This is a genomic window from Pantoea stewartii subsp. stewartii, assembly GCF_008801695.1.
Lineage (GTDB): Bacteria > Pseudomonadota > Gammaproteobacteria > Enterobacterales > Enterobacteriaceae > Pantoea > Pantoea stewartii.
The window spans coordinates 1-51,079 of the sequence record NZ_VZPF01000033.1 but is presented as its reverse complement, the minus strand read 5'-3'; the positions used below and the strand labels follow the sequence as shown (position 1 = coordinate 51,079).

49 protein-coding genes, 4 tRNA genes, 2 pseudogenes and 1 other annotated feature are annotated in these 51,079 nt (G+C 53.2%); of the genes and pseudogenes, 41 read left to right on the top strand and 14 right to left on the bottom strand.

The window, feature by feature from the left end; all coding sequences use genetic code 11:
• Nucleotides 1-167 precede the first annotated feature (167 nt).
• Entirely contained in the window at nt 168-980 is an 813-nt protein-coding gene (locus F7Q90_RS11645; RefSeq protein WP_044242520.1) for an ABC transporter substrate-binding protein, read from the bottom strand.
• Between the two features lie 334 nt (nt 981-1,314).
• Nucleotides 1,315-1,707 (bottom strand): RidA family protein, encoded by a 393-nt coding sequence (locus F7Q90_RS11630; RefSeq protein ID WP_006120744.1) that lies wholly within the window; start codon nt 1,705-1,707, stop codon nt 1,315-1,317.
• Nucleotides 1,708-2,068: 361 nt separating this feature from the next.
• Here F7Q90_RS11630 and F7Q90_RS11625 point away from each other — a divergent pair, with 361 nt between their 5' ends.
• Nucleotides 2,069-2,821, top strand: a complete 753-nt coding sequence (locus tag F7Q90_RS11625; protein WP_006120743.1) for an IclR family transcriptional regulator — start codon at nt 2,069-2,071, stop codon at nt 2,819-2,821.
• A 43-nt stretch (nt 2,822-2,864) separates the two neighbouring features.
• Here F7Q90_RS11625 and F7Q90_RS11620 read toward each other — a convergent pair whose 3' ends face one another.
• Nucleotides 2,865-3,149, bottom strand: coding sequence for a YciI family protein (locus F7Q90_RS11620; protein ID WP_006120742.1), 285 nt, complete (start codon nt 3,147-3,149; stop codon nt 2,865-2,867).
• Nucleotides 3,150-3,158: 9 nt separating this feature from the next.
• On the bottom strand, nt 3,159-4,169 hold the full coding sequence (locus F7Q90_RS11615; RefSeq protein WP_006120741.1) for an aminopeptidase: 1,011 nt from the start codon (nt 4,167-4,169) through the stop codon (nt 3,159-3,161).
• Between the two features lie 251 nt (nt 4,170-4,420).
• Here F7Q90_RS11615 and cysG point away from each other — a divergent pair, with 251 nt between their 5' ends.
• The 13 genes from cysG (at nt 4,421) to rpoS (ending at nt 15,883) form a co-directional block, all read left to right on the top strand.
• A complete protein-coding gene (gene cysG / locus F7Q90_RS11610; RefSeq protein ID WP_006120740.1) occupies nt 4,421-5,836 on the top strand; it encodes a siroheme synthase CysG in 1,416 nt (471 codons plus the stop codon).
• Nucleotides 5,837-5,847: 11 nt separating this feature from the next.
• Nucleotides 5,848-6,756, top strand: coding sequence for a sulfate adenylyltransferase subunit CysD (gene cysD / locus F7Q90_RS11605; protein ID WP_006120739.1), 909 nt, complete (start codon nt 5,848-5,850; stop codon nt 6,754-6,756).
• Nucleotides 6,757-6,767: 11 nt separating this feature from the next.
• Nucleotides 6,768-8,195: a sulfate adenylyltransferase subunit CysN gene (cysN, locus tag F7Q90_RS11600; RefSeq protein ID WP_006120738.1), complete on the top strand. Its 1,428-nt coding sequence runs from the start codon at nt 6,768-6,770 to the stop codon at nt 8,193-8,195.
• The gene (cysC, locus tag F7Q90_RS11595) at nt 8,195-8,800 is read left to right on the top strand and encodes an adenylyl-sulfate kinase (RefSeq protein WP_006120737.1); all 606 of its coding nucleotides are present in this window, start codon (nt 8,195-8,197) and stop codon (nt 8,798-8,800) included. Before cysN ends, cysC begins: the two co-directional genes overlap by 1 nt.
• A gap of 55 nt (nt 8,801-8,855) precedes the next feature.
• Nucleotides 8,856-9,176 (top strand): DUF3561 family protein, encoded by a 321-nt coding sequence (locus F7Q90_RS11590; RefSeq protein ID WP_006120736.1) that lies wholly within the window; start codon nt 8,856-8,858, stop codon nt 9,174-9,176.
• Nucleotides 9,177-9,344: 168 nt separating this feature from the next.
• Complete coding sequence (gene ftsB, locus F7Q90_RS11585; RefSeq protein ID WP_006120735.1) at nt 9,345-9,662, top strand: cell division protein FtsB; 318 nt, start codon at nt 9,345-9,347, stop codon at nt 9,660-9,662.
• Between the two features lie 3 nt (nt 9,663-9,665).
• Nucleotides 9,666-10,382, top strand: a complete 717-nt coding sequence (gene ispD / locus F7Q90_RS11580) for a 2-C-methyl-D-erythritol 4-phosphate cytidylyltransferase (protein WP_006120734.1) — start codon at nt 9,666-9,668, stop codon at nt 10,380-10,382.
• Complete coding sequence (gene ispF, locus F7Q90_RS11575) at nt 10,382-10,864, top strand: 2-C-methyl-D-erythritol 2,4-cyclodiphosphate synthase (protein WP_006120733.1); 483 nt, start codon at nt 10,382-10,384, stop codon at nt 10,862-10,864. The genes ispD and ispF overlap by 1 nt, the downstream gene beginning before the upstream one ends.
• Complete coding sequence (truD, locus tag F7Q90_RS11570) at nt 10,861-11,901, top strand: tRNA pseudouridine(13) synthase TruD (protein WP_006120732.1); 1,041 nt, start codon at nt 10,861-10,863, stop codon at nt 11,899-11,901. The genes ispF and truD overlap by 4 nt, the downstream gene beginning before the upstream one ends.
• A 267-nt stretch (nt 11,902-12,168) precedes the next feature.
• Nucleotides 12,169-12,930 (top strand): 5'/3'-nucleotidase SurE, encoded by a 762-nt coding sequence (gene surE, locus F7Q90_RS11565; protein WP_006120731.1) that lies wholly within the window; start codon nt 12,169-12,171, stop codon nt 12,928-12,930.
• Entirely contained in the window at nt 12,924-13,550 is a 627-nt protein-coding gene (locus tag F7Q90_RS11560; protein WP_006120730.1) for a protein-L-isoaspartate(D-aspartate) O-methyltransferase, read from the top strand. The genes surE and F7Q90_RS11560 overlap by 7 nt, the downstream gene beginning before the upstream one ends.
• A 164-nt stretch (nt 13,551-13,714) precedes the next feature.
• Nucleotides 13,715-14,839 carry a murein hydrolase activator NlpD gene (gene nlpD / locus F7Q90_RS11555; RefSeq protein ID WP_006120729.1) on the top strand — a complete coding sequence of 375 codons (1,125 nt, stop codon included), beginning with the start codon at nt 13,715-13,717 and terminating at the stop codon, nt 14,837-14,839.
• 51 nt (nt 14,840-14,890) lie between these two features.
• Nucleotides 14,891-15,883 (top strand): RNA polymerase sigma factor RpoS, encoded by a 993-nt coding sequence (rpoS, locus tag F7Q90_RS11550; RefSeq protein WP_006120728.1) that lies wholly within the window; start codon nt 14,891-14,893, stop codon nt 15,881-15,883.
• Nucleotides 15,884-15,952: 69 nt separating this feature from the next.
• On the opposite strand, the gene F7Q90_RS11545 is transcribed toward rpoS, so the two are convergent.
• The 3 genes and pseudogenes from F7Q90_RS11545 to mutS form a co-directional block, all read right to left on the bottom strand.
• A complete protein-coding gene (locus F7Q90_RS11545; protein WP_006120727.1) occupies nt 15,953-16,684 on the bottom strand; it encodes a 2-phosphosulfolactate phosphatase in 732 nt (243 codons plus the stop codon).
• Between the two features lie 52 nt (nt 16,685-16,736).
• A pseudogene (locus F7Q90_RS11540) lies at nt 16,737-17,207 on the bottom strand (helix-turn-helix domain-containing protein); the annotation flags it as partial.
• 227 nt (nt 17,208-17,434) lie between these two features.
• Complete coding sequence (gene mutS / locus F7Q90_RS11535; RefSeq protein WP_006120725.1) at nt 17,435-19,996, bottom strand: DNA mismatch repair protein MutS; 2,562 nt, start codon at nt 19,994-19,996, stop codon at nt 17,435-17,437.
• A 336-nt stretch (nt 19,997-20,332) separates the two neighbouring features.
• Between mutS and mltB the strand changes: the two genes are divergently transcribed.
• From mltB to luxS, 16 genes and pseudogenes are all read left to right on the top strand, one after another.
• Nucleotides 20,333-21,421, top strand: coding sequence for a lytic murein transglycosylase B (gene mltB / locus F7Q90_RS11530; RefSeq protein ID WP_006120724.1), 1,089 nt, complete (start codon nt 20,333-20,335; stop codon nt 21,419-21,421).
• Between the two features lie 75 nt (nt 21,422-21,496).
• Nucleotides 21,497-21,832, top strand: a complete 336-nt coding sequence (locus tag F7Q90_RS11525) for a zinc ribbon domain-containing protein YjdM (protein WP_006120723.1) — start codon at nt 21,497-21,499, stop codon at nt 21,830-21,832.
• Nucleotides 21,833-22,026: 194 nt separating this feature from the next.
• Nucleotides 22,027-22,792 (top strand): annotated as a pseudogene (gene tam / locus F7Q90_RS11520) (trans-aconitate 2-methyltransferase).
• Between the two features lie 105 nt (nt 22,793-22,897).
• Nucleotides 22,898-23,392, top strand: a complete 495-nt coding sequence (gene pncC, locus F7Q90_RS11515) for a nicotinamide-nucleotide amidase (RefSeq protein WP_006120722.1) — start codon at nt 22,898-22,900, stop codon at nt 23,390-23,392.
• Nucleotides 23,393-23,487: 95 nt separating this feature from the next.
• Complete coding sequence (recA, locus tag F7Q90_RS11510) at nt 23,488-24,558, top strand: recombinase RecA (protein WP_006120721.1); 1,071 nt, start codon at nt 23,488-23,490, stop codon at nt 24,556-24,558.
• A gap of 114 nt (nt 24,559-24,672) precedes the next feature.
• Nucleotides 24,673-25,185 (top strand): regulatory protein RecX, encoded by a 513-nt coding sequence (locus F7Q90_RS11505; RefSeq protein ID WP_006120720.1) that lies wholly within the window; start codon nt 24,673-24,675, stop codon nt 25,183-25,185.
• A 131-nt stretch (nt 25,186-25,316) separates the two neighbouring features.
• Entirely contained in the window at nt 25,317-27,944 is a 2,628-nt protein-coding gene (gene alaS, locus F7Q90_RS11500; protein WP_006120719.1) for an alanine--tRNA ligase, read from the top strand.
• 249 nt (nt 27,945-28,193) lie between these two features.
• Nucleotides 28,194-28,379 carry a carbon storage regulator CsrA gene (gene csrA / locus F7Q90_RS11495; RefSeq protein WP_006120718.1) on the top strand — a complete coding sequence of 62 codons (186 nt, stop codon included), beginning with the start codon at nt 28,194-28,196 and terminating at the stop codon, nt 28,377-28,379.
• Between the two features lie 284 nt (nt 28,380-28,663).
• Nucleotides 28,664-28,756 (top strand) — tRNA-Ser (locus F7Q90_RS11490).
• 8 nt (nt 28,757-28,764) lie between these two features.
• A tRNA-Arg gene (locus F7Q90_RS11485) sits at nt 28,765-28,841 on the top strand.
• A gap of 135 nt (nt 28,842-28,976) precedes the next feature.
• Nucleotides 28,977-29,053: transfer RNA gene (locus F7Q90_RS11480), tRNA-Arg, on the top strand.
• A gap of 187 nt (nt 29,054-29,240) precedes the next feature.
• Nucleotides 29,241-29,317 (top strand) — tRNA-Arg (locus tag F7Q90_RS11475).
• A 747-nt stretch (nt 29,318-30,064) separates the two neighbouring features.
• Complete coding sequence (gene yqaB, locus F7Q90_RS11470; RefSeq protein WP_044242548.1) at nt 30,065-30,631, top strand: fructose-1-phosphate/6-phosphogluconate phosphatase; 567 nt, start codon at nt 30,065-30,067, stop codon at nt 30,629-30,631.
• The gene (locus F7Q90_RS11465; protein ID WP_006120716.1) at nt 30,628-31,056 is read left to right on the top strand and encodes a YqaA family protein; all 429 of its coding nucleotides are present in this window, start codon (nt 30,628-30,630) and stop codon (nt 31,054-31,056) included. Before yqaB ends, F7Q90_RS11465 begins: the two co-directional genes overlap by 4 nt.
• Nucleotides 31,057-31,087: 31 nt before the next feature.
• On the top strand, nt 31,088-32,692 hold the full coding sequence (gene gshA, locus F7Q90_RS11460; protein WP_044242516.1) for a glutamate--cysteine ligase: 1,605 nt from the start codon (nt 31,088-31,090) through the stop codon (nt 32,690-32,692).
• 151 nt (nt 32,693-32,843) lie between these two features.
• Nucleotides 32,844-33,359, top strand: a complete 516-nt coding sequence (gene luxS, locus F7Q90_RS11455; protein ID WP_006120714.1) for an S-ribosylhomocysteine lyase — start codon at nt 32,844-32,846, stop codon at nt 33,357-33,359.
• A 117-nt stretch (nt 33,360-33,476) separates the two neighbouring features.
• Here luxS and F7Q90_RS11450 read toward each other — a convergent pair whose 3' ends face one another.
• Together F7Q90_RS11450 and F7Q90_RS11445 are read right to left on the bottom strand one after the other, a co-directional pair.
• Complete coding sequence (locus F7Q90_RS11450; protein WP_006120713.1) at nt 33,477-34,772, bottom strand: HlyC/CorC family transporter; 1,296 nt, start codon at nt 34,770-34,772, stop codon at nt 33,477-33,479.
• A gap of 18 nt (nt 34,773-34,790) precedes the next feature.
• The gene (locus F7Q90_RS11445) at nt 34,791-35,588 is read right to left on the bottom strand and encodes a cytochrome C assembly family protein (RefSeq protein ID WP_006120712.1); all 798 of its coding nucleotides are present in this window, start codon (nt 35,586-35,588) and stop codon (nt 34,791-34,793) included.
• A 167-nt stretch (nt 35,589-35,755) separates the two neighbouring features.
• On the opposite strand from F7Q90_RS11445, the gene ffh reads away from it, so the two are divergent.
• The 6 genes from ffh (at nt 35,756) to F7Q90_RS11415 (ending at nt 40,214) form a co-directional block, all read left to right on the top strand.
• Nucleotides 35,756-37,117, top strand: coding sequence for a signal recognition particle protein (ffh, locus tag F7Q90_RS11440; protein WP_006120711.1), 1,362 nt, complete (start codon nt 35,756-35,758; stop codon nt 37,115-37,117).
• Nucleotides 37,118-37,259: 142 nt separating this feature from the next.
• The gene (gene rpsP, locus F7Q90_RS11435; RefSeq protein WP_006120710.1) at nt 37,260-37,508 is read left to right on the top strand and encodes a 30S ribosomal protein S16; all 249 of its coding nucleotides are present in this window, start codon (nt 37,260-37,262) and stop codon (nt 37,506-37,508) included.
• Nucleotides 37,509-37,526: 18 nt separating this feature from the next.
• Nucleotides 37,527-38,075 (top strand): ribosome maturation factor RimM, encoded by a 549-nt coding sequence (gene rimM / locus F7Q90_RS11430; RefSeq protein WP_006120709.1) that lies wholly within the window; start codon nt 37,527-37,529, stop codon nt 38,073-38,075.
• Between the two features lie 35 nt (nt 38,076-38,110).
• Nucleotides 38,111-38,872 (top strand): tRNA (guanosine(37)-N1)-methyltransferase TrmD, encoded by a 762-nt coding sequence (gene trmD / locus F7Q90_RS11425; protein WP_006120708.1) that lies wholly within the window; start codon nt 38,111-38,113, stop codon nt 38,870-38,872.
• A gap of 42 nt (nt 38,873-38,914) precedes the next feature.
• A complete protein-coding gene (gene rplS, locus F7Q90_RS11420; protein WP_006120707.1) occupies nt 38,915-39,262 on the top strand; it encodes a 50S ribosomal protein L19 in 348 nt (115 codons plus the stop codon).
• A 397-nt stretch (nt 39,263-39,659) separates the two neighbouring features.
• Nucleotides 39,660-40,214, top strand: a complete 555-nt coding sequence (locus F7Q90_RS11415; protein WP_006120706.1) for a hypothetical protein — start codon at nt 39,660-39,662, stop codon at nt 40,212-40,214.
• Nucleotides 40,215-40,235: 21 nt separating this feature from the next.
• Here the strand turns inward: F7Q90_RS11415 and F7Q90_RS11410 are convergent, their stop codons facing one another.
• Nucleotides 40,236-40,763 carry a GNAT family N-acetyltransferase gene (locus F7Q90_RS11410; RefSeq protein WP_006120705.1) on the bottom strand — a complete coding sequence of 176 codons (528 nt, stop codon included), beginning with the start codon at nt 40,761-40,763 and terminating at the stop codon, nt 40,236-40,238.
• 284 nt (nt 40,764-41,047) lie between these two features.
• Here F7Q90_RS11410 and F7Q90_RS11405 point away from each other — a divergent pair, with 284 nt between their 5' ends.
• Together F7Q90_RS11405 and tyrA are read left to right on the top strand one after the other, a co-directional pair.
• Complete coding sequence (locus F7Q90_RS11405; RefSeq protein WP_006120704.1) at nt 41,048-42,127, top strand: 3-deoxy-7-phosphoheptulonate synthase; 1,080 nt, start codon at nt 41,048-41,050, stop codon at nt 42,125-42,127.
• Nucleotides 42,128-42,133: 6 nt separating this feature from the next.
• Nucleotides 42,134-43,255, top strand: a complete 1,122-nt coding sequence (gene tyrA / locus F7Q90_RS11400) for a bifunctional chorismate mutase/prephenate dehydrogenase (RefSeq protein WP_006120703.1) — start codon at nt 42,134-42,136, stop codon at nt 43,253-43,255.
• A gap of 36 nt (nt 43,256-43,291) precedes the next feature.
• Here tyrA and pheA read toward each other — a convergent pair whose 3' ends face one another.
• The 4 genes from pheA to bamD all read right to left on the bottom strand — a co-directional run bounded on the left by pheA (nt 43,292) and on the right by bamD (nt 46,041).
• Nucleotides 43,292-44,455 carry a bifunctional chorismate mutase/prephenate dehydratase gene (pheA, locus tag F7Q90_RS11395; protein ID WP_006120702.1) on the bottom strand — a complete coding sequence of 388 codons (1,164 nt, stop codon included), beginning with the start codon at nt 44,453-44,455 and terminating at the stop codon, nt 43,292-43,294.
• A 22-nt stretch (nt 44,456-44,477) separates the two neighbouring features.
• Nucleotides 44,478-44,601 (bottom strand) — a sequence feature (Phe leader region).
• Nucleotides 44,553-44,600 (bottom strand): hypothetical protein, encoded by a 48-nt coding sequence (locus tag F7Q90_RS26865; RefSeq protein WP_193750318.1) that lies wholly within the window; start codon nt 44,598-44,600, stop codon nt 44,553-44,555. Its footprint overlaps the feature before it by 48 nt.
• A gap of 99 nt (nt 44,602-44,700) precedes the next feature.
• A complete protein-coding gene (gene raiA, locus F7Q90_RS11390; protein WP_006120701.1) occupies nt 44,701-45,033 on the bottom strand; it encodes a ribosome-associated translation inhibitor RaiA in 333 nt (110 codons plus the stop codon).
• Between the two features lie 276 nt (nt 45,034-45,309).
• Nucleotides 45,310-46,041, bottom strand: coding sequence for an outer membrane protein assembly factor BamD (gene bamD / locus F7Q90_RS11385; protein WP_006120700.1), 732 nt, complete (start codon nt 46,039-46,041; stop codon nt 45,310-45,312).
• A gap of 129 nt (nt 46,042-46,170) precedes the next feature.
• On the opposite strand from bamD, the gene rluD reads away from it, so the two are divergent.
• The 3 genes from rluD (at nt 46,171) to clpB (ending at nt 50,578) form a co-directional block, all read left to right on the top strand.
• Complete coding sequence (gene rluD, locus F7Q90_RS11380) at nt 46,171-47,151, top strand: 23S rRNA pseudouridine(1911/1915/1917) synthase RluD (protein WP_006120699.1); 981 nt, start codon at nt 46,171-46,173, stop codon at nt 47,149-47,151.
• Complete coding sequence (yfiH, locus tag F7Q90_RS11375) at nt 47,148-47,879, top strand: purine nucleoside phosphorylase YfiH (RefSeq protein ID WP_006120698.1); 732 nt, start codon at nt 47,148-47,150, stop codon at nt 47,877-47,879. Before rluD ends, yfiH begins: the two co-directional genes overlap by 4 nt.
• A gap of 125 nt (nt 47,880-48,004) precedes the next feature.
• Nucleotides 48,005-50,578 carry an ATP-dependent chaperone ClpB gene (clpB, locus tag F7Q90_RS11370; protein WP_006120697.1) on the top strand — a complete coding sequence of 858 codons (2,574 nt, stop codon included), beginning with the start codon at nt 48,005-48,007 and terminating at the stop codon, nt 50,576-50,578.
• The last annotated feature ends 501 nt before the right edge of the window (nt 50,579-51,079 follow it).

Genomic DNA, 51,079 nt, shown 5'->3' with positions numbered 1-51,079 from the left:
AATGGAGGCGAAGCGCCTCAAGGAGCCATGTCCGGTGTTTCACGCGATAGTGTCCATTAAAAAATGATGGACACTATTTTCCCGGAACCGGAGCCCGCTGCACAGACGGTTTAAATGTGACGCTTACTCCTTAACAGGACGCAGGACATCACCTGCGTCCTCTCTGGTCAGAACTGCGGATTCAGCGGATAGCGAGGTTTACTGCCAAACCATTTCTGGTAGAGCTGGGCATTCTCACCGGATGCATTAATTTCAAACAGGAACTCGTTGAGGTAGCTCGTCCAGATCTGATCGCCCTGTTTAACACCAAACGCGTTATATTCCAGCGGGACCAGCGCTTCGTTTGTCACTTCCAGCGTCGGATCGAGCTTGGCCTGGTAGGCGAGGAAGTTGTTATCCTCAATCATCGCATCGGCTTGTCCCTGTTTCACCGCCAGGATAGCGGCCTGAGAAGAGTCATATTCCTGAATCTTCACGTCGATCCCCATGCTGCGTACTTCGTCGCCGTTGGTCGAGCCTTTCACGGTCGCAATGGTTTTGCCCGCCATGTCGTGGGCCGATTTGATCCCGCTCGCTTTACGCACCAGCATGGCTTCACTGGCCACCACGTAGGGCTGAGTAAAGCCAATCTCTTTCGCGCGCGTCAGGTTACGGGTGAAATTACAGAACACGACATCCACTTTGTTGGTTTGCAGATTAGGAATACGGTTAGCGCTGGTGGTATTCACCATTTCCAGTTTGACGCCCATCTCTTTTGCCAGCGCTTTCGCCAGGTCGACATCGTAACCATCCGGATTACCCGCTTTATCGTAAAAACCGAACGGTGCAAAACTCAGGCAATCGCCCACCCGCAATGTGCCGCGCTGAAGAACGGTTTGTAGCGTGGATGGCGGTGCTGCACCTGCGGTTTCGTTTTTATTTTCGGTCGGTGTACAACCGGTCAGCGCCGCGACGGGCTTTGTTGAATAAATGGATTTTATGCTGTGGTACTATGAAAACGGTTGTTTCAGATAACATAAAATCAATGCGTTACATGCTTGCGTATGACGGTGTTCTGTCTGGCATCAGCGTTTTCTACCAAAACAGTGCAGACAAAACAGAATGATTACCTATTATTCAACAAAGCCGCCGCGACGGTGAGCAGAGCGGGAAGGAGCCGGACGAATACATTTTGCTGGAAAGTGGTATTCATATTTCTTCTCTCAAATAAAAGAGGGATATCACCAACATTATTAAATAATGTGGCGGGATATTTTTAATTATGGCTTTTCTGTTGGATGCGTTTATTTTTACCAGGCGAATAAACCGCAGCTATTATTTTCGTCCGGCATTAAAACACGTCATATCGACTTCGACTTTGCAATCCACAACCAGGTCCTGCACGCTGCAGATTCGGGCGGGCGGATGGTCGTGAAAAAGTTCACTAAACACTTTATTAAATGAACTAAAGTACCGGGCATCCGTCAGGACCGCCGTCACATGCACCACGTCCTTAATCTGATAACCTGCTTCCCGCATGATGGTCAGGCAGTTTTCAAAGGCCAGCCGAGTTTGCTCAATGATGCCGCCCTCTACGACTTCACCGCCTGTCATCAGTGTTTGTCCGGAGATATAAAGCCAGCCATCGGCTTCGACCGCACGTGCAAAAGGCAGTTTTTGTCCTCCGGTTCCGACGCCGCCTTCCGTACCGTAACGCTTGATAGTCATACTTATGCCCTTAAAATCGTCACCTCGCTTTGTCTGTTATACCGGAGTTAAATCTGCAATACCGGATAGGTCGAGATTTGCACAATGTTAATTATTTTGCAATAGCGAGTAACGGGATTATTTTTTAGCATTAACGTATGGCTCACGAATATTTTTTATCAATGATTATTTTTTTAAATTAAAAGTGATCGATGTCTCTTTTTTTATTCAGTGTGCGCGTTTTTGGTGCCCCAATAATTAGCATCAGGAGGAAAAAGAAAAGGATGGTTATTGTGCGCGTACTCAGGTAAAACCGTGTTGGCTGTGTATGATGGTGGCCTGAACCGATTTAACGTGGCGATGCCGGTAGGAGAAAAGTGGTATGCAGGAAGATAAACCCGCCAGAGCGCGCGGCGTGGACCGCGTAATTGATATTTTCCGTCAGCTGCATATTGCCCGCCAGCCGATGGCGATGCGCGAACTGATTGAAGCGACCGGTGCGCCGCGTTCCAGCGTTTATGAACTGGTTAATCTGCTGAGTGATGCAGGGCTGGTTGAACTGGATGCAGAAGGCAGCGTGTATTTTGGCCGCGAAATGCACTATTACGGTGCGGACTACATGGCGCACAATCCTCTGATTCGCCGCGCGCATCAATTAATGATCGAGATGGTTGCTGAGCATGGCGAAACCGTGCAGCTGTGCATGCTGGAAGGCAATAAATATACGGTGGTGCTGTCAGAGAGCAATGCGCATCCTTTCAAAATCACCTCAGACATCGGCGTTAAAATTCCGATTCCCTGGACCGCAACGGGCCGTCTGCTGTTGAGTAACTGGAGTGATGAGGCGATTCTGGCCCTGATCCCCGAGGAGGATTACCGGCTGGCCAATGGTAACGTCTTAGATAAGCAGGCTTTTCTGACCGATATTCATCGGGCGGGCCATCAGGGCTATTCGATGACGGAAGGGCTGTCTGAAAGTTTTACCTGTTGTATGGCCGCCCCGATTCGCGCCCGAAACGATCTGGCCGTGGCCGCGATTTGTTTTATGGTCAGTCGGGATACGCCCGAGGAGCGACGTCAGATGCTGTTAAAAACGCTTATTAACGCGGGGCAAAAGCTGTCTGACTTTACCTGAACCGACAGAAGAGCCTGCTTCTTCTGTCGGTCACACTGACGCGCTAATAACCTTTGAGGACCGCGACTTCATCGGCTGCGCGCGTGATGTTGACGTTAGTGACCTCGTAATGGGCCACCGCAACGAAAGGATCGTCCGCCAGAATGTGATCTAACCGGGCGCGCGGCATTGCTTTGACCATAATCATGCCACCGGTACGCGGATCCTTTCGGCCCACAGCGATAAAGTCGCCGCTGTTAAAATGCTGATCCAGCCACGTAATGTGCGGAGCCAGCAGGGCCTCGACGTCCTCAATCGGGCGGAAATAGTTCAGGTAAACGATGTACATCGTAGCTCCTCACACTTTGGGGTTGGTTAGTTCACTCAGTAACGGCAGCAGGACTTTCACACTGTCATGGGTGCGCAGACTGATACGACCGGGCAGCCAGTGATCCAGGAAATCCAGATTGTCGCGGTCGGTCTGATGCCAGGTGGTACCGTCAGGGAAATGCCGGGAACGGCGGCGCTGTTGGTCGCCGTCTTTGCTGCCTGCGTTCCAGTTTCTGGCGGTGACATCCAGTAAGGGAAAACCTGCCGCATCGAAAGGATTAACACCGTGAAAGTCATTTTTCGTGAGCTGACGACTGGCGGCGGAAATGCCAAAACGACGCGCCAGCAGCAGGGCGCGTTCGCTGGTCTGTTTGCGTACGGCACGCGGCGTGTTCATACCGCTGTTGAAATAGAGGTGGTCGCCCGTAATCAAACTGTTGAGATCGATTACCAGTAGCGTATTCTTCTTCTCTTTCTCGCTCATGCGCGCCACATAATCGTCCATGCCATGCAGATGGGATTCGCTGGCGCTGAGCGCCACAAAGCGCACCCCGTAATGAAGCGGCTTATGGCTTAACTGCTTAGCCAGTTCCAGCATCACGCCTAATCCGGAAGCATTATCATCCACGCCTTGCAAACGCAGGCCACCCAGGCCGCGCGCCTGCTCATTGTCGCTGAGTGGAATCCAGGTATCCAGGCTGGCAATCACCAGAATTTCCTGGGGAGCGCTGCCTTCCCGTGCGGCGATTACCGAGGTCGCGGTAAGCTTGCGCCAGCGCGATGTGCCATCACGTTCCTGCCATGTGTAACCCGTATTGAACTGTCGGGTATTGGTTTCAAACCCCAGGGCCGTAAACTGATGTTGCAGGTATTCCGCCGCCATCAACTCGGCCGGGCTGCCGCTCATGCGACCGGGAAAGTACGTTGAGATATGACGGACCTGCTGTTCGGCGAAGTGTCCTGTGAGGTCGGTCAGGGCCTGAGCGCTGAAGATCACGCTGCCACCAAGCAGTGCGGCCAGGCGGAGAAAGGCAAGCATGTCGGGTTCCTTGTGGCTTATTCCTAAAAAGGAGGGGCATTTTTTGTGGCCTAGTATGAAACTGTGATGCTCATTACACAATTTGAATCGTCCTGAAAGGCCTGTAGGATCATCCGCTAAGCACATTTTGTTCTGAGCTTTTCTTTAGCGTTATTCCATTCGGTAACATCTCATTCCAATTCGTAATTTCATCTCAATTCACCAGGGAACGTATAGTCGCGATAACGCATCGTAACAACACCAGGGTTAACGTGGATTATTTGCCTCTTTTTGCCGATCTCGCGGGTCGACCTGTACTGGTCGTGGGCGGGGGAGATATCGCGGCGCGCAAGATTGAATTGCTGCGTCGGGCGGGGGCGCGCATTCAGATTGCCTCACGCGAGCTGTGCCCGGAGTTACAAACCTTACTGGATGAACAGCAGCTTGAATGGCTGGCGACGGCTTTTGAGCCTGCACAGCTAGACAAGGTGTTTCTGGTCATTGCCGCGACCGACGATAACGCGCTGAATGCGCAGGTTTATGACGAGGCCAATGCCCGCCATAAACTGGTCAATGTCGTCGACGATCAGCCGAAATGCAGTTTTATTTTCCCCTCCATCGTAGACCGCTCACCGCTGGTGGTGGCGATCTCCTCCAGCGGGACGGCACCGGTCCTTGCCCGCATGTTACGTGAAAAGCTGGAAACGTTGCTGCCGTCTCATCTGGGCCAGATGGCCCAGCTGGCGGGGCAGTGGCGTGACAAAGTCAAAGCCCGCTTCAGTCGCATGTCCGATCGCCGCCGCTACTGGGAACGGATCTTTAACGGCCGCTTTGCCAGTCAGATGGCAACAGGCGACGTTGAGGCCGCCAAAGCGACGCTGGACAGCGAACTGGGCGATCAGCCGCCCCGGCAGGGCGAGATTATCCTTGTCGGTGCCGGGCCGGGCGACAGCGGTCTGCTGACGCTGCGCGGGCTGCAGGTGATGCAACTGGCCGATGTGGTGCTCTATGACCATCTGGTCAGTGAAGAGGTGCTGGATCTGGTTCGACGCGATGCCGACCGTATCTGCGTGGGCAAGCGTGCCAGCGCGCATCTGTTACCGCAGGACGAAATCAACCAACTGATGGTGCAGCTGGCGCAGAAAGGCAAGCGCGTGGTGCGGTTGAAAGGCGGCGATCCGTTTATCTTCGGCCGCGGCGGCGAAGAGTTACAGGCCGCCCAGCAGGCGGGCATTCCGTTCCAGGTCGTGCCTGGCGTTACCGCTGCCGCTGGCGCAACCGCCTACGCCGGTATCCCGCTGACGCACCGTGATTACGCGCAGAGCGTTCTGTTTATTACCGGTCACTGTCGGCCGGACAGTGATGACATTGACTGGCCGTCCCTGGCGCGCGCGCGACAAACGCTGGCGATTTATATGGGTGCGATGAAGGCCGCCGAAATCAGTCGACAGCTTATTCTCCATGGACGCGCGGCGTCGACGCCGGTGGCGGTAATTGGCCGCGGCACCCGGTCCGACCAACAGGTTCTGACCGGCACGCTTGAACATCTTGAAACGCTGGCAGCGTCAGCGCCTTCCCCGGCCCTGCTGGTGATTGGGGAAGTGGTTAATTTACACGGGCAACTTGCCTGGTTTCAGCATTCGGCACAGCAGGGGGCTCGTGAGTCCGCCGTTGTCAATCTGGCTTGAGAGGAAAAACGATGGATCAAAAACGACTCACTCATCTGCGCCAACTGGAGGCAGAGAGTATCCATATCATCCGTGAAGTGGCAGCCGAATTTGGCAATCCGGTCATGATGTATTCTATCGGCAAGGATTCTTCTGTGATGCTGCATCTGGCACGCAAAGCCTTCTATCCGGGTACGCTGCCCTTCCCGTTGCTGCATGTCGATACCGGCTGGAAGTTTCGTGAGATGTACGAATTCCGCGATCGCACCGTAAAAGCGATGGGGGCCGAACTGCTGGTGCATCGCAACCCGGAAGGCGTGGCGATGGGCATTAATCCCTTTGTGCACGGCAGTGCCAAACACACCGACATCATGAAAACCGAAGGCCTGAAGCAGGCCCTGAACAAGTACGGTTTCGATGCGGCCTTTGGTGGCGCGCGCCGTGATGAAGAGAAGTCACGCGCTAAAGAGCGTATCTACTCATTCCGTGACCGTTTTCATCGCTGGGACCCGAAAAACCAGCGCCCGGAACTGTGGCACAACTATAACGGCCAGATTAACAAAGGCGAGAGCATCCGTGTTTTCCCGCTGTCAAACTGGACCGAGCTGGATATCTGGCAGTACATTTTCCTGGAAAACATTGAGATTGTTCCGCTCTATCTTGCCGCGCCGCGTCCGGTACTGGAACGTGACGGCATGCTGATGATGATCGATGACGACCGTATCAACCTTCAGCCAGGTGAAGTGATTAAACAGCGCATGGTGCGTTTCCGCACCCTGGGATGCTGGCCGCTCACCGGTGCGGTGGAATCTGAAGCGCAAACCTTGCCTGAGATTATTGAAGAGATGCTGGTTTCGACCACCAGCGAGCGTCAGGGCCGGGTAATTGACCGCGATCAGTCCGGTTCGATGGAACTGAAAAAACGTCAGGGTTATTTCTAAGGAGACGCCAGATGAATACCGTAATTGCACAACAAATTGCCGAACAGGGCGGCGTTGAAGCCTGGCTGACCGCACAACAATACAAAAGCCTGCTGCGTTTTCTGACCTGCGGCAGCGTGGACGATGGGAAAAGTACGCTGATCGGTCGCCTGCTGCACGACACCCGACAAATCTACGAAGATCAGCTGTCGTCATTACAAAGTGACAGTAAACGTCATGGTACGCAGGGCGAAAAACTGGATCTGGCCCTGCTGGTGGACGGCCTGCAAGCCGAGCGTGAGCAGGGCATCACCATTGACGTCGCTTACCGCTATTTCTCTACCGAGAAGCGCAAGTTCATCATTGCCGACACGCCGGGGCATGAGCAGTACACCCGCAATATGGCGACGGGGGCATCGACCTGCGATCTGGCTATTCTGCTGATCGACGCCCGTAAATGCGTGCTGGACCAGACCCGCCGCCACAGCTTCATTTCCACTCTGCTGGGAATCAAGCATCTGGTCGTGGCGATCAACAAAATGGATCTGGTGGACTATCAGCAGTCTGTGTTCGAGCAGATCAAACAGGATTATCTCGATTTTGCCGGACAACTGCCCGACGACCTGGATATTCGTTTCGTGCCGATGTCGGCGCTGGAAGGCGAAAACGTCGCCTCACAGAGTCAAAGCATGCCCTGGTACACCGGTCCGACCTTACTGGACGTGCTGGAAACGGTGGAGCTGAACGCAGTCGTCGATCATCAGCCGATGCGGTTTCCGGTGCAGTACGTTAACCGTCCCAATCTTGATTTCCGGGGTTATGCCGGTACGCTCGCGTCCGGGACCGTAAAGGTGGGCCAGCGGGTTAAAGTGCTGCCCTCCGGCGTTGAATCGACTGTTGCCCGCATCGTGACCTTTGATGGCGATTTGCAGGAGGCGGGCGCGGGTGAAGCCATTACGCTGGTTCTCAATGATGAGATTGATATCAGTCGTGGCGATCTGCTCGTGGAGGCAAGCGCGGAACTGCGTGCGGTTCAGTCAGCCACCGTCGATGTGGTGTGGATGGCAGAGCAGCCGTTACAGGCCGGGCAAAGTTACGATGTAAAAATTGCGGGCAAAAAAGCGCGCGGTCGTGTTGAAAAGGTCATTCATCAGGTTGAGATTAACTCGCTGGAAAAACGCGAGGCGGACAGCCTGCCGCTGAATGGCATTGGTCTGGTGACGTTTACCTTTGACGAACCGCTGGTGCTCGACAGCTATCAGGATAACCCGGTCACCGGCGGAATGATTATCATCGATCGTCTGAGTAACGTGACCGTCGGGGCTGGGCTTATTCATGAGCCGCTGGCCGATAACCCCCAGCAGCACGGTGAATTTAGTGCGTTTGAACTGGAACTGAATGCGCTGGTTCGTCGTCATTTCCCGCACTGGAATGCACGCGATCTGCTGGGCGGTCAGTAATGGCCCGGCATGATGAAAATGTCGTATGGCATGACCATCCCGTCACGCGCGATGCGCGTGAACAGCAGCACGGCCATCAGGGCGTGGTGCTGTGGTTCACCGGCCTTTCGGGGTCGGGAAAATCCACCGTGGCTGGCGCGCTGGAACAGGCGTTGCACCGCATAGGCGTCAGCACCTATCTGCTGGACGGCGACAACGTGCGTCATGGCCTGTGCCGCGATCTGGGCTTTAGCGATGCCGATCGTAAAGAGAATATCCGCCGGGTAGGCGAAGTCGCAAAACTGATGGTGGATACGGGGTTAGTGGTGCTGACCGCGTTTATCTCACCGCATCGGGCCGAGCGTCAAATGGTGCGTGATCTGCTGGATGAAGGCCGGTTTATTGAGGTTTATGTCGATACACCGTTGGCAGTCTGTGAAGCGCGCGACCCGAAAGGGTTATACAAAAAAGCCCGCGCGGGCGAATTGCGAAATTTCACCGGTATAGACAGCGTTTATGAAGCGCCGGAACAGCCAGAAATCCGGCTTAATGGGGAACAATTGGTTACAAAACTGACGCCCCAATTATTAGATCTGCTGCGCCAGCGCGATATTATCAGTTCCTGAACAGACAGCGGCAGAGCGCATTCCGTTTTGCCGCCTTCGCGTTGACAGGATATTTATGCAGAATATAACCCCCATGCTGGCACGCAAAGACTCACGTACGCCTGATGAACCGCGTTCGGTGTTACCGGGTGGTATCATTGGTTTCGTATGTTACTGGTGTGCGCTGGCCATTCCTTTCCTGTTGTACGGCTCCAGTACGCTGTTTTTCTTTCTCTACACGTGGCCCTTTTTCCTGGCGCTGTTTCCGGTTTCCGTCCTGACGGGCATGGTACTGAGTACCTGGCTGCGTGGGCAATGGATATGGACCTCCCTGATATGCGTTATCGCTGTCGCCCTCCAGTTCTGGATACTGTTCCTGTTTCTGTCACGCTGGTAACGGCGTTGATGTCTAAACGCACCAGCAGGTTACAAAAGTTTTCCGGTCTTGTACCTTCTCGTTCTTCTCTTTTTTTGCTCACGCGAACAGCATTAGCAGGCATTTTCGCTGCCAGTGTGGAGTCCTGAGTAAAGTTATGGGATGATTGAGCCGTTTTTAGGGGGCGGGATGGGAAAACTGACGTTACTGCTACTGGTGCTGCTTGGCTGGCTGCAATATTCCTTGTGGTTAGGCAAGAATGGTATCCATGATTTTACGCGCGTCAGCGATGACGTGGCGGTACAAAAGGCGACAAACGCCAAACTTAAAATGCGTAACGATCAACTGTTTGCCGAAATTGACGATCTCAATGGCGGCTCTGAAGCGATCGAGGAACGCGCACGCAGTGAATTAGGCATGATTAAGCCGGGTGAAACCTTCTATCGTCTGGTGCCTGACCAGAACAAACGCAACGCGCAACAAGCTGCGCAAAACCAACAACGATAAAACATGAACAATCAGTCCCACTCTGCGGATGTGATTGCCGTGGTGCCCGCTGCCGGTATCGGCAGCCGCATGCAGGCAACCTGTCCCAAACAGTATCTGACGATTGGTCAGCACACACTTCTGGAACACAGTATTGCGCGTCTGTTCTCCCATCCAGCGGTTTCTCAGGTCATCGTCGCGTTAAGCCCTGACGATAATCACTTTGCCCGTTTGCCGCTGGCCAGCGATCCGCGTGTTGTGCGCGTGACCGGCGGCGAAACGCGTGCCGAGTCGGTGCTGGCGGGATTACAGGCGGCACAGGGCGCGCACTGGGTGTTAGTGCACGATGCCGCGCGCCCGTGTCTGCATCCGGATGATCTGGACCGCCTGCTGCAGTTACCAGGAAAGAGCAAAACGGGTGGCATTCTGGCGGCACCGGTCTGTGACACCATGAAGCGGGGGGAACCCGGCCAGTCAGCGATTGCGCATACGGTCGAACGTGACCATCTGTGGCATGCCCTGACGCCGCAACTTTTTCCCCACGCGCTCCTTACCGCCTGCCTGACCCGCGCCTTGAACGAGGGCGCGATCATTACCGATGAAGCCTCGGCACTGGAATATTGTGGCTACCATCCTGAGCTGGTCACAGGTCGCAGCGATAACATTAAAGTTACCCGCCCGGAAGACTTAGCCCTGGCGGCTTTTTATCTTAGTCAGATTCAGTCAAAGGAGAGCGCATGATGCGTATCGGTCACGGTTTTGACGTTCACGCTTTCGGTGGAGAAGGTCCGCTGGTGATTGGCGGTGTGCGAATTCCATTTGAGTATGGTTTTATCGCCCATTCGGATGGCGACGTGGCACTGCATGCTCTGACCGATGCCTTACTGGGCGCGGTGGCAATGGGCGATATAGGCAAGCTGTTCCCGGATACCGATCCGGCGTTCAAAGGCGCAGACAGCCGCGGTTTGCTGCGGGAAGCCTGGCGCCGTATTGCGGCGAAAGGCTATCGCATCGGTAACGTGGACGTCACGATTATCGCTCAGGCACCTAAAATGCTGCCGCATGTACCCCAGATGCGCATCAATATTGCTGAAGATCTGGGTTGCCATATGGATCAGGTGAACGTTAAAGCCACCACGACGGAAAAGCTCGGGTTCACCGGACGCGGCGAAGGCATTGCCTGTGAAGCGGTCGCGTTGCTGCTGAAAACGGAGTCGGCATGACGTTGCAGTACCTCCACGGTGTGCCTGGCGCGACGGGCGTAATTAAAGCCCGCCCGGAAGACTTCGAGGTGAAGGAAGACCTGGGGTACCGCCCTGACGGTGAAGGTGAGCATGTGCTGGTGCGCATTCGTAAAACGGGTGCCAATACGCGTTTTGTTGCCGAAGCCCTGGCAAAATTTATGAAAATTCCTGCCCGCGACCTCAGTTATGCCGGCATGAAAGACCGCCACGCCGTGACCGAGCAAACACTCTGCTTCCGTGTGCCGGGCAATGCGATGCCCAACCTGACAGGCTTTGCATCAGAAGGCGTCGAAATCCTTGAGGTTGTGCGTCATAAGCGCAAATTGCGCGTCGGCGCGCTGGCCGGAAACGCCTTTCGGTTGACCATACGACAGGTCAGCCAGCGCGATGACATCGAGGCCCGCCTTAAGCAGATTCGTGAACGCGGTGTGCCTAATTACTTTGGCGAGCAACGCTTTGGGCGCAACGGCAACAATCTGCAGACGGCGTTGAAACTGGCGCGTCAGGAAATCCAGATACGTGACCGCAATAAACGTGGCCTGATGCTCTCTGCTGCACGTAGTGCGTTATTCAATCAGGTCACCAGTCTGCGTTTGCAGCAGCAGGGTAGCCTGACTCAGGTCATGAACGGGGATGCATTGCAGCTTACCGGGCGTGGCAGTTGGTTTGTCGCCCAGCCCGAGGAAAGGGAGGCGTTGCAGGCGCGCGTGGATCAGCATGCGTTGCGTATCACGGCACCCTTGCCCGGAAAAGGCGAGGCGGGGCCACAGGGCGACGCGCTGGCGTTCGAAGAGCACTGTCTGGCGGATGCGGTAGAACTGCGCGCGCTGCTGGTGCGTGAACGGGTGGAGGCCAGCCGGCGTGCCATGCTGGTGGTGCCGCGCGATTTGCACTGGCAGTGGCTGGATGACGCCACCCTGACGTTGCAGTTCTGGTTACCGGCGGGCAGCTTTGCCACCAGCGTGGTCAGAGAGCTGGTCATCACTGACGACACAGCGGATTTACCTGACGAATAAGCCACGTCCTCACTTGGCCAGTCGCGCGGGTGAGGGACGCGCTGGCGTGCACAATGGGCGGCGTAGCAGGGGGCCAGCATCGCACGAAATCTTTCCTTTCAAGCAAATGTGTTACCTTTTTCCTGCCTGTGCGTTTTATTTTCGTCTACCACTTCCTCTCGCTCACCGCTAGAATGCAAAAGTCGCTGTCCAGTCATAACCTGTTGCCATGCTTCAAAACAGGTCCTTATTACGGCGACCCGGTTGAACAGAAAAGGTCAGAATTAAATGCGGATATTGCTCAGCAACGATGATGGCATCCATGCGCCTGGTATTCAGACGCTGGCAAAGGCTTTGCGTCAATTTGCCGAGGTGCAGGTGGTGGCACCGGATCGCAATCGCAGTGGTGCCTCCAACTCATTGACGCTGGAAACCCCGTTGCGCACCTTTACCCATGAAAACGGGGACATTGCGGTGCAAATGGGCACGCCCACCGATTGCGTGTATTTGGGCGTAAACGCACTGATGCAACCCCGACCCGATATTGTGGTCTCGGGGATCAATGCCGGCCCCAATCTGGGTGATGACGTTATCTATTCCGGCACGGTGGCCGCGGCCATGGAGGGACGTCATCTGGGGTTGCCCGCCATTGCGGTTTCGCTCAATGGTCATGAGCACTATGCCACTGCGGCGGCGGTAACCTGTGCGCTGCTTAAAGCGCTGAGTCGTGAGCCGCTGCGCACCGGACGCATACTGAACATCAATGTGCCCGATCTGCCGCTGGCGGAGGTGAAAGGCATTCGCGTGACGCGCTGTGGCAGTCGGCATCCGGCCGATCAGGTGATTGCCCAAACCGATCCGCGCGGCAATCCGCTGTACTGGATAGGACCACCGGGCGAAAAACTGGATGCCGGCCCTGATACTGATTTTGCCGCCGTGGATGAAGGTTATGTGTCCGTCACCGCGCTGCATGTTGATCTCACCGCGCACAAGGCTCAGGACGTGCTGAGTCGCTGGCTGGATAACGCTGAGGTAAACCTGGTATGGTGAGTCGGCGTATCGAGACACTGTTGGCGCAACTGCGTCAACAGGGGATTCATGACGAACACCTGTTAAAAGCCATCGCCGACGTGCCGCGTGAGCGCTTTATCGATGAGGCCTTTGAGCACAAAGCCTGGGATAACATGGCGCTCCCCATCGGCTCAGGCCAGACGATTTCACAGCCCTATATGGTGGCGCGGATGACCGCCCTGCTGGAACTCGATGTGCACTCGCGGGTTCTGGAAATCGGGACCGGTTCTGGTTATCAGACCGCGATTCTGGCTCATCTGGTTGAGCATGTTTACTCTGTCGAACGCATCAAAGGTCTGCAGTGGCATGCAAAGCGCCGTCTGAAACAGCTCGATTTACATAACGTCTCTACCCGCCACGGTGATGGCTGGCAGGGCTGGCCCTCGCGCGGGCCTTTCGATGCCATTATTGTGACGGCGGCGCCCCCCGAAATTCCGACTGCGCTGATAGCACAACTGGCAGAAGGTGGCATTATGGTGCTACCTGTCGGTGAAGAGCAGCAGGTGCTTAAACGCCTGCGCCGACGCGGCGGTGAAATCACCGAGGAAACGATTGAGCCGGTGCGTTTCGTCCCGCTGGTTCAGGGCGATCTGGCCTGATGACCGTGTTAGCATTTCTTAATAACTGTTTCATGGCACACGGTAGTTGATATTGTTACTATCCAGTCAGTTCAACGAAAATACAGCGTTTAACGTGCCACACAGTGTAATGTGCTGGTGAAAAGAGAAAGTCAGTTTTTAAAGGTTGCCACCACGGGGGATTAATGAGCACGGGAAGCACAATTTTTCAGTTACGCCGTCTGGCGGCGCTTTCACTGGTAAGTTTTTGGCTGGCAGGCTGTAGTTCAGGCGACAATACACAAGCGCCAATAAGTAATATCGGCGACGGCAGCAGCATGAATGATAACGGTAATATGGCCAGCACTGGTACTGCGCCTGTTGCCAGTGGTGTGCCGACGACGCCATCGCAGGGCGGCATGTTAAGCCGAAATACGCCTGTGCCGCAGAATAAGCCGGGAATCATTAGTACCGGTAATAATACAAGTAATGAAGTTGAAACCCAGAACGGGCGAATTGTGTACAACAGAAGTTATCAGAATATTCCTAAAGGAAGCTATTCTGGACAAACGTACACCGTAAAACGCGGCGATACCCTCTTCTATATTGCCTGGATTACCGGCAATGACTTCCGCGATCTGGCGCAGCGCAACAACGTACAGCCACCGTACAGCCTAAATGTTGGGCAAACCTTGCAGGTCGACAACGGCTCCGGCCAGCCTATTACCGGGGGCAACGCGATTACCGCGGCGGATGCATCACAAAGCGGCATCGTCACCGCACCACAAATAAAACAGGCCCCTGTTGCACAGCAGCCTGTTATTACGTATTCTGATGATTCAGGTAACTCGAATGGCAGTAAATTGTTGCCTTCGAAGGGAGCAAATGTTGCAACGACAACAGCTCCAGCCGTTACCGCACCACCGACGGTGAGCAGTACAACAAACAGTTCAACGCCTGTTGGAAGCTGGCGTTGGCCGACCGAAGGTAAGATCATCGATAACTTCTCTGCCACCGAGGGTGGTAACAAAGGGATCGATATCGCAGGTTCGCGCGGACAGCCGGTTGTGGCCACTGCTTCAGGAAGGGTGGTTTATGCAGGCAACGCGCTTCGTGGTTACGGTAATTTAATCATCATCAAACACAATGATGATTACCTGAGTGCCTACGCCCACAACGATACAATGCTGGTCCGGGAACAACAGGAAGTTAAGGCTGGGCAAAAGATCGCTACCATGGGTAGCACCGGAACCAGTTCAGTTAGATTACACTTTGAAATTCGTTTCAAGGGGAAATCCGTAAACCCGTTGCGTTATTTACCGCAGCGATAATCCGGCAGAGTCCTCTGGAGTCTGCCCTGGAATCACGGGTAGGAGCCACTTATGAGCCAGAATACGCTGAAAGTAAACGAGTTACATGAGAATGCGGAATTCGAAGAGAATGGAGCAGAAATTTTTGATGAGAAGGCGCTCGTCGAAAATGACTCTGGCGACAATGATGTAGCAGAAGAGGAGTTGCTGGCGCAGGGTGCGACGCAACGTGTCCTTGACGCTACTCAGCTCTATCTTGGGGAGATTGGCTATTCTCCATTGCTGACGGCCGAGGAAGAGGTACTCTTCGCTCGCCGGGCATTACGAGGTGATATTCCTTCTCGTCGCCGCATGATCGAAAGTAACTTACGACTGGTGGTGAAGATTGCACGACGTTACAGCAATCGCGGTCTGGCCCTGCTGGACCTGATTGAGGAAGGTAACCTCGGCTTGATTCGCGCCGTTGAGAAATTTGATCCAGAACGTGGATTCCGTTTCTCAACGTATGCCACCTGGTGGATTCGTCAGACCATTGAACGGGCAATCATGAACCAGACCCGGACAATTCGTTTGCCGATCCACATTGTGAAAGAATTGAACGTTTATCTGCGTACTGCGCGTGAACTTTCTCACAAGCTCGACCACGAGCCGAGTGCGGAAGAGATTGCAGAACAACTGGATAAACCGGTTGATGACGTAAGCCGTATGTTGCGTCTCAACGAACGTATTACCTCAGTTGATACTCCTTTAGGGGGCGATTCTGAGAAAGCGCTGCTGGATATCCTGGCCGATGAAAAAGACAACGGCCCAGAAGATACCACGCAAGATGACGATATGAAGCAAAGTATCGTTAAATGGCTGTTCGAACTGAACGCCAAGCAGCGCGAAGTGCTGGCTCGTCGTTTCGGCCTGTTGGGCTATGAAGCGGCAACGCTTGAGGATGTTGGCCGTGAAATCGGTTTAACCCGCGAGCGTGTGCGCCAGATTCAGGTTGAAGGTTTGCGCCGTCTGCGCGAAATCCTGCAAGGTCAGGGCCTCAGCATTGAAGCACTGTTCCGCGAATAAGCTGAACACGGCACGTCAACAGAAAGCGATGGGTAACCCCCATCGCTTTTTTTTGTCTGTTATTTACGCTTAAGTCTGTCCGGCAAAATACTCCCCTGTCAGAAAACAGGGCTGACGGGCGGCATCTTTTGTCAGGCAAAGTGTCACATCGTCCGGAAAGCCTCTTTGTATCAGCTCGACTGCGGACGCGCAGTGAAACAGTGCCGCGAAATTCTGGGACTGATGAGCGTGCCAGGCGGCGACAGCGGTCTGCGCTTCAGGTGAAAGCGTGCGTTGTGCCAGCGCGGCAATGATTCCCCCCGCTACCACATAATCCTCAATACAGGGGCGAAGGCTCCCGTCTGGCCAACGTTCGCCACAGGGGACAATCAGAATACGGCTGAAGGCGCGGCAGGCTTCGGCCGTTGCGGTCAGGTTTCTCAGGCAGCCTGTCAGCACGGGGACGCCCCGTTCCCGCGCCCTGAAGCAGGTTGCGGAGCCATTAGGGGAGGGCAGCACCAGTTTTTCATCCGGACGAACACTGAGTAACGTTCGTGGTGACAGACTGTAGCCCTCGCCACTGAATCGCCTGTCGCTGTTAGCCGCGATGGCACCGACGGACTGCGCATATTGCGTGACAGAGTGATCTTTCCAGGGATAAGGATAGACGCGCGCCCCGTTCTCCACTGCCACGCTGACACAGGTAGAAAAGGACATCACGTCAATAATCACGATGATATCCACGTCCCCGGCAAGATGATCAATGGCCGGGATCCCCCATTCCAGACGAACAGCAAACGCGTCCTGACGATACCAGTTCATAGGCTTTTCCCGCAGTGTGGTGTAACAGAGATGTGCAACCGGCGGAAGTTAGCCCTGCCTGCGCAATAATTTTTTGCAGCCGTTTTTGCTGCCAGCGGCGGATCGCATCCTTAAATATAAACAGACGCAATGCTCTGACGAGCAGTAAGGCGCCCCAAATGGCGGCTACCCAGAGTGACCAGCGGTCATTGGGCGCCGTAAAGTGGTTCAGGACATACAGCAATGCGCATACCACCACAGCGCTAAACAGAGAACGGTAAAACCGGCTCTCGGTAGCGAGCTGCTGGCGGGCGTCAGAAATGTAGCTGTCCAGCGCTTCACCGTTATTCGCAGGGGCATCGGTCAGATCGGTCACGTTAATCTCAAACACGGCCGCCAGTGCGCTCAATGTTTCCAGGCTGGGCGGATCGCCGTTTTCGATGCGCTGTATGGTTCGGGTGCTGAGGCCGGCCATTTCCGCCAGTTGTTCCTGTGACCAGGCACGTGCCAGGCGATATTCTCTGACGTTGTTCAGGTTACGCATAATGAGTCTCCGAAAGAGTAAACAATCGGTTTGCAGCATCGCCGGTAAGTGTCGACAGAAACACGATCGCAGCACGACAGGCACACGACAGCATTATGACACCGCTTTATCAGCCTGTAATCGCGTAAAGCGGTAGCAGAAGGATGCGCCAGCAGGGGTAAAGAAAGCGGGCGCAGAGAAACGCGTAACGGGAAGTCCGTAGCCGCCCTGCGAAAGGGCGGCCGTCATCAGACCAGTGCTTTAAGGCGGTAAATCCAGTCCAGCGCCTGGCGCGGTGTCAGCGTATCGGGATCCAGTGCTTCCAGCGCTTCTACGGCGGGAGACGTTTCTTCCACCAGCAACGGCAACTGCGAGCCGTCAACGTTTGACGTTGCGGATTGACTGGAAACCGTTTCGAGCTCTTTCAGCTTATTACGCGCGCGTTTAATCACCTCTTTTGGCACGCCAGCCAGCGCGGCCACGGCCAGCCCGTAGCTTTTACTGGCGGCACCGTCCTGCACACTGTGCATGAACGCAATCGTATCGCCATGTTCTACCGCATCCAGGTGAACGTTAACCACGCCTTCCAGTTTCTCAGGCAGGGTCGTCAGTTCAAAGTAGTGCGTTGCAAACAGGGTCATCGCTTTGATTCGGTTCGCCAGATTTTCCGCACAAGCCCAGGCAAGCGACAAGCCGTCATACGTAGAGGTGCCGCGGCCGATTTCATCCATCAGGACCAGGCTGTTTTCTGTCGCGTTGTGCAGAATATTGGCCGTTTCCGTCATTTCGACCATAAATGTCGAGCGGCCGGAGGCCAGATCATCTGCTGCGCCCACACGGGTGAAGATACGATCCAGTGGACCAATGACCACTTCTTCGGCGGGAACGAAACTGCCGATCCAGGCCATCAGCGCGATTAACGCAGCCTGACGCATATAGGTACTTTTACCGCCCATATTCGGGCCTGTGATGATCAACATGCGGCGTTGTGGTGCCAGCGAGAGCGGGTTGGCGATAAAAGGTTCTTTCAGGACCTGCTCCACTACCGGATGGCGGCCGGCGGTGATTTTAATCCCGGGCTTGTCGTGCAGCGTGGGACGGCAGTAGTTTAGCGTCCATGCGCGTTCCGCGAGGTTACTCAGTACATCTAGTTCGGCCAGCGCCGCCGCACTTGACTGTAACACTTCAAGGTGCGGCAGCAGCAGATCAAACAGGCCTTCATACAGGCTTTTCTCCAGCGCCAGTGCTTTGCCCTTTGACGTCAGGACCTTGTCTTCATACTCCTTCAGCTCGGGAATGATATAGCGTTCAGCATTCTTAAGAGTCTGACGGCGGACATAGTGAATAGGGACCTGATGGCTCTGACCCCGGCTGACCTGAATGTAATAACCGTGCACGCCGTTAAAACCGACTTTCAGGCTGTCCAGACCAAGTTTTTCACGTTCGCGGATCTCCAGGCGATCCAGATAATCCGTCGCGCCATCCGCCAGGGCGCGCCACTCGTCCAGCTCAGCGTGATAACCCGGGGCGATCACACCGCCATCTCTGATTAATACCGGTGGGGATTCGACAACGGCCTGCTCAAGCAGTGTGCACAGGTCGCTAAAGTCACCTATCTGGGTACGCAGGGTTTTCAGGTGTGCGGACCCGGCGTTTGCCAGCAGATCGTTGAGTTCCGGCAACTGCTGAAACGCATGGCGCATGCGCGCCAGATCGCGTGGACGCGCCGTGCGTAGCGCCAGGCGGGCCAGAATACGCTCTAAATCACCGACCTGGCGCAGAACGGGCTGAAGCACGTCGCTCAGCGCCTGCAGCTCGGCGATTGATTCCTGTCGTTTCGCGATGACGCTGCTGTCACGCAACGGCATATGCAGCCAGCGTTTTAGCATCCGGCTGCCCATTGGCGTGACGGTTTTATCCAGCACCGCGGCTAAGGTGTTCTCGGTACCGCCTGCAAGGTTTTGGGTAATTTCAAGATTACGTCGGGTGGCGGCATCCATGATGATGCTGTCCTGCTGACGTTCCATGCTGATGGCGCGGATATGTGGCAGGCTGGTCCGTTGGGTATCTTTGACATACTGCAGCAGACAACCCGCCGCGCGCAGGCCGAGATGGGCCTGCTCAACACCAAAACCGTTTAAATCCCGCGTACCAAACTGCAAAGTAAGCTGCTGACGCGCGGTATCAATTTCAAATTCCCACAAGGGACGACGGCGCAGACCACGACGCTGATCGATGAGCGACATCGGCGAAAAATCTTCCGGATAAAGGAGTTCGGCAGGATTGGTTCGCTGCAGTTCGGCCGCCATGGTTTCCAGATCCATGGGCTCACTCAGACGAAACCGGCCTGAACTGATATCCAGCGTGGCGTAACCATAGCCGCGCGCACCGTGCACCACAGCGGCCAGCAGGTTATCCTGCCGTTCCTGCAAGAGTGCCTCATCACTGATCGTGCCTGGGGTAACAATGCGGACGACCTTACGTTCGACCGGCCCTTTGCTGAGCGCCGGGTCGCCAATTTGTTCACAGATGGCGACCGACTCACCGAGTTGCACCAGCCTCGCCAGATAATTTTCAACCGCATGATGCGGGACACCGGCCATAGGGATCGGTTCGCCCGCCGAGGCACCGCGCTTGGTTAAGGAAATGTCTAATAACTGAGAGGCGCGTTTCGCATCGTCGTAAAACAGCTCATAGAAATCGCCCATGCGATAAAACAGCAGGATGTCAGGATGCTCGGCCTTGAGGCGTAAATACTGCTGCATCATTGGCGTATGGGTGCTCAAGTCCATTTGCTCTGCTTTTTTCATCTCATCTTTACTCAAGGTTGACTCTTCCTTTTGCCCGTCACGGTCAAGGCGGTGGTTTAAACAGAGAGACAGACAGGGATGTCTGTACCGTGCAGGAATCTTACCAGTTTACGGCTTCTGCATCATCAGGGTTGCCACGGCGAGTCATGAACTTAACAAAGCCGCAGGCTGACAGAAAGCGCGTCAGTAAAGGAAGGCCTCAGCGTTCGGGCCATTTCACAAAACGTGCCGATGCAGCGGTAAAAAAAGCGATTTTTTATACGATCACGTTTGTATGTCTTCCTGCTGAACGATTAACATTAACATCCCTAGTCTGGCTTGTTATATGGATATCCAATGCGTTCTAAGCTTGCTCTTCTTCCGCTTTTTGCCCTGCTTGCCGCCTGTAGCAGTAAGCCACACACTTCGCAGCCGCAGCCTCCTGCGGAACTGATTGCGCCGAAAGGCGGATTTTTACTGGAACCCGCACATGCGGTTCAACCGATGTTTGGTGATTTCGCCAGTAACCCTGTTGCAGAACAATTTATTGATAAAATGGTGGCGAAGCACGGCTTTGACCGTCAGCAACTGCACGCCATCATCGGCCAGGCAAAACGACTGGATTATGTCCTGCGTCTGATGGATCGCCAGGCTCCCTCGTATACACCACCAAGTGGGCCTAACGGGGCCTGGATCCGCTATAGCGATAAGTTTATTACGCCGGATAACGTACAAAATGGCGTGGCGTTCTGGAATCAATATCAGGATGCTCTGCAGCGCGCGCAGCAGGTCTATGGCGTTCCGCCGGAAATTATCGTCGGCATTATTGGCGTCGAAACGCGCTGGGGCCGTGTTATGGGCAAAACCCGTATTCTGGATGCACTGGCTACGCTCTCCTTTGATTATCCACGCCGTTCTGCCTATTTCAGCAGCGAACTGGAAACCTTTTTGCTGATGGCGCGTGATGAAAAAGACGATCCTCTCGATCTCAAAGGATCGTTTGCCGGTGCGATGGGCTATGGCCAGTTCATGCCATCGTCCTACAAAGCTTACGCTGTCGACTTCAATGGTGATGGCCATATTAATTTATGGGATCCGGTCGATGCGATAGGCAGCGTCGCGCACTATTTTCAGCAGAATGGCTGGCGTCCTGGCGAGAATGTGGCCGTGCCGGCCAGCGGCCAGGCACCGATGCTGGAGAATGGCTTTAAGACCCGTTACAGCGTCAGTACGCTGGCCGCGTCAGGACTTTCTCCCCAGGGTCCGCTGGACGGCAATGATCAGGTCAGCCTGCTGCGGCTGGATTTAGGCACCCGTTATCAGTACTGGTACGGTTTACCTAACTTCTATGCCATTACGCGTTATAACAACAGCACGCATTATGCGATGGCTGTGTGGCAGTTGGGTGAAGCGGTCAGCAAGGCGCGCAAGGGCTCGCTGTTTTAATACTACCCTTATTAACTGTAAGGCTATATGATGGCGGCCCTGTATTTTGTGCCGCCGTTATTATCTGGAGTCGTTATGTCTTTACCTGCTTGTCCCGTTTGCCAGGCTGATTACACCTGGCAGGATGCTGAGAACCTAAACTGTCCGTCATGTGGTCATATCTGGACGCAAGCTGAAGGCAGCGACAGCGCTCAGGAACAGGTCGTTCGCGATGCTAACGGCAATATACTGGCAGATGGCGACAGCGTAACGGTTGTCAAGGATCTCAAGGTGAAGGGCAGCTCTTCTGTGCTGAAGATTGGCACCCGCGTGAAGAGTATCCGGCTGGTAGAAGGCGACCACAATATCGATTGTAAAATTGACGGATTCGGTCCGATGAAGCTGAAGTCTGAGTTTGTCAAAAAGAACTGATGGTATTGGGCGCCCAGCGCGCCCGATTTCATGTGTCCTCACGTCGCCCTGATGCGTTACCGGTACTCACCGGCCCTGCCACAATCCGTTCACAGCTCCCCGGACATTATCCCTTTTGTTGCCTGAACGGGCACTTTATGCGTATTTATACGTCTATGTTCTGTGTGTCCGGAGCGCATGAGAGGTGAAACGTTATGCAAGACTGGGATCCCACGCTGTATCGCAAGTTCGATGCCGAAAGAACACGACCGGCTCAGGAATTACTGTCCAGAATCAGGGTTGAAGATATCCGTTTCGTTACCGATCTGGGGTGCGGCCCCGGCAACAGTACCGAACTGCTTGTCGATGCCTGGCCACAGGCGCAGATTACGGGCCTCGACAGTTCTGCTGCCATGCTGGAGCAGGCGCGTGAACGTCTACCACAATGCGCATTTTATCGCCACCTGGCAGGCCGCGATTCCACAGCAGGTTATCTATGCGAATGCCTCGCTACAGTGGCTGGGCGGCCATTCTTCGCTCTTACCACATCTCGTAAATCAGCTGGCACCCGGCGGTACGCTGGCCGTCCAGATGCCTGATAATCTGGATGAGCCTTCACATCAGTTAATGCGAGATGTGGCCACTTCCGGGCCGTGGCGTGACAAAATCAGCGCGCAGGCGGCCGAGCGCAAGCGATTACCTTCAACTGAACACTATTACGATGTGCTGACAACGGCCGGGTGTGCCGTTGATATCTGGCGGACCACCTATTATCACGTTATGGATAATGCCCAGGCCATCATCCACTGGTTGAAAGCCACCGGGCTGCGTCCGTTTCTTGCGCCACTTAGCGTATCTGAACAGGAACAGTTTCTGGCCGCCTATCACCAGTGCCTCATGACCGCGTATCCGGCGCGGCAGGACGGCAAGGTCTTACTGGCGTTTCCCCGGCTTTTCATGGTGGCGACACGTAATCGCTAAAATATCTGGATAGTCACACGCAATTTCTGCATTGCTTTACCCCAGGCGCTTGAAAAAGGGCAGGGCTTGCACCATGTTCAGTACTCGTTGACAGGGAGCGACAAAATGAATGATTCGCAGTTGCAGACGTTGAGTGCGCAGATTGGTGAGGCGCTGAAGCAGCGTAATGCTACGGTGACCTGCGCCGAATCCTGCACCGGCGGCTGGATCGCCAAGGTGTTTACGGACATCAGTGGAAGCTCGGCCTGGTTTGAACGGGGATTCGTGACCTACAGTAATGAAGCCAAGCAGGAATTAGTCGGCGTCAGTGCCGCCTCACTGGCGCAATCTGGCGCGGTCAGTGAAGCCGTAGTGCGCGAAATGGCTGTCGGTGCCCGGCAGCAGGCGCGGGCCGATTACGCCATTTCCGTGAGCGGCATTGCTGGCCCGGAGGGGGGCAGTGAAGACAAACCCGTGGGAACGGTGTGGTTTGGCTTTGCCGGCCCCGACGATATTGTCATGGCTTTTCGCCAGCAGTTTGACGGTGACCGTGATGCGGTGCGCCGTCAGTCGGTTGCCTGGGCGCTGCAGACATTGGCCAGTAAATTTCTGAAAAATTAAACTTGATACTGTATGACTATACAGTATAATTATTCGCAACAGAAAGTGCACAGGCACCATGTGTGCGTGTTTACCCGGCATGATTAGGAGTAGAAATGGCAATTGATGAAAACAAACAGAAGGCTTTAGCTGCCGCGCTCGGCCAGATTGAGAAGCAATTTGGTAAAGGCTCCATCATGCGCTTGGGTGAAGACCGCTCAATGGATGTGGAAACCATCTCAACAGGCTCCCTGTCACTGGATATCGCATTAGGTGCGGGTGGATTGCCGATGGGCCGTATCGTCGAGATCTACGGTCCTGAAGCCTCGGGTAAAACCACGCTGACGCTGCAGGTGATTGCTGCCGCACAGCGTAAAGGTAAAACCTGTGCCTTTATCGATGCTGAACACGCACTGGATCCGGTCTACGCCAAGAAACTGGGCGTTGATATCGATAACCTGCTGTGTTCACAGCCCGATACGGGTGAACAGGCGCTGGAAATCTGTGACGCGCTGGCGCGCTCCGGTGCCGTTGACGTGATTATCGTCGACTCCGTTGCTGCCCTGACACCAAAAGCCGAAATTGAAGGCGAAATCGGTGACTCACATATGGGCCTGGCGGCGCGTATGATGAGCCAGGCGATGCGTAAGCTGGCCGGTAACCTGAAACAGTCGAATACGCTGCTGATCTTCATCAACCAGATTCGTATGAAAATTGGTGTGATGTTCGGTAATCCGGAAACCACCACCGGCGGTAACGCACTGAAGTTCTACGCGTCAGTTCGCCTTGATATCCGCCGTATTGGCGCCATCAAAGAGGGTGACAACGTCGTCGGTAGTGAAACCCGCGTTAAAGTGGTTAAGAACAAAATTGCTGCGCCCTTTAAGCAGGCTGAGTTCCAAATCATGTATGGCGAAGGGATCAACACCTTTGGCGAGCTGGTAGACCTCGGTGTGAAGCACAAGCTGATTGAAAAAGCGGGTGCCTGGTACAGCTATAAAGGCGATAAAATTGGTCAGGGTAAGGCAAACGCCAGCAACTTCCTCAAGGAAAATGCGGCTGTCGCGAACGAAATTGACCTGAAACTGCGCGACATGTTGCTCAACGGCGCTGAGCAAAACGACGCAGCGGACTTCTCCGCTGACGACGTTGAGAATGCAGCCAGCGAAGCAAACGAAGACTATTAATGCCTGAAACGGGAGCAGAGAAATCTGCTCCCGTTTGACGTTAACCTCTCACTTGCCTTTCCTCTTTCCCCCTCTGCCTCCATACTCTCTTTCCGTTTGTTAAAGGTGCGCAGTATGTCTGAACAACCTCAGCCACACGTTATCTCTTTTTCACGCCTGCTCGATCGGGCAATGCGCCTGCTGGGTCAGCGCGATCACAGTCGCGAAGAGCTCAAACAAAAACTGCAGTTATCTGCCCAGCGCAGTGCGTGGATAAAACAAAAAGAACCTGAAATTATCACTCCCGAGCTGTTGGAAAGGGTCATCAACTGGTGCAGCGAAAATGGCTGGCTGAACGATGAGCGCTTCACAGAGCGATTTATTCAGAGCCGCAGCCGTAAAGGCTTTGGCCCACAACGGATCCGGCTTGAGCTGTGGCAAAAGGGCATAAGCCGTGATGCGATTGATCTCGCCATGGAAGAGACGGAGATCGACTGGTCAGCCTGCGCAGCGGAACTGGCAGAAAAGAAATTTGGCCATCCGTTGCCGACCGAATGGAAAGAAAAAGCAAAAGTGCAACGCTATCTGCATGCAAAAGGCTTTCTGAGTGAATATATTCAGCAGGTTTTCAGAAATTTTGACGACTAAAGGCCGATGTGATTTTACTTCCCTCCGAAGAATATTTATCTTACCCCTTTTGGTTCCTTAAGCTTGCTGCCGTGATAACGCGGTACGCCTGATAAAGAAGGACCTTTCGTTAGCGTGATTCCAGGATATATATGAGCAAGAGCACTGCTGAGATCCGTCAAGCGTTTCTCGACTTTTTCAATAGTAAGGGACATCAGGTTGTAGCAAGCAGCTCCCTGGTACCGAACAACGATCCGACGTTACTGTTTACTAACGCCGGAATGAACCAGTTTAAAGATGTGTTTCTCGGTCAGGACAAGCGTGACTATACCCGCGCCACCACGTCGCAGCGTTGCGTTCGTGCGGGCGGGAAGCATAACGACCTTGAAAACGTCGGTTACACCGCACGCCATCACACCTTTTTTGAAATGCTGGGCAACTTCAGCTTCGGCGACTATTTCAAAAAAGAAGCCATTGCCTATGCCTGGGAACTGCTGACCGGTGACCAATGGTTCAGGCTGCCGAAAGAGCGCCTTTGGGTTACTGTCTATGAAACCGATGACGAAGCGTTCGACATCTGGGCCAATGATATTGGTGTTCCGCGCGAACGTATTATCCGTATTGGCGACAACAAAGGCAGTGCTTACGCGTCAGATAACTTCTGGCAGATGGGGGACACGGGTCCTTGTGGTCCCTGCACCGAGATTTTCTACGATCATGGCGATCATATCTGGGGCGGACCGCCAGGCAGTCCTGAAGAGGACGGCGATCGTTACATCGAAATCTGGAACATCGTCTTCATGCAGTTTAACCGTCAGGCGGATGGCACCATGCTGCCATTACCTAAGCCGTCGGTAGATACCGGAATGGGGCTGGAACGCATCACGGCGGTCCTGCAACATGTGAATTCCAACTATGAAATCGATCTGTTCCAGAAGCTGATTAACGCGGTTGCTGAGGTCACTGGTGCGACCGATCTGAGCAATAAGTCGTTGCGCGTTATTGCCGATCATATCCGCTCCTGTGCATTCCTGATTGCGGATGGCGTGATCCCGTCGAACGAAAACCGCGGTTATGTTCTGCGCCGTATCATTCGTCGTGCAGTGCGTCACGGCAACATGTTGGGTGCGAAAGAGGCGTTCTTCTACAAACTGGTTGCGCCACTGATTGAGGTGATGGGGGCGGCTGGCGAAGAGCTGCAGCGCCAACAGGCTCAGGTTGAAAATGTTCTGAAGAGCGAAGAAGAGCAGTTTGCGAAAACGCTGGAGCGTGGCCTGGCCCTGCTTGATGACGAACTGGCTAAACTGAAAGGCGATACGCTGGATGGTGAAACTGTCTTCCGTTTGTACGATACCTTTGGTTTTCCTGCCGATTTAACGGCCGATGTCTGCCGTGAGCGTAATCTCAAAATTGACGAAGCCGGTTTTGAAAAAGCCATGGAACAACAGCGTCAACGGGCCCGTGAAGCCAGCGGCTTCGGCGCTGACTACAGCAATGTCATCCGCACAGATGCGGCCTCATCCTTTAAAGGCTATGACCAACTGGACCTGGCCGCGACGGTGAAAGGGCTGTTCGTCGCAGGTGAAGCGGTTGACACCGTTTCGGCAGGGCAGGATGCGGTGGTAGTGCTGGATGAAACGCCTTTCTATGGCGAGTCGGGTGGTCAGGTTGGCGATACCGGTGTGCTGAAAGGCAATAACGTTGAATTCCAGGTTCAGGATACGCAGAAATATGGCCAGGCAATTGGGCATATTGGCAAAGTGAGCAGCGGTCAGCTGCGCATTGGCGACCGCGTGGAGGCGGTGGTTGATGAAGCACGTCGTGCACGTATCCGTCTGAATCACTCCGCAACGCACTTAATGCACGCTGCATTGCGTCAGGTGCTGGGTGAGCACGTCGCACAGAAAGGCTCTCTGGTTAACGATAAATACCTGCGTTTTGACTTCTCTCATTTTGAGGCCATGAAACCTCAGGAGATTCGTCAGGTCGAAGACATTGTGAACGCGCAAATCCGTCGCAACTTACCGGTAGAAACCGACGTGATGGATCTTGAGGCGGCGAAGGCGAAAGGCGCAATGGCGCTGTTTGGCGAGAAATATGACCAACGCGTGCGTGTACTGACCATGGGCGATTTCTCTGTTGAACTCTGTGGTGGTACGCACGCTGCACGTACGGGGGATATTGGTCTGTTCCGTATTCAGGCTGAATCGGGTAGCGCAGCCGGTATTCGCCGCATTGAAGCGGTGACGGGTGAAGCGGCACTGGCGCAGGTTTATGCCCAGAGCAGTCAGTTACAGGACATTGCTCAGTTGGTGAAAGCCAACAGCAGTAACCTGAACGACAAAGTGCGTGGGCTGGTTGATCACGTGCGGTCGCTGGAAAAAGAATTACAGCAGTTGCGCGATCAGCAGGCGGCGCAGGAAAGTGCCCAGCTTGGCAACAACGCCATTGATGTGAAAGGCGCGAAGCTGCTGGTGACAGAGCTCAGTAACACCGATCCGAAAATGTTGCGCACTATGGTTGATGATCTTAAAAATCAGCTGGGTTCGGCCATCATTGTTCTGGCCACTGTCGCTGAGGGCAAAGTGTCATTGATTGCTGGCGTAACAAAAGATCTTACCGACCGCGTAAAAGCGGGAGAGCTGATTGCTGAACTTGCCCCGAAAGTGGGCGGGAAAGGCGGTGGTCGACCTGATATGGCGCAGGCAGGTGGCAGTGATGCTACGGCACTGAAAGGTGCGCTGGCAGATGTTGAAGGATGGGTTTCGAGCCGTCTGTGATGAAATAAAATAATTCATCGTAGCAAGCGTCAGAACTGATGTTCCGGCGCTTTTTAATACGGTGTTAAATTTGCTAGTGACAAAGTCGGGTTGATGTAGCGTATTTCGGCTAAACTATTTATCAGCAGAATGTATTGGCGCGTTGATGTGCAATGGTGTATTTCTCATAACCTGTGTACAGCGTTAAGTGATGGATAACGCCGGGAAGCTGTATGAGCCCGACTCTTTTAATCTTTCAAGGAGCAAAAAATGCTTATTCTAACTCGTCGAGTTGGTGAAACCCTCATGATTGGCGATGAGGTGACTGTAACGGTGCTGGGCGTCAAAGGTAACCAGGTCCGTATTGGTGTTAACGCACCCAAAGAAGTGTCTGTGCATCGCGAAGAGATTTACCAGCGCATCCAGGCCGAAAAAACGCAACAAACTAACGTCTGACAGATTCTGCGTCTCGCACCTGTGCGAGACGCTCCCCTTTTTCCTCCCGCCGCTTAATTTCCTTTTTTCTGTTTATCGCCCATTTTTGTTAACTTCATCATCTTTCATTGTTGATTATTCACTCTTTTTGCCGTCATTTTGTCCCAATTGCCTGTCATTTGTGCAAACAGAAAAAACCTTCCGAAAAATTGTTTGACTTATAAGTCCGGGAAAGTAATATGTGCGCCACGCAGTGCCGATGAGCGGAAACAAAGTTCAGAAGCACAGTTCGGAAGAACGCGTAAGGTGAGGTGGCCGAGAGGCTGAAGGCGCTCCCCTGCTAAGGGAGTATACGGTCAAAAGCTGTATCGAGGGTTCGAATCCCTCCCTCACCGCCATTTCCGATGCATCCGTAGCTCAGCTGGATAGAGTACTCGGCTACGAACCAAGCGGTCGGAGGTTCGAATCCTCCCGGATGCACCATATTGTTGAATATGGACACGTTGATGCAAGGCTACACGCCAGCAGAGAACGGTATCGGAACAGAGTTGTAAAGTGAATTAGCAATTCCTTCATGGTGAGTCGTTAGCACCCTGCGTTGTACAAGAATTTCATAATGCATCCGTAGCTCAGCTGGATAGAGTACTCGGCTACGAACCGAGCGGTCGGAGGTTCGAATCCTCCCGGATGCACCATACTTTCCAGTATGGACGTGTGTTCCTGGTCTGTAAGACATTTAATCTGTCAGTCAGAACCAGTGAGGATAACGTTGCAACAGCAACGGCCCGAAGGGTAAGGCGCCAGCCGAATCATCCTCCCGGATACACCATTCTTCGTATTATCCCCAGGTTGATTTCTGCCGTCCCATAAAGCTTTCTAAATGCATCCGTAGCTCAGCTGGATAGAGTACTCGGCTACGAACCGAGCGGTCGGAGGTTCGAATCCTCCCGGATGCACCACACTTTTCAGTGTGGACGTGTGTTCCTGGTCTGTAAGCCATTCAGTCTGTCAGTCAGAACCAGAGAGGATAACGTTGCGACAGCAACGGCCCGAAGGGTAAGGCGTCAGCCGAATCATCCTCCCGGATGCACCCTACTTTTCAGTACGAACATGTGTTCCTGGTCTGTAAGCCATTCAATCTGTCAGTCAGAACCAGCGTTGCGTCAGCAACGGCCCGAAGGGTAAGGCGCGAGCCGAATCATCCTCCCGGTGTATAGCGATTAATCTTCAAACGCCTTCTCTCTGCGCTCCACCTGACAGTCCACACAACCTCGCCACGCGTGCTAAACGCAAAAGCAAGGATTGGCGTCGTGTATTTCATTCAACGCCTTCCTGGTGCAGCAGGTGCGTAACATCCAGCCTTACCGTCGCAATCCAGAACGCCAACTTAACTGTTTTAGTCATAAACATAGTATTGAATTCCTCTCGATCAGGCTGATTTTGTAAGGAATATCGTGTTTATCGCGACGTAAACTTTCTGTCCCGGATGGCAGGCACTTCGGCTTTCTTAACATAATGCTTACGTTCTGCTTTCCTGCTAAAACCATTGGAAATTCGAAGGGTTACAGGCTTTCCATCACGATCACCTTTATCTGAAAACTAAAATAGCTAATGCTTTCAAAGCATTTGCTGTTCATCCCGCCTGGCGACAACCTACGCACATTCAGCTAAAGTAGTGGCTCATTTGTTGGAGGTCCTCTGTGACAATCTACGATCAATACGACGCCCTGATTTTCGATATGGACGGGACTATTCTTGATACAGAACCGACACATCGAAAAGCGTGGCGTCAGGTGCTGACGCGTTATGGCTTAACGTTTGATGAAGCGCGCATGATGGATTTCAATGGTGCGCCATCATGGCGGCTGGCGCAGCTAATTGTCGAAACCAATAACGCCGATCACGATCCTTATCTGCTTGCCGCAGAAAAAACGGCGGCAGTGAAAGCGATGCTGCTGGAAAATGTCCAGCCGCTTCCGTTAATGGACGTCGTTAAGGCTTATCACGGACGTCGACCACTGGCTGTTGGCACCGGTAGCCAGCACGCCATGGCAGATGCACTTCTTAATCATCTGGGTGTCAGAGATCTCTTCTCGGCGGTGGTTGGGGCGGATGACGTCGAGCATCACAAACCGGAGCCCGAGACGTTCCTGCGCTGTGCGGCATTACTGGGCGTTGAACCGGCGCGTTGTGTGGTATTTGAAGACGCAGATTTTGGCGTACAGGCAGCGAAAGCCGCAGGTATGGCCGTGGTTGATGTCCGTCTGCTGTGAGCGAGACGCTGGCATATCTGTCTTTATTGAGCAGCAGCTTTCTTAGTGCGACGCTACTTCCGGGTAGTTCAGAGGCGCTGTTGGTTGCATTGCTGATCGCGAAAAGCGCATCAGTTTACGGGTTGATTGGAGTCGCATCGTTAGGGAATACCTTGGGTGGCTTGACCAACATAATTTTGGGTCGCTTATTGCCGTTAAAACGTCAGGGGCGATGGCATGAAACAGCAATGGCATGGTTGCAGCGGCTTGGGCCGGCGGCTTTGTTATTGAGTTGGTTGCCGGTAGTGGGTGATTTGCTCTGCGTGCTTGCAGGCTGGTTGCGTTTTGCCTGGCTACCCACTGTGCTGTTTCTGGCGATTGGCAAAACTCTGCGTTACATCGTTATTGCGACCGCCACATTACAGGGCATGGAATGGTGGCATTGATTCGTACAGATTCGGGGCTAGGGTTAACACTATGCTGAACAAAAATAAATTATTCACACAGCCGGAGGTTAATGTGATCCCCGACGTATCAAAAGCGTTATCCTGGCTGGAGGCGCATCCTGATGCACTAAAAGGCATTGGTCGTGGCATCGAACGTGAAACGTTGCGCGTGCAGCCGGATGGACATCTTGCAACGACTGCGCATCCTGCATCGCTCGGATCGGCGCTTAAGCATGACTGGATCACCACTGACTTTGCTGAGACGCTGTTGGAGTTCATTACCCCAGTTGATCACAGCATTGATCATATGCTGGCGTTTCTGCGCGATGTCCACCGCCATGTTGCGGATGAGCTCGGTGACGAACGCATGTGGCCTTTCAGTATGCCTTGCCTGATTGAGGACGCCGATAAGATTACGCTGGCGCAGTATGGCACATCGAATATTGGTCGGATGAAAACGCTGTATCGCCAGGGGCTTAAAAACCGCTATGGTGCGCTGATGCAAACCATCTCCGGTATTCACTATAACTTCTCTCTGCCGCTGTCGTTCTGGCAGGCATGGGCAGACGTAAAAGATTACGAAAGTGGTAAAGAGACGATTTCTGCGGGCTATCTGCGCCTGATTCGTAACTATTATCGCTTTGGCTGGGTCATTCCTTATTTGTTTGGCGCATCGCCCGCTATCTGCTCCAGCTTCCTGCAGGGCAAAGAAAGCGCACTGCCGTTTAAACACGATGACAAAGGCACGCTGTGGCTGCCTTACGCGACATCGTTACGTCTGAGCGACCTGGGCTACACCAACAAGTCACAAAGCGCATTGGGCATTACCTTTAATTCCCTTGAGGGTTACGTCAGCGCACTGAAAAAAGCGATTAAAACGCCTTCAGAAGACTTTGTGAAGATGGGCACCCGGGATGCTGAGGGCAACTGGTTACAGCTGAATACCAACGTATTGCAGATTGAAAATGAACTCTATGCGCCGATTCGTCCGAAACGCGTTACTCGTTCCGGAGAAGCTCCATCAGATGCGTTGTTACGGGGTGGTATTGAGTACATTGAAGTGCGTTCCATGGACATTAATCCCTTCTCACCTGTTGGTGTGGATGAGAATCAGGTCCGCTTCCTCGATCTGTTCCTGATCTGGTGCACGCTGGCAGACGCGCCTGAAATGAGCGCTGATGAATTACAATGTAGCCGGCAGAACTGGAACCGCGTGGTGCTGGAAGGACGTAAGCCTGACCTGAAGATTGCGGTAGGATGTGGTGAGGCGGAATATTCACTGCGCGAGGTGGGCAAAACCTTGTTCGCCGACCTGCGCCGCGTCGCAGAAGCGCTGGACAGTAATCAGGGCACCACTGAATATCAGCAGGTCTGCGATGAACTGGTAGCATCCTTTGACGATCCTGAGCTAACCTATTCGGCGCGTATTCTGAATGCCATGAAAGAACACGGCGTAACGGGCACGGGGATTATGCTGGCGGAACAGTATCGTCAGTTGCTGGTTAATGAGCCGCTGGAAGTGTTAAAGCCAGAGGACTTTGCGCAACAGGCGCAGGCATCTGTTGCGGCGCAACAGCAGCTCGAAGTGAGTGATACGCTGGATTTTGAAACCTATCTGGCCAGCCGGGAAGGGTAGAAAAGAAAAAGGCCACATCACTGTGGCCAAATTAACATCTCTGTTGTCAGGGATGGATGATAACAAATGCGCGTCTTTCATATATTCAGACGCTGGGCGATCGGAAAAGTTTCATCGTTCATAAAAAATTTTTCAGACTAAGAGGTGACGTATGCCATTACTGGATAGTTTTACTGTAGATCATACCATCATGGCCGCGCCCGCCGTGCGTGTTGCAAAAACCATGAAGACGCCGCATGGCGATACGATTACCGTTTTCGATCTGCGTTTTTGTCGCCCCAATATCGATATTCTGACTGAACGTGGCATCCATACGCTTGAGCATCTGTTTGCAGGTTTTATGCGTAACCACCTCAACGGTGATGGCGTAGAAATTGTCGATATTTCACCTATGGGTTGCCGTACCGGCTTCTACATGAGCCTGATTGGTGCGCCAGATGAGCAACGTGTGGCACAGGCCTGGAAAGGCGCGATGGAAGATGTGCTGAAAGTGAAAGATCAGAACCAGATTCCTGAGCTGAATGAATACCAGTGTGGAAGTTACAAGCTGCATTCGCTGGATGAAGCGCAGCAAATTGCCCGTAATGTGCTGGCACAGGAGATCGGCGTTAACCACAATGACGATCTGAAACTGCCTGCTGAAAAGCTGAAAGAGCTGCACATCTAGTCTGGGCTGTTCTCACAAAAACGCCGCGCATACGCGGCGTTTTTTATTGGGTTACGGCTCGCCGTTTATGCAAAAAGCAGGAGCCAGGCCAATAAAAAGCCGCCCTAAAAGGCGGCTTTATTCTGCTCTGGAGCCTACAGACTGTTTAAGCGGCGTCTGTGGCGTAATGCGCACCTGCTTAATCATATTATCCTGCACATCCAGGATATCGACGTCGTAATGATTCACCCGGACTCGTGTATTAACGGTGGGGATCTCTTCCAGCGCCTCCAGCAGCATGCCGTTAATCGTGCGCGCTTCCTGCTCGGGTAACTGCCAGTTAAAAGCTTTGTTGATCTCACGAATATTGGCGCTGCCTTCAATGAGCACCGAGCCATCGTTTTGCGGCATGACCTCTTCGGCCAGTGACGGCGACATCGAGGTAGTGAAGTCCCCGACAATTTCTTCCAGAATATCCTCGATAGAGATTAACCCTTTAATATCGCCATATTCATCAACGACCAGACCGGTCTTTTTCTTGTTGCGCTGAAACTTCACCAACTGCGTATTAAGCGGAGTGCCTTCCGGGATGTAGTAAATTTCATCAGCGGCACGCAGCAACATCTCTTTAGTGAACTCTTTTTTCTCCGTCATCATGCGCCAGGCTTCACGCACGCGCAGCATGCCCACGCAGTCATCCAGTGAGTCGCGGAACAGTACAATACGACCGTGCGGTGAGTGGCTGAGCTGACGAATCACGGATTTCCAGTCGTCATTGATATTGATGCCGACGATTTCATTGCGTGGCACCATAATATCGTCCACGCTGACCTTTTCCAGGTCCAGTACGGACAGCAACATGTCCTGGTTGCGTCGGGACATGTGCGTACGTGATTCATAAACGATAGTGCGCAGTTCCTCTTTACTTAACGCGGAACTGATAGCCCCCTCTGCCCGAATGCCGACAAGACGCATCAGTAGACGCGTAATGGTATTCAGTAACCAGACCAGCGGCAGCATAACGTACTGCAGCGGACCCAGCAGAAAGCTACTGGGATAGGCGACTTTTTCTGGATAAAGTGCAGCAACGGTTTTAGGGAGCACCTCGGCAAAAACCAGCACGACAAAGGTCAGAACACCCGTCGCAATCGCCACACCGGCGTCACCATACAGGCGCATTCCCACAATGGTGCCAATGGCGGACGCAAGGATATTGACCAGGTTATTCCCGATGAGCACCAGGCTGATAAGGCGATCGGGACGCTTTAACAACTTTTCAACGCGGCGGGCGGCGCGGTGACCATTTTTTGCCTGATGACGCAATTTATACCGATTGAGCGTCATCATGCCGGTCTCAGAACCCGAAAAGTAGGCTGAAACCAACACCATGATGATGAGCGTGACAATCAGGGTCGTGGTCGAAACATGTTCCACCGCAAAACTTCCTTTTGATTAAGAACTGTGAATAAGCAGATGCTGAAGCACGCGACTGCCGAAATAAGCCATCGTCAGCAGCACAGCGCCGCTGCAGTTGAACCACACCACACGGCGACCGCGCCAGCCTTCATGATAGTGGCCCCAGAGCAAAACGATGTAGACAAACCAGGCAATAATGGACAGCACGGCTTTATCCACGTTCTCGGCGCTGAACAGATCGTGCATATAGAACAGGCCCGTACACAGCACCAGCGTCAGTAACACCACGCCGACCTGGGTGATGTGGAACATCTTCCGTTCAATGGTCAGCAGCGGTGGCATATCCTGCGTGAAGGCCAGCTTTTTGTTTTTCAACTGGTAGTCAATCCATGCCAGCTGTAATGCATACAACGCTGCAATAATCAGCGTGGCATAGGCAAACAGCGACAGGCCAATGTGGATCATAATGCCTGGCGTTGTTTCAAGATGGGTAATGAATGCGTTCGGTACAAATGTGGCAAAAGCCAGGTTAATTAAGGCAAAGCTGTAGACAATCGGCAGCAGTAACCAGCCACGATTCCGTGAGGCAACAATGGTCATAATGGCACAGATCAGCAGGCTGACCAGCGAACCAATATTCAGCAGGCTGAGGTTTTGCCCGCCATCGACAGCGAAAATTCGTTGCTGCAGGGCGACGGCGTGGGTGACAAGCGCCACACAGGCCGACAGCACAGCTAACCGACGCCAGCCGCTTTGACGTTTCAACAGGCTGGGGATGATGAGTGCAAGACTCAGGGAGTAGGCGAACAGCGCCACAATCGCGAAAACGGACATAGTTCCTTTCAGGCATCAGTCAGATAAAGGAAAAGGGCAGTATAGCGCCAGGCGAAGCAGGCTCCAAACGATCTGAGGTGGAATTGAAGAGATCGGCTCGGCTTCGTGTTATAATCCGCCGCATTCTGCCGATATGGCGCCTCGCGATTTTTTTTAAGTGAGAGACAATGTTTGACAATTTAACCGATCGTTTGTCGCAAACCCTGCGCAATATCAGCGGCCGCGGAAGGCTGACTGAAGACAACATCAAAGACACGCTGCGCGAAGTGCGCATGGCGTTGCTGGAAGCTGACGTTGCGCTGCCGGTGGTGCGGGATTTCATTAACCGCGTAAAAGAAAGCGCGGTGGGCCATGACGTCAATAAAAGCCTGACGCCGGGGCAGGAATTTATCAAAATCGTCCGCAATGAACTGGTTGCGGCGATGGGCGCAGAAAATAACGCGCTGGATCTGGCCGCGCAGCCGCCGGCTGTCGTGCTGATGGCGGGCCTGCAGGGTGCGGGTAAAACCACCAGTGTGGGTAAGCTGGGTAAATTCCTGCGTGAAAAGCACAAGAAAAAAGTGCTGGTGGTGTCCGCGGACGTTTATCGCCCGGCGGCGATCAAACAGCTGGAAACCCTGGCACAGCAGGTGGGGGTGGATTTCTGCCCGTCCGATCTGAGCCAGAAGCCTGTTGATATCGTCAACAACGCGCTGCGTGAAGCCAAACTCAAGTTTTACGATGTATTGCTGGTGGATACCGCAGGTCGTCTGCACGTAGACGAAGCGATGATGGACGAGATTAAACAGGTTCATGCCGCGATTAATCCGGTTGAAACCCTGTTTGTCGTGGATGCCATGACCGGTCAGGATGCGGCGAATACCGCGAAGGCCTTTAATGAAGCGCTGCCGCTGACTGGGGTTATCCTGACGAAAGTGGATGGTGACGCGCGCGGCGGTGCCGCGCTGTCGATTCGCCATATCACGGGCAAGCCAATCAAGTTTATGGGGATGGGCGAGAAGACCGATGCGCTGGAAGCGTTTTATCCGGACCGTATCGCCTCACGCATCCTTGGTATGGGCGACGTCCTCTCGCTTATTGAAGATATCGAGAGCAAAGTTGACCGCGCGCAAGCGGAAAAACTGGCGAAGAAGCTGAAAACCGGCGACGGTTTTGATCTCAATGATTTCCTTGAGCAACTGAAGCAGATGCGCAACATGGGCGGAATGGCGAGCCTGATGGGCAAGCTGCCGGGCATGGGGCAACTGCCTGACAACGTGAAATCGCAGATGGATGACAAAGTGCTGGTGCGCATGGAAGCCATCATCAATTCGATGACGCGCAAAGAGCGCGAAAAACCAGAAATCATCAAAGGCTCACGTAAGCGCCGTATTGCCACCGGCTCCGGTATGCAGGTGCAGGACGTTAACCGCTTATTAAAGCAGTTCGACGACATGCAGCGGATGATGAAGAAAATGAAGAAGGGCGGAATGGCGAAAATGATGCGCGGCATGAAAGGTATGATGCCGCCAGGTTTCCCTGGACGCTAAGGGGTTCCACAAAAAAGCCTGGGATGGCTCAGTTTAGGTTGCTTTTTGCGCCAAAATGAGTAAAATTTTAGGGCTTTTTATACAGCACCCGGACCCCGTTCCTCGATGGGGGCCGGGTCTTTTATTAACTGAAGAGGATGTTATGGTAACAATTCGTTTGGCACGTCACGGCGCTAAAAAGCGTCCGTTCTATCAGGTCGTCGTTACTGACAGCCGCAATGCACGCAACGGTCGCTTCATCGAGCGCGTAGGTTTCTTCGACCCGATCGCTTCTGGTCAGGCTGAAGCACTGCGTCTGGATCTGGATCGTATCGAGCACTGGGTTGGCCAGGGCGCAACGCTTTCTGATCGCGTTAACGCGCTGATCAAAGAAGCAAAGAAAGCAGCTTAATCTGTCACGGTGGTGAGCATGAGCAGACAACTTGCCGCACAGGCACCTGTTAACCCGATTGTATTGGGCAAAATGGGCGCTGCATACGGCATTCGCGGCTGGCTCAAAGTGTTTTCCTCCACTGAAGACGCTGAAAGCATCTTTGACTACCAACCCTGGTTTATCCAGCGCGCCGGTAAATGGCAGCAGGTGGAACTGGATAGTTGGAAGCACCACAATCAGGACCTGATCATCAAAGTCAAAGGCATTGACGATCGGGATGCGGCGGCACAGTTGACCAATTGCGAAATTCAGGTCGACTCGACGCAACTGCCTGCGCTGGAAAACGGTGAGTACTACTGGAAAGACCTGATGGGTTGCAAGGTGGTCAACGTTGAAGGCTACGAGCTGGGTAAAGTCATCGATATGATGGAAACCGGTTCGAACGACGTTCTCGTCGTGAAGGCAAACCTGAAAGATGCGTTTGGTGTACAGGAGCGGTTAATTCCGTTTCTTGATGAACAGGTTATCAAGAAAGTCGATCTCGCTACTGGCCTTATTGAAGTAGATTGGGATCCTGGTTTTTGATCTCCGAATCAAACGGTAACGTAACGGCGAAAACAATGTGGATTGGTGTAATTAGCCTGTTTCCAGAAATGTTTCGCGCTATTACCGATTACGGGGTAACTGGCCGGGCAGTAAAAAATGGCCTGCTCAGCGTTCAAAGCTGGAGTCCACGTGACTTCACGCACGACCGGCACCGTACTGTGGACGATCGTCCTTATGGTGGCGGACCGGGAATGCTGATGATGGTACAACCTTTACGGGATGCCATCTCCGCAGCGAAAGCAGCGGCGGGAGAGGGTGCCAGGGTGATATATCTTTCACCTCAGGGGCGCAAACTGGACCAACAGGGCGTTTGCGAACTGGCGTCACGCGACAAGTTAATTCTTGTTTGTGGTCGCTACGAAGGGATTGATGAGCGCGTAATCCAGACCGAAATTGATGAAGAATGGTCAATCGGTGATTACGTTCTCAGCGGTGGGGAACTGCCTGCAATGACGATGATTGACGCAGTCGCCCGGTTCATTCCGGGAGTACTCGGCAAGCAGGCGTCAGCCGATGAGGATTCGTTCTCGGAGGGATGGCTGGATTGTCCACACTATACCCGACCTGAAGTGTTAGAAGGGATGGAGGTTCCGCCAGTATTACTGTCGGGCAACCATGCCGATATTCGCCAGTGGCGCCTGAAACAGTCGCTAGGCCGTACCTGGCTGAGAAGACCTGAACTTCTGGAAAACCTGGCTCTGACTGAAGAGCAAGCAAGGTTGCTTAAGGCGTTCCAACAGGAACACCAGCAACAAAACGATGATGCGGAAGAGTAATCTTCCCTGACTATCAGTTTACCCAGGATAAGAGATTTAATTATGAGCAACATTATTAAGCAAATTGAACAAGAGCAGATGAAACAGGACGTACCTTCCTTCCGTCCGGGTGATACCGTGGAAGTGAAAGTATGGGTCGTTGAAGGTTCTAAAAAACGTCTGCAGGCATTCGAGGGCGTGGTTATCGCTATTCGTAACCGCGGTCTGCACTCTGCATTCACTGTTCGCAAAATTTCTAACGGCGAAGGCGTTGAGCGTGTCTTCCAGACTCACTCTCCGGTAATTGACAGCATCGCTGTTAAACGTCGTGGCGCTGTGCGTAAAGCCAAACTGTACTACCTGCGTGAGCGTACTGGTAAGTCTGCTCGTATCAAAGAGCGTCTTAGCTAAGGTATCGCTAACGCGACATCTAAAAGTTAATAGCAAACAAGGGGTTGGCAGCATGCCAGCCCCTTTTTTTATTGCCAGAGAAACGCTTTTACAGAAAAGACTTACCCGATGCAGCCCGCAGTCCGGGTCTGTCGGCCTGACAGGGCTGATTGTCGTTTAGGATGACGAATCCCGGCGTGAAGGACGATCACGGTCACTCCCGTCAGCAAGGGATGGCGTCTCTGCCGGTGTTTTCAGGTAACATGTGTCCCGCCGTTCGCGCGTTGAAGACAGGGCCGTACTGCAAAATAAAAGCACGCTGTCATGAGCGGCTGCATAAATATTGCCTTCCCGATTTTCGTCGTCTCGCCCATGAGAGGGGTTGCCGGGAAGGTGCGCATTATCATAAGGACAGGTTGTGAAGGACGCGCTTTTTTTTCTTTCTGGGTTTTTACTTTCCATCGCCTCATTTCGTTCAGCCCGCTATGCGCTGGAAGGCAACAGCAATCTATGGCTTTGCCGCATTCTGACCGTGCTGTGGTCCCTCATGGTGTTCGTGTTGTTTCCCCTGTTTCTCGCCATTGGATTATATGGTCCGGCCCTGATTCTGGTGGCGCTGAACCTCATCATTGTCTGGGCTGGCCGTGAACACAGAAAGGAAATGGCGCGTAAGAAGCAGAAAGCCACGGCAGTTAAGCCGCATATCCCGTTAGTCGATGTGGATATGCCCTGGCTGAACATGAAAGAGATCGGCTTCAGTTATTTTGACTATGAGGGCAAGGTCGTATACCAACGTGTTGATGTGGAATCCTGCGATGGGCGATTTATTAAAGGTTATAGTCATTTTTACAGAGAGTTACGCGCATTCGAACTGGACCGGATTGAGTACGGCATGGTTATTGTCTGGCGGACAAATGAAAGCATGACCGTTGACGACTGGCTTATGGCTTATGTTGAGGCTTATAGCCTCTGAGAACGCCCGGCTGACCTGACATCAGGGGCGCTGAAAATGATAGATCGCCGCGTTTACTGGCCCGCTGTCCAGGACAATTAAGCCATAACGGTAATCGATAAAGCGCCCACCGCTTTTTTCTGCCACTCGCCGGCTGGCATAGTTGTTCTCCACCGCCAGCAGTTCGATTGTCTGCACATCCGGCCGCGCAAAGCCAAATTCCAGTAATAACTTCACCGCCTGCGTAGCCACGCCCTGGCGCTGTGCATTGCTGCGCACCCAGTAACCGAGGGAACACAACGTGCCCGGCTCGCTGGCAAAACGAAAACCAGCACCGCCTAACAGACGATCCTGCGCATCCACAATCGCAAACTCTTCTGATTCTCGTACCGCCCGTTGTAAGTGGGTAAAGCGAATCCAGCTTTCAGCCTCATGAGGCTGATAGTTTTCGTGTGCCCAGCTCATCCAGGGCAAAAGGGTATCAAGTGAGGCATTTACCGCCGCGGTAAATGCCTCGACATCGTTTAACTGAAAAGGACGTAGCCGGATTGTTGGTGGGATCTGAACCATATTTCTGCCTCTCTGTGGGAATGCGCTTATCTTAACAGGCGATACCGCCACGTAAAATTCTTGTGTGTATATAAAAGTTTACATATTCAGTGGAGTTTGAGTTCATTTGTTTTTTATTAATATATTGTTTTTAGAGGTATTTAATTTATTTTGCCAAGAATTTTATGGGTGGTGGTAAATAAAGTGTACATCCAGCATTGTTTCGTGTATCAGTTATGGTACAGTAGTGCCACATCCTCTGTGAGGATCCTGTAAACGCATAAATGAGTGTAAAGGACAGCAAGATGCAAAAAGACGCGCTAAACAATGTTCACATTGCAAATGAACAAGTGTTGATCACCCCTGAAGAGCTGAAAACCAAGTTTCCGTTAAGCCCTGCGCAGCAGGCGCAAATCGCGGCATCGCGCCAGACCATTGCCGATATCATTGCCGGTCGCGATCCTCGCCTGTTAGTGGTGTGCGGTCCTTGCTCTATTCATGACACAGAAGCCGCTCTTGATTATGCGCGTCGTTTAAAAACCCTTTCCGAAACGGTGAGTGATCAACTCTATCTTGTTATGCGCGTCTACTTTGAGAAACCCCGCACAACCGTTGGCTGGAAGGGGTTGATCAACGATCCTTACATGGATAACTCATTTGATATGGAAGCAGGGCTGCACATTGCACGTGAATTGCTGGTTAATCTGGTCGACATGGGCCTGCCTTTAGCTACGGAAGCGCTGGATCCTAACAGCCCACAGTATCTGGGCGATCTCTTCAGCTGGTCGGCGATCGGTGCGCGTACAACGGAATCGCAAACGCACCGTGAGATGGCGTCAGGACTCTCCATGCCGGTTGGCTTCAAAAACGGGACTGATGGCAGCCTGGGCACGGCGATTAATGCCATGCGTGCGGCGGCGATGCCTCACCGGTTTGTCGGGATCAATCAGTCGGGCCAGGTCTGCCTGCTGCAAACGCAGGGTAATCCGGATGGCCACGTCATTTTACGCGGAGGAAAAGCGCCCAACTACATCCCTGAAGATGTGGCGCAGTGCGAAGCCGCCATGCTAAAAGCGGGACTCCGTCCGGCCTTAATGATAGATTGCAGCCATGGTAACTCCGATAAAGATTACCGCCGTCAGCCCGGCGTAGCGGAATCTGCCGTTGCGCAAATCAAACAAGGTAACCGCTCAATTATTGGCTTGATGCTGGAAAGTCACATCCATGAAGGCAACCAGTCTTCTGAGCAGCCGCGCAGCGAGATGAAGTACGGTGTTTCCGTCACGGATGCCTGCATTAACTGGCAGGTTACCGAAGATTTACTGCGTGGCATGCATCATGAGCTACAAGGGGCGCTGGCGGCGCGTTTTTCACACGAGGTCTGATAGGTAATGGTCGCGGAACTAAACGCATTACGTGAACAAATTGATACGGTAGATAAAGCTTTGCTGGATCTGCTGGCAAAACGTCTGGAACTGGTCGCTGAAGTGGGTGAAGTCAAAAGCCGCCATGGTTTGCCGGTCTATGTCCCTGAACGTGAAGCATCGATGCTGGCGTCGCGTCGTAAAGAAGCTGAGGCCCTCGGTGTTCCTGCGGACTTGATCGAAGACGTATTACGCCGGGTGATGCGTGAATCTTACGCCAGCGAAAACGATAAAGGTTTTAAAACATTGTGTCCTGCGCTTCGCCCAATCGTGATTATCGGCGGTGAAGGGCAGATGGGGCGCCTGTTCAATAAAATGCTGACGTTGTCTGGCTATGCGGTAAAGACGCTGGACAAAGATGACTGGGACAAGGCGGATACATTGCTGGCGGATGCCGGTATGGTGATGATCAGTGTCCCTATTCATCTGACAGAGGCGGTGATTAACCGGCTTCCTCCCTTGCCGGATGACTGCATTCTGGTGGATCTTGCCTCGGTTAAACATCGCCCTTTGCAGGCGATGCTGGCCGCACATCGCGGGCCAGTATTGGGTCTGCATCCAATGTTTGGGCCTGACAGCGGCAGCCTGGCCAAGCAGGTTGTGGTCTGGTGTGATGGGCGACAACCGGAAGCCTACCAGTGGTTTCTGGAGCAGATCCAGGTCTGGGGCGCGCGCCTCCATCGTATCGGTGCGGAAGAGCACGATCAGAACATGGCCTTTATTCAGGCCCTGCGCCATTTTGCGACGTTTGCTTATGGGCTGCATCTGGCGGAAGAGAACGTCAATCTTGACCAACTGCTGGCGTTGTCATCGCCTATCTACCGGCTGGAGCTGGCAATGGTTGGGCGCCTGTTTGCTCAGGATCCCCAGCTCTATGCGGATATCATAATGTCGTCTGAAAATAACCTGAATCTTATCAAGCGGTATTATCAGCGATTTGGCGAAGCGATTGCTTTGCTGGAACAAGGCGATAAGCACGCCTTTATCGCCAGCTTCAATCGGGTTGAGGCCTGGTTTGGCGATCACGCAAAACGCTTTTTGGTTGAAAGCAGAAGCTTACTGCGATCGGCTAACGACAGCCGTCCTTAAAAGCAAAAGGCATCCAACCGGATGCCTTTTTCATTTCTATTGCTTGGGTTCCACAGGAATCACATTCTCACTGGGATAGCAGCCAAGAACTTTCAGTGAACGCGTCATGGCGCGAAGTTCTTCCAGTGCCTGCTGCATTTTCTCAGACTGCAAATTACCCTGCACATCCAGATAAAACATCTCTTCCCAGGGATTGCCGTTAATTGGACGGGATTCCAGCTTGCTCATGATGAGATTGTGCTGGCGCAGGACCAAAAGGGCGTCAACCAGTGCACCTGCCTGTTGACTGGTTGCCATGATCAGCGTGGTTTTGGCCGAAATCTGATCGGAGACATCAATAGGTTTGCGTGCCAGAACAATAAAGCGAGTATGGTTCTGCTGCTGGTTAGCCAGATGGCGCTCAAGCACGCGTAACTGATAAAGCTCACCTCCGGCCTCACTGCCGATAGCCGCAACCTTCGGCGAGTTGAGCGCGGCCACTTTTTCCATCGCGGCGGCGGTACTTTCTGTGTAAACAATATTCCAGTGTGGAAAACGGTTGATAAAGTGGCTGGACTGCTGGAAAGGCTGTGGGTGGCTGTAAACCGTTTCGATTTGTTCCAGGTCGCTCGGGCCGCTCACCAGCATGCAGTGCTCAATGGGCAACGTCATTTCACCGACAATCGACAAATTGGTCTGTTGAAGCAGGTCATAAACATCATTGATGGAGCCGGAACTGGTGTTTTCGATGGGCAGGACAGCGTAGTCTGCCGCGTTGTTCTCAACCTGTTTAATAATGTCGTGGAATTTCAGGCAACCGCATTCCACCATGCTGTCGAAATGGCGGGCAGCATACTGTCGCGCAGCCAGATGAGAATAAGAGCCCTTTGGCCCTAAAAACGCGATGCGCGCAGCCTGTGCATGCGGATGGTTCAGGTTCTTTTGCAGCAATGCCTGCTGTGTCAGCACGGAGTCTTCAATGACTAACTGAAACAGACGGGTAATGTAATGCGCATCTAACTGATGCTTTTTGCCCAGCACAATAAGGTGTTCGATCAGCGCGCGCTCACGTTCGATATCACGGACAGGACGATGGGTGGCGAGTTTCGCTTCTGCCACCTCCACAGCCAGCAAACGCCGTTCGGCAAGTAACGTCAGTAGTTTTTCGTCCACGGCGCTGATTTTTTCACGCAGCGCCAGAAGCGGATTGTCCGGGGTCATAAGGCTCACCTGTAAGCTATCCAATAAAAAAGCCTCCCGATTGGGAGGCTTTGTTGTTCGTCTTCGCTTTCTTTTTACACGACGAATGGCCTCCCGTTCAGGGGAAGGTAAAAAAGAAAGCGAAGAAAAACGACAGTATTTTCATGAGGCGTTCCAAAATTGAGCTGACCTGAGAGTAACCGTACTCACGAAAAGCTGTCAACAAAAAACGCGCCCGGAGGCGCGTCAGAAAAGCGGGGATGAGGCTACTCTTCGGCTGCTGGCGTGAAATCTTTCACGCTGCTGGCCGCACGCCGCGCTTCAGGTTTGTGTTGGACTTTATTGAGTTGGCGCTCAAGTTTGCCGATCAAATCATTGATAGCGGTGTACATGTCGTCATGTTTGGCACTGGCGACCAGGGTACCGTTTGGTGTGTTGATGGTCGCGTCTGCCACAAACTCTTTGGACTCTTTCGACAGGACGATATGCGGATTAATCAGGTCAGTTTGCCATTTCTCAAGCTTGGCAAGGCGGTCTTCGACGTGTTCACGGATGGCTGGAGTAATTTCCATTTGCTTACTGGTAATGTTCACGATCATTATGCTTACCTCTCTGTGATTGCCGTCGGAATAGATCCAGCATAGCGCGATAATTCTGTATTTGTGTGATTTTGATCACAAAAAAATGACACTTTTTGTCAACCAGGGCAAATTGTTAGAAAGGGCGAGAATGTGGTCGAAAAGGCTTGAAGCCAGGGCATTAACAAGGCATTGTTGATAGGTTAGCTCAGCGGCAACGTGTCAATATTGCCTGTTCTGTGCGCAAAAAAAAGCAGCCTCAGGGCTGCTTTTTTTGTTTCGGGAAAGGAAGGCTGATTAACCGTTATTGGCGGCGATAATTTTTGCCACTTTATCGGCCTCTGCATTCAACTGCAGTTGACGGTAGGCATTTTCCATCAGCGGAAGCGCGTCGTGGGTCGCCTGCGTATCAGGATAATCGCGCATCATGCCTTCAACACGGTTAACGACCGCGACATAAGCCCCGCGCTTGGTATAGAATTGCGCCACCGAGAGTTCATATTTAGCCAGACGATCTTTCAGGAAGACCTGACGCTTGTATGCATCAGCGGCATACTGGCTGTTCGGGTAACTGCGCAGCAGCTGTGCAAAGTCGCGGAAAGCATCGCGCGCATGCGTAGGATCACGGTCCGAACGGTCAATGCCAAAAAAGCCCTGCAATGCTGAATCGTCCAGCGCCATATCCGTCAGACCTTTCATATAGATGACGTAATCAATATTAGGGTGCGTAGGATTTAAACGCATAAAGCGACTGATCGCCGCCTGCGCCATGGGCAGATCGGCATTTTTATAGTACGCGTAGATCAAATCCAACTGAACCTGCTGCGAATAGGGACCGAACGGGTAACGATTATCCAGCGCTTCCAGTTGCTTAATCGCCGCTTTAAAGTTACCGTCCTGCAGCTTTTGTTGCGCTGTAGCATAGATTTCAGAAGGCGGGTTGTCCGGTACCGCGTCATTTGAGCCGGAACAACCAACAAGTGCCAGGCTCAGTGTGGCTGCAGCCACCAGATATTTCATACGCGTCATGACGAAGTGATTATCCTCAAAATGTTATGGCGGAAGCTGTCCGTATAGCTCCCGGTAATGACCAGGTACGATAGCACATTATATTAAACGGCATCGCCGTAAAACCCAACGTTAACGAAGAAGCTGTATATGGCACAACAAGTTCAACTCACCGCAACGGTATCCGAGTCACAACTCGGACAACGTTTAGATCAGACTTTGGCGGAATTGTTCCCTGATTATTCACGTTCCCGCATAAAAGAGTGGATTCTCAACCAGCGCGTCAGTGTTAACGGCACTGTCATTGATAAGCCGAAAGAGAAAGTGCTTGGCGGCGAGCGCGTCACGATTGATGCAGAGATCGAAGAGGAGCAGCGCTGGGAACCCCAGGACATCCCGCTGGATATCGTATACGAAGACGAAGATATTATCGTCATCAATAAACCACGTGACCTGGTTGTCCATCCTGGGGCGGGAAATCCCGACGGTACGGTACTGAATGCACTACTGCATCACTATCCCGCCATTGTGGACGTTCCGCGTGCGGGGATTGTCCATCGTCTGGATAAAGACACCACCGGTTTGATGGTGGTGGCGAAGACCGTACCGGCGCAGACGCATTTAGTTGATGCCCTGCAGCGTCGTGAAATTACGCGTGAATATGAGGCGGTGGCCATTGGCACCATGACGGCGGGGGGAACGGTGGATGAACCGATTAGCCGTCACTCGACGAAACGTACGCATATGTCCGTGCATCCAATGGGTAAACCCGCTGTGACCCATTATCGCATTATGGAGCATTTCCGCGCCCATACGCGGCTTCGTCTGCGACTGGAAACCGGCCGTACGCACCAGATTCGCGTGCATATGTCGCATATTAATCATCCGCTGGTGGGCGATCCGCTCTACGGTGGCCGGCCGCGTCCGCCAAAAGGCGCGTCTGAAGAATTTATCGCGACCTTACGCGGTTTTGATCGTCAGGCACTGCACGCCACGATGCTCCGTCTTTATCATCCCATCTCGGGTATTGAGATGGAGTTTCATGCGGCCATTCCGCAGGATATGATCGATCTGATTGACGCGCTGAAAGCCGACACAGAGATGTTCAAGGATCAACTGGACTGGTTATGAGTCTGATTATCCCACAATGGCCTGCGCCAGCGCAGGTGCGAGCTGTCTCGACATTACGCCACGGTGGCGTCAGTGAGGGAAACTGGTGCTCGCTGAATCTCGGGGGCCATGTCGGTGATAAAGCAGAACATGTTCGTGCTAACCGTGAGCGACTGGTCTCGCTTGCAGCGTTGCCCGCGATGCCGCAATGGCTGAATCAGGTGCATTCAACTGACGTTGAACATCTCTCTGCCCGCATGGATCCTCAGCCGCGGCAAGCCGATGCCTGCATAACGCGTGAGCCGGGCGTAGTTTGTGCTGTGATGACCGCTGACTGCCTGCCCGTGCTGTTTTGTTCTGACGATGGGCGTGAAGTGGCCGCTGCACATGCCGGATGGCGTGGGCTTTGTGGCGGCGTGCTGGAAAATACGCTGGCGCAGTTTCAGGCGCCGCCCGACAGAATCCATGCCTGGCTGGGGCCGGCGATCGGTCCTGATGCTTTTGAAGTCGGCGCGGAGGTTCGTCGTGCATTCATGGACATTGATCCGCGTGCGGCGGATGCATTCCGCCCCGTCGGAGATAAATTTTTTGCCGATATCTGGCATCTGGCCCGACAACGCCTGCAGGCCGCAGGGGTCCAGTCTGTCAGTGCAGATTCACGCTGCACCGTCAGTGAACCCGACAATTTCTTCTCCTACCGTCGGGACGGGATCACCGGGCGTATGGCAACTTTAATTTGGCTGTTATAGTCTTACGCCATAAGACGATCTAGGCAGTGCATTTTTTACTCATATCTCAGGTCATTATCCTTGAAAACTTGAGGGATGACCTCATTTTAATCTCCAGTAGCATTTGACCTGTAATGGGAGGAATTATGCGTCTGGATCGTCTTACTAATAAATTTCAACTTGCTCTCTCCGACGCGCAGTCTCTGGCATTGGGACACGACAACCAGTTTATCGAACCTTTGCATCTGATGAGCGCACTGCTCAAACAGGAAGGGGGATCGGTCGCTCCGCTGTTGTCCTGTACCGGCATAGACGTGGCCTCTCTGCGTACGCAGATTGACCAGGCTATCGATCGTCTGCCCCAGGTGGAAGGCAGCGACGGCGACGTGCAACCTTCTGCCGACCTGATCAGAGTGCTTAATCTGTGCGACAAGCTGGCACAGAAGCGCAATGACAACTTTATCTCATCTGAATTATTTGTTTTGGCAGCCCTGGATTCACGTGGCTCGCTGGCAGACATTCTGAAGTCTGCGGGTGCCACTAACGACAAGCTCACCAAAGCGATAGAACAACTTCGTGGAGGTGACAACGTGAACGATCAGGGGGCTGAAGATCAGCGTCAGGCGTTAAAGAAATACACAATCGATCTCACTGAGCGTGCCGAGAAAGGCAAGCTGGATCCGGTGATTGGTCGTGATGAGGAAATTCGCCGTACCATTCAGGTATTGCAGCGCCGTACTAAAAATAACCCTGTGTTAATCGGTGAGCCCGGCGTAGGTAAGACCGCCATTGTTGAAGGGCTGGCCCAACGCATTATCAATGGCGAAGTGCCGGAAGGGCTGAAAGGTCGCCGTGTACTGGCGCTGGATATGGGCGCGCTGGTGGCAGGGGCAAAATACCGGGGTGAATTCGAGGAGCGCCTGAAAGGCGTACTCAGCGACCTGGCCAAACAGGAAGGCAACGTCATCCTGTTTATCGATGAGTTACATACCATGGTGGGCGCGGGCAAAGCGGACGGCGCAATGGATGCCGGTAATATGCTGAAGCCGGCACTGGCACGTGGTGAGCTGCACTGCGTCGGTGCCACCACGCTGGATGAATATCGCCAGTACATCGAGAAGGATGCGGCACTGGAGCGTCGTTTCCAGAAAGTGTTTGTCGCAGAGCCAAGCGTTGAAGATACCATCGCCATTTTGCGCGGGTTAAAAGAGCGCTATGAGTTGCACCATCATGTACAGATTACTGACCCGGCTATCGTTGCGGCGGCCACGCTTTCTCACCGCTATATCGCCGATCGTCAGTTACCCGATAAGGCGATTGACCTGATCGATGAAGCGGCATCCAGCATTCGTATGCAGATTGACTCCAAACCAGAGGCACTGGATCGACTGGAGCGGCGCATTATTCAGTTGAAACTGGAACAGCAGGCGCTGAAGAAAGAGTCTGATGATGCCAGCGTGAAACGTCTGGAGATGCTCGAAGCGGAGCTGAATCAGAAAGAGCGTGAATATGCTGAGCTGGAAGAAGAGTGGAAAGCGGAAAAAGCCTCATTAACCGGTACGCAGAATATTAAAGCGGAGCTGGAACAGGCACGCCTCCAGCTTGAGCAGGCGCGTCGCTCTGGTGATTTGGCGCAGATGTCTGAGCTGCAGTACGGCAAAATCCCGGCGCTGGAAAAACAACTGGCTTCTGCCACCCAGTCTGAAGGCAAAACCATGAAGCTGCTGCGCAATCGCGTGACAGATGTGGAAATTGCCGATGTGCTGGCGCGCTGGACCGGTATTCCGGTTGCCCGCATGATGGAAGGGGAGCGAGACAAACTGCTGCGAATGGAACAGGAGCTCCACTCGCGCGTTATCGGACAGGATGAAGCCGTCGAAGCGGTGTCGAATGCCATTCGTCGTAGCCGTGCGGGTCTGGCCGATCCAAACCGTCCTGTCGGGTCATTCCTGTTTCTCGGCCCAACGGGTGTGGGTAAAACCGAGTTGTGTAAATCGCTGGCTAACTTCCTGTTTGACAGTGACGATGCGATGGTCCGTATCGACATGTCTGAATTTATGGAGAAACACTCGGTATCGCGGCTGGTGGGGGCGCCTCCGGGCTACGTTGGCTATGAAGAGGGCGGCTATCTGACCGAGGCGGTTCGCCGTCGTCCGTATTCGGTGATTCTGCTGGATGAGATAGAGAAGGCGCATCCCGATGTCTTCAATATCCTGCTGCAGGTGCTGGATGATGGCCGGTTAACGGATGGGCAAGGTCGCACCGTTGATTTCCGCAACACGGTGGTAATCATGACCTCGAACCTGGGCTCCGATCTGATTCAGGAACGTTTCGGCAATCTGAACTACGCCGAAATGAAGGGGGTTGTCATGGGTGTGGTAGGACAGCACTTCCGTCCTGAATTTGTTAACCGTATTGATGAGGTGGTGGTGTTCCATCCTCTGGGTGAAAAACACATTGCCTCTATCGCACAGATTCAGCTGCAACGGTTGTACAAACGTCTGGAGGATCGCGGTTATCAGCTGCATATCTCTGATGCCGCGATCAAGCTGCTGGGTGAGAACGGTTATGATCCGGTGTACGGTGCGCGTCCACTGAAACGCGCTATCCAGCAACAGATAGAGAATCCGCTGGCACAGCAGATCCTTTCCGGACAACTGGTTCCGGGAAAAGTGATAGAAATGGATGTCAAAGACGACGTCATTACGGCACATCAGTAAGGTTGTCTCTGTTAAAAACGGGCGTAATGCCCGTTTTTTGTTTCTGAAACGGGCCGGATTGGTGGTTTCTGCGACGGTTTGCCTGGAAAGTGAGCGGTTGAGAAGTTTCTTTGAATTACCCCCTTGCCAGCCCAAAATATTTGCCTATAATGCGCCTCCACTGACACGGCACAACGGCTTACGTAACGCGGTGTTCAGCAGAGAACTCCCCGGAGTTTTCGCCGGAGTAAAACTTCTGAAAAAGAAGTTGACTCTGAAGGAGGAAAGCGTAATATACGCCACCTCGCAACAGACGGTTAACCCGCTGGTTGCACTGCTCTTTAACATTTTATCAGACAATCTGTGTGGGCACTCGCAGGATTGATATCCGCGTATCCGGACGCAAAAAAATATCAAGTCTTAAGAGTGAACACGTATTGAAATTCATTACGACGTTTTCCTTGAGCATCGCTGCACTGGTTGCAGCAAATCAAACTTTAAATTGAAGAGTTTGATCATGGC

Excerpts from the sequence above, each read along its gene's own strand:
- F7Q90_RS11630 (WP_006120744.1), bottom strand. The coding sequence starts at position 1,707 with ATGACTATCAAGCGTTACGGTACGGAAGGCGGCGTCGGAACCGGAGGA.
- F7Q90_RS11625 (WP_006120743.1), top strand. The coding sequence starts at position 2,069 with ATGCAGGAAGATAAACCCGCCAGAGCGCGCGGCGTGGACCGCGTAATT.
- F7Q90_RS11620 (WP_006120742.1), bottom strand. The coding sequence starts at position 3,149 with ATGTACATCGTTTACCTGAACTATTTCCGCCCGATTGAGGACGTCGAG.
- F7Q90_RS11615 (WP_006120741.1), bottom strand. The coding sequence starts at position 4,169 with ATGCTTGCCTTTCTCCGCCTGGCCGCACTGCTTGGTGGCAGCGTGATC.
- cysD (WP_006120739.1), top strand. The coding sequence starts at position 5,848 with ATGGATCAAAAACGACTCACTCATCTGCGCCAACTGGAGGCAGAGAGT.
- cysN (WP_006120738.1), top strand. The coding sequence starts at position 6,768 with ATGAATACCGTAATTGCACAACAAATTGCCGAACAGGGCGGCGTTGAA.
- cysC (WP_006120737.1), top strand. The coding sequence starts at position 8,195 with ATGGCCCGGCATGATGAAAATGTCGTATGGCATGACCATCCCGTCACG.
- F7Q90_RS11590 (WP_006120736.1), top strand. The coding sequence starts at position 8,856 with ATGCAGAATATAACCCCCATGCTGGCACGCAAAGACTCACGTACGCCT.
- ftsB (WP_006120735.1), top strand. The coding sequence starts at position 9,345 with ATGGGAAAACTGACGTTACTGCTACTGGTGCTGCTTGGCTGGCTGCAA.
- ispD (WP_006120734.1), top strand. The coding sequence starts at position 9,666 with ATGAACAATCAGTCCCACTCTGCGGATGTGATTGCCGTGGTGCCCGCT.
- ispF (WP_006120733.1), top strand. The coding sequence starts at position 10,382 with ATGCGTATCGGTCACGGTTTTGACGTTCACGCTTTCGGTGGAGAAGGT.
- truD (WP_006120732.1), top strand. The coding sequence starts at position 10,861 with ATGACGTTGCAGTACCTCCACGGTGTGCCTGGCGCGACGGGCGTAATT.
- surE (WP_006120731.1), top strand. The coding sequence starts at position 12,169 with ATGCGGATATTGCTCAGCAACGATGATGGCATCCATGCGCCTGGTATT.
- F7Q90_RS11560 (WP_006120730.1), top strand. The coding sequence starts at position 12,924 with ATGGTGAGTCGGCGTATCGAGACACTGTTGGCGCAACTGCGTCAACAG.
- nlpD (WP_006120729.1), top strand. The coding sequence starts at position 13,715 with ATGAGCACGGGAAGCACAATTTTTCAGTTACGCCGTCTGGCGGCGCTT.
- rpoS (WP_006120728.1), top strand. The coding sequence starts at position 14,891 with ATGAGCCAGAATACGCTGAAAGTAAACGAGTTACATGAGAATGCGGAA.
- F7Q90_RS11545 (WP_006120727.1), bottom strand. The coding sequence starts at position 16,684 with ATGAACTGGTATCGTCAGGACGCGTTTGCTGTTCGTCTGGAATGGGGG.
- mutS (WP_006120725.1), bottom strand. The coding sequence starts at position 19,996 with ATGAAAAAAGCAGAGCAAATGGACTTGAGCACCCATACGCCAATGATG.
- mltB (WP_006120724.1), top strand. The coding sequence starts at position 20,333 with ATGCGTTCTAAGCTTGCTCTTCTTCCGCTTTTTGCCCTGCTTGCCGCC.
- F7Q90_RS11525 (WP_006120723.1), top strand. The coding sequence starts at position 21,497 with ATGTCTTTACCTGCTTGTCCCGTTTGCCAGGCTGATTACACCTGGCAG.
- pncC (WP_006120722.1), top strand. The coding sequence starts at position 22,898 with ATGAATGATTCGCAGTTGCAGACGTTGAGTGCGCAGATTGGTGAGGCG.
- recA (WP_006120721.1), top strand. The coding sequence starts at position 23,488 with ATGGCAATTGATGAAAACAAACAGAAGGCTTTAGCTGCCGCGCTCGGC.
- F7Q90_RS11505 (WP_006120720.1), top strand. The coding sequence starts at position 24,673 with ATGTCTGAACAACCTCAGCCACACGTTATCTCTTTTTCACGCCTGCTC.
- alaS (WP_006120719.1), top strand. The coding sequence starts at position 25,317 with ATGAGCAAGAGCACTGCTGAGATCCGTCAAGCGTTTCTCGACTTTTTC.
- csrA (WP_006120718.1), top strand. The coding sequence starts at position 28,194 with ATGCTTATTCTAACTCGTCGAGTTGGTGAAACCCTCATGATTGGCGAT.
- gshA (WP_044242516.1), top strand. The coding sequence starts at position 31,088 with ATGCTGAACAAAAATAAATTATTCACACAGCCGGAGGTTAATGTGATC.
- luxS (WP_006120714.1), top strand. The coding sequence starts at position 32,844 with ATGCCATTACTGGATAGTTTTACTGTAGATCATACCATCATGGCCGCG.
- F7Q90_RS11445 (WP_006120712.1), bottom strand. The coding sequence starts at position 35,588 with ATGTCCGTTTTCGCGATTGTGGCGCTGTTCGCCTACTCCCTGAGTCTT.
- ffh (WP_006120711.1), top strand. The coding sequence starts at position 35,756 with ATGTTTGACAATTTAACCGATCGTTTGTCGCAAACCCTGCGCAATATC.
- rpsP (WP_006120710.1), top strand. The coding sequence starts at position 37,260 with ATGGTAACAATTCGTTTGGCACGTCACGGCGCTAAAAAGCGTCCGTTC.
- rimM (WP_006120709.1), top strand. The coding sequence starts at position 37,527 with ATGAGCAGACAACTTGCCGCACAGGCACCTGTTAACCCGATTGTATTG.
- trmD (WP_006120708.1), top strand. The coding sequence starts at position 38,111 with ATGTGGATTGGTGTAATTAGCCTGTTTCCAGAAATGTTTCGCGCTATT.
- rplS (WP_006120707.1), top strand. The coding sequence starts at position 38,915 with ATGAGCAACATTATTAAGCAAATTGAACAAGAGCAGATGAAACAGGAC.
- F7Q90_RS11410 (WP_006120705.1), bottom strand. The coding sequence starts at position 40,763 with ATGGTTCAGATCCCACCAACAATCCGGCTACGTCCTTTTCAGTTAAAC.
- F7Q90_RS11405 (WP_006120704.1), top strand. The coding sequence starts at position 41,048 with ATGCAAAAAGACGCGCTAAACAATGTTCACATTGCAAATGAACAAGTG.
- tyrA (WP_006120703.1), top strand. The coding sequence starts at position 42,134 with ATGGTCGCGGAACTAAACGCATTACGTGAACAAATTGATACGGTAGAT.
- pheA (WP_006120702.1), bottom strand. The coding sequence starts at position 44,455 with ATGACCCCGGACAATCCGCTTCTGGCGCTGCGTGAAAAAATCAGCGCC.
- raiA (WP_006120701.1), bottom strand. The coding sequence starts at position 45,033 with ATGATCGTGAACATTACCAGTAAGCAAATGGAAATTACTCCAGCCATC.
- bamD (WP_006120700.1), bottom strand. The coding sequence starts at position 46,041 with ATGACGCGTATGAAATATCTGGTGGCTGCAGCCACACTGAGCCTGGCA.
- rluD (WP_006120699.1), top strand. The coding sequence starts at position 46,171 with ATGGCACAACAAGTTCAACTCACCGCAACGGTATCCGAGTCACAACTC.
- yfiH (WP_006120698.1), top strand. The coding sequence starts at position 47,148 with ATGAGTCTGATTATCCCACAATGGCCTGCGCCAGCGCAGGTGCGAGCT.
- clpB (WP_006120697.1), top strand. The coding sequence starts at position 48,005 with ATGCGTCTGGATCGTCTTACTAATAAATTTCAACTTGCTCTCTCCGAC.